We start from the raw sequence: 54,945 nt of genomic DNA, 5'->3' as shown, positions 1-54,945 counted from the left end.
GTAGAATTAATCCACCCAATCGCAATGGACCCAGGTCTACGTTTTGCGATCCGTGAAGGTGGTCGTACTGTAGGTGCAGGTGTTGTTGCGAAAGTAACTGCATAAGCATAATATAGTGACGGATTACGTCTCAGGTTGAGGGCTTTGGCTCTCAACTTGCATTATAGGTCAGTAGTTCAATTGGTAGAGCGTCGGTCTCCAAAACCGAATGTTGGGGGTTCGAGTCCCTCCTGACCTGCCATATTTTGAAATAAAAAGCTTGATGCTGGCTTAGTTGTTCATATAATAAGTCGCGAGTTCTACGACGAGTACAAAAATGTCGAATGATAAATCGCGTGACGCATTGAGCGACGCGCCAATTCCTCAAAGAAATAATTCTGCTGAAGTTGTTCGTTCTGGTTCGCCTCTAGATATTGTTCTATGGGTGATTGCAATTGCATTCTTGCTTTTAGCTACTATGGTGAGTCAGTATTTACCAGCGTATTGGGCGCCTGCAAATAATATTTGGGTGCGCGTTGGGGCAATTTTTGCTTGTATCGTTGTGGCTTTAGGTTTATTATACGCCACCCATCAAGGTAAAGGCTTCGTTCGTTTGCTAAAAGATGCACGAGTCGAATTGCGTCGAGTAACTTGGCCAACAAAACAAGAAACAGTCACTACATCGTGGCAGGTTCTATTGGTTGTAGTTGTTGCATCATTGGTTTTATGGTGCTTTGACTATGGTTTGGGTTGGTTAATTAAGTTGATTATCGGGTAAAAGAGCTATGAAACGTTGGTACATTATTCATGCCTACTCTGGCTATGAAAAACAAGTGTTGCGTTCGCTTACAGAACGAATCCAGCGTAGCGCTGTTGCTGATAGCTTTGGTGATGTCCTTGTTCCTACCGAAGAAGTGGTGGAAATGAAGGATGGTAAGAAACGTAAATCTGAGCGCAAATTCTTTCCTGGCTATGTATTAGTTGAAATGGAAATGAATGATGATACTTGGCATATCGTTAAAGAATGTCCAAAGGTTCTAGGTTTCATTGGTGGTACACCTGAAAAACCAGCACCAATCACTCAGCGCGAAGCAGATGCGATTCTTGCGCGTGTACGTAATACAGGTGAAGCACCACGTCCTAAGACGATGTTTGAGCCTGGTGAAGAATTACTTGTTATTGACGGTCCATTCACAGACTTTAAAGGTGTGGTGGAAGAAGTTCAATACGAAAAGTCACGTTTGACGTTGACGATTAATGTATTTAATCGACCAACTCAGGTTGAACTCGAATTTCGCCAAGTCGAAAAAACGATTTAATCTTAATTGGTTGAAAAGCGCCCGATTTTATCGGGCATTGTTGTTGTAACAGTAGTGTTGCGTAAAGATTGGGGAGCCTAGCGGCGTTCGTACCCAGAGGTATTTTAAAATGGCTAAGAAGATTGACGGCTATATCAAGCTGCAAGTTCCAGCTGGTAAAGCAAATCCATCTCCACCAATTGGTCCTGCATTAGGTCAACGTGGTGTAAACATCATGGCATTCTGTAAAGAATTCAATGCTGCTACACAAAAAGTTGAACCAGGTCTTCCAATTCCTGTAGTGATTACTGTGTACAACGACAAGTCGTTCACATTCATCATGAAAACTCCTCCAGCTTCTATTCTTCTTAAGAAAGCTGCTGGTATCCAAAAGGGTTCATCTGTACCAAACAAAACTAAAGTTGGTAAGTTGACTCGTGCTCAGTTAGAAGAAATTGCGACTACTAAAGAACCAGATTTAACTGGTGCTGATTTAGACGCACGTGTACGTACCATTGCTGGTTCTGCGCGTTCTATGGGCTTGGAAGTGGAGCTATAAGACATGGCAAAGTTAACTAAACGTCAAAAAGCCATTGCTGCTGCTGTTGAAGCAAACAAAGTTTACACTTTGGAAGAAGCAGTGCAAGTTCTTAACAGCCTACCTGCTGCAAAGTTCAAAGAATCTTTGGATGTAGCTGTAAATCTTGGTGTAGACCCACGTAAATCTGATCAGGTTGTTCGTGGTGCAACTACATTACCTGCAGGTACTGGTAAAACTGTACGTGTAGCTGTATTTGCTCAAGGCGCGCAAGCAGAAGCTGCTAAAGAAGCTGGTGCTGATGTTGTAGGTTTTGATGACCTTGCTGAAAGCATCCAAGGTGGAAACCTTGACTTTGATGTTGTAATCGCTGCTCCTGACGCTATGCGTGTTGTTGGTAAGCTCGGTACAATTCTTGGTCCACGTGGTTTAATGCCAAACCCTAAAGTTGGTACTGTAACTCCTGACGTAGCGAATGCTGTTAAAAACGCTAAATCTGGTCAGGCTCGTTACCGTGTAGACAAAGCGGGTATTATCCATGCTGCGATCGGTCAATTAGGCTTTGAAGCTGCTGCTATCCGTCAAAACGTTGAAACCTTAGTTGCTGACTTGAAAAAGTTAAAACCTGCAACTTCTAAAGGTGTATACATCAAAAAGATCACTTTGAGCTCAACTATGGGTCCTGGTCTTACTGTTGATGTAAGCAACGTTTCTAACTAAGTTTAAAACTTGGTCAAGAATTTTAAAGTCCTGATTGAGGGCAGGGTATAAAAATCATAGGTTTTTATACCCATTCAAAGTATTGCTTTGTTTCCTCACTCATCAGGCGGACTTTGAATTGATAAATGTAAATTTATCAGCGTCAAAGACCACAGGCGAAGAGACTTCTTATGAATATCTTCTTAATAGCCCAGCCTGCGTAGACGCGGTGGTGTGATTTATTCCTCCTCCGCGTGCAAGTCAAATCCTTATTGACTTGCGAATTGGGAGTGTACTTTTTTGAGTACATAAATCACCGTTAGGAGGTTTTACAATGGCTCTTCTTATTGAAAGCAAAAAACAGATCGTTGCTGAAGTGGCTCAAACTGCTTCTACAGCGTTCGCTGCCGTTGTTGCTGACTATCAAGGTTTAACCGTTGAGCAATTAACTACTCTTCGTGTTGAAGCTCGTAAACTAGGTGTTGCTACACGCGTTGTACGTAATACTTTGGCTAAACGTGCTCTTCAAGATACGCAATTTGCAATCTTGAATGACAACCTTGTTGGCCCAACAATCTTAGCATTCTCAACTTCTGAAGACGATATGGGTGCAGCTGCACGCTTGTTTGAAGAATTTGCTAAAACTAACAAAGCATTTGAATTAAAAGCTGCTGCATTTGACGGCAAACTTTATCAAGGTGCTGATGTTAGCGTTATCGCAAACCTTCCAAACCAAGAAAAAGCGCTTACTATGCTCGCATCTGTTCTTCAAGCTCCTATTTCGAAATTGGGTCGCTTACTTACAGCGCTTCAAGAGAAAAACGAGTCAGAAGCTGCTTAAGCTTAAATCTACTTCCACACCATTCAATACCCATTTGGAGTTAATCTCATGGCTTTAACAAACGAAGAAATCCTAAACGCAGTTGCTGAAAAAACTGTTCTTGAACTTGTTGAACTTATTTCTGCTTTTGAAGAAAAATTCAACGTATCTGCTGCTGCTGTAGCTGTAGCTGCTGCTCCTGCTGCTGCTGCTGCTGAAGAACAATCTGAATTCAACGTTGAGTTGACTTCTTTTGGTGCTAACAAAGTAGCAGTAATTAAAGCAGTTCGTGAAGCAACTGGCCTTGGTCTTAAAGAAGCTAAAGACCTAGTTGAAGGTGCTCCACAAGTTCTTAAAGAAGGCGTTTCTAAAGAAGAAGGCGAAGAACTTAAGAAGAAACTTGAAGAAGCTGGTGCTACAGTTACACTTAAGTAATTGTAAAAGGAGTCGGTTTTTAAATCGGCTCCATAAAATGGCTGATGGCTCTTGGGTCATCAGCCTTTTTGCGTTACAATAATCGGCTCGATTTTTGTTTGTTCTGTACAATAACTGTTATATTTCAGAAGAATCAAAGTAATTTCAAATGCTTACCAATATTTTTCTTTTTAAAAAATATTGTTAAGCGTTTTAATACCACTAAAAATTGCAGCATTTGTAAACAGTGGTGGCCATATCGGCCTGTGTAATTCCTTCTGAGCCCGTTCTGCAGGCGGGCTTGGTTTACTTTCCGAGGACTCCAGATGGCATACTCATATACCGAAAAGAAACGGATCCGTAAGAATTTTGGTAAATTGCCCCAAGTAATGGAAGCACCGTACTTACTTTCGATTCAGGTCGATTCGTATAGAACGTTCTTACAAGGCGGCAAATCTCCAAAAAACCGCGAAGATATCGGTCTCCAAGCCGCATTTCGTTCAGTTTTTCCTATAGAAAGTTATTCTGGCAATGCTGCTTTAGAATTTGTTGAGTATAGCCTTGGTAAGCCTGAGTTTGATGTGCGTGAATGTATTTTACGTGGTTCGACTTATGCGGCACCAATGCGCGTAAAAATTCGTTTGATTATTAAAGATCGCGAAACTAAATCTATTAAAGACGTACGTGAACAAGAAGTCTACATGGGTGAAATGCCACTTATGACAGACAATGGTACCTTTGTTATCAATGGTACTGAGCGTGTAATTGTATCTCAATTACATCGTTCACCTGGTGTGTTCTTCGATCACGATAAAGGCAAAACACATTCAAGTGGTAAAGTACTTTATTCTGCACGTATTATTCCTTACCGTGGTTCATGGTTAGATTTCGAATTTGATGCTAAAGATTTAGTTTATGTACGTATTGACCGTCGTCGTAAATTATTAGCAACTGTTGTGTTGCGTGCATTGGGTTATAACAATGAACAAATCTTGAATTTGTTCTATGAGAAAGTGCCTGTATATCTTGATATGGGTAGCTATCAAATTGACCTCGTTCCGGATCGTCTGCGTGGCGAAATGGCGCAATTTGATATTGCTGACAATGACGGTAAAATCATTGTTGAACAAGGTAAACGTATTAATGCACGTCATGTACGTCAAATGGAAGCTTCTGGTTTAGCTAAGCTATCAGTTCCTGATGAGTACTTGTATGAGCGTATCACTGCTGAAGACATTACTTTACGTAATGGTGATGTGATTGCTGCAAATACATTGTTAAGCCATGAAGTTATGGTGAAACTAGCAGAAGGCGGCGTTAAACAATTCAATATCTTGTTTACGAACGATATTGACCGTGGTTCATTTGTTGCTGACTCATTACGTGCTGACACAACATCTGGTCGTGAAGAAGCATTAGTTGAAATCTATAAAGTAATGCGTCCAGGCGAGCCGCCAACAAAAGAAGCTGCTGAAAACTTATTTAATAACTTATTCTTCTCTTCTGAACGTTATGACTTATCTCCAGTAGGTCGTATGAAGTTCAACCGTCGTTTGGGTCGTCCATACGAAGTTGGTACTGACCAGAAGTCACGTGAAGTAGAAGGTATTTTATCGCACGAAGATATCATCGATGTATTACGTACATTAGTTGAAATCCGTAACGGTAAAGGTGAAGTCGACGATATCGATCACTTAGGTAACCGTCGTGTACGTTCTGTTGGTGAAATGACTGAAAACCAATTCCGTGTTGGTTTAGTTCGTGTTGAGCGTGCTGTTAAAGAGCGTTTAAGCCAAGCAGAAACAGATAATTTGTCTCCGCAAGATCTCATTAACGCAAAACCAGTTGCAGCTGCAATCAAAGAATTCTTTGGTTCAAGCCAATTGTCTCAGTTTATGGATCAAAACAACCCATTATCTGAAATTACACATAAACGTCGTGTTTCAGCGCTTGGACCTGGTGGTTTAACGCGTGAACGTGCGGGCTTTGAAGTACGTGACGTACATCAAACTCACTATGGTCGTGTATGTCCAATTGAAACGCCTGAAGGTCCAAACATTGGTTTGATCAACTCGCTTTCTGTTTATGCAAAAGCAAATGATTTTGGTTTCTTGGAAACACCTTACCGTAAAGTGGTAGATGGCCGAGTAACTGATGCTGTTGAATACCTTTCTGCTATTGAAGAAGTAGGTACTGTTATTGCACAGGCCGATTCTGCTGTAGATAAAGATGGTAACTTAACAGAAGAGTTTGTTTCTGTTCGTCATCAAGGTGAATTCGTACGTATTCCACCTGAAAAAGTGACGCATATGGATGTATCTGCACAGCAGGTTGTATCTGTAGCTGCATCGCTTATTCCATTCCTTGAACACGATGACGCGAACCGTGCATTAATGGGTTCAAACATGCAACGTCAGGCAGTTCCTACTCTACGTGCGGATAAACCGCTTGTAGGTACAGGTATGGAAGCGAACGTAGCACGTGACTCTGGTGTATGTGTGATCGCAAACCGTGGTGGTGCGATTGAATATGTAGATGCTTCTCGTATTGTTATTCGTGTAAACGAAGATGAAATGATTGCAGGTGAGGCTGGTGTAGATATTTACAACCTCATTAAATATACACGTTCTAACCAAAACACTTGTATTAACCAAAATATTATCGTGAATTTGGGCGACAAAGTTGCTCGCGGTGACATTTTGGCAGACGGTCCGTCAACAGATATGGGTGAGCTTGCGCTTGGTCAAAACATGCGTGTAGCGTTCATGACGTGGAATGGTTACAACTACGAAGACTCGATCTTGTTATCTGAGCGTGTACTTCAGGAAGACCGTTTAACTTCTATTCATATTCAAGAATTATCATGTGTAGCGCGTGATACTAAGTTAGGTGCAGAAGAAATTACTGCTGATATTCCTAACGTAGGTGAAGCTGCACTTTCTAAACTTGATGAATCAGGTATCGTTTATATCGGTGCTGAAGTTACTGCTGGTGACATCCTTGTTGGTAAAGTAACGCCTAAAGGTGAAACTCAGTTAACTCCTGAAGAAAAATTGCTTCGTGCAATCTTCGGTGAGAAAGCAGCTGACGTTAAAGACTCATCTTTACGTGTTCCATCTGGTACTAAAGGTACAGTTATTGATGTTCAAGTCTTCACTCGTGATGGCTTAGAGAAAGATGACCGTGCGTTAGCAATTGAAAAAGCACAGCTTGACTCTTACCGTAAAGACTTGAAAGAAGAATACAAGATCTTTGAAGAAGCAGCTCGTGAGCGTGTAATTCGTTTGCTTAAAGGCCAAGAATCTAACGGTGGTGGTTCGACTAAACGTGGCGACAAACTTGTTGAAGATATGTTGTCTGGTTTAGAGCTTGTTGACTTACTTGAAATCCAACCTACAGACGAAGCAATTGCTGAACGTTTATCTCAAATTCAAGTGTTCTTGAAAGAGAAGAGCGCAGAAATTGATGAGAAGTTTGCAGAGAAGAAACGTAAGCTTTCGACTGGTGATGAGTTAACAACAGGCGTTCTGAAAGTTGTTAAAGTTTACCTAGCAGTTAAACGTCGCATTCAGCCTGGTGATAAAATGGCTGGTCGTCACGGTAACAAAGGTGTTGTATCTAACATTTTACCTGTTGAAGACATGCCACACGATGCGAACGGTGTACCAGTAGATATCGTATTGAACCCATTAGGTGTACCATCTCGTATGAACGTGGGTCAGATTCTTGAGACTCACTTGGGTATGGCGGCTAAAGGGCTTGGCGATAAAATCGAAAAAATGTTGAAAGAACAGCGTACAGTTTTAGAACTTCGCGAATTCTTAGACAAGATTTATAACAAAGTTGGTGGCGAGCAAGAAGATCTTGATAGCTTAACTGATGCTGAAGTTTTAGCTCTTTCTGGCAACTTACGTGCTGGTGTGCCTTTAGCTACTCCTGTATTTGATGGTGCTGAAGAAAGCCAAATTAAAGACTTACTTGAATTAGCTGACATTTCACGTACTGGTCAAACAGTATTGTTTGATGGTCGTACGGGTGAACAGTTTGATCGTCCTGTAACTGTAGGTTACATGTACATGCTCAAATTGAACCACTTGGTTGATGACAAAATGCATGCGCGTTCAACTGGTTCTTACTCACTTGTTACACAACAACCGCTTGGTGGTAAAGCACAGTTCGGTGGTCAGCGTTTCGGTGAGATGGAGGTCTGGGCACTTGAAGCTTACGGCGCAGCATATACTCTTCAAGAGATGTTAACTGTTAAGTCGGATGACGTTGAAGGTCGTACACGCATCTATAAGAATATTGTAGATGGTAACCATTATATGGATCCGGGTATGCCTGAATCGTTCAACGTATTGACCAAAGAGATCCGTTCTTTAGGTATCAACATTGAACTGAAAAATGGTGACTAAGTCGTAAGACTCACGATTTTTTAGGAAAAAACAATATTTGTGACCCAGTCGGGTAAGCGTTGCTTCCCGACACACGGAGAAAAAAATTGAAAGACTTGCTCGATATCATGCGTAAGAAAACGGACTCAGATGGTCATGCACCAATTGAGTTTGACCGTATCCGTATTGGTCTTGCGTCACCAGAAATGATTAAGTCATGGTCTCATGGTGAAGTTAAAAAACCTGAGACAATTAACTACCGTACTTTTAAACCAGAACGTGACGGTTTGTTCTGTGCCAAAATTTTTGGTCCAGTAAAAGATTACGAATGCTTGTGTGGTAAATACAAGCGTATGAAATACAAAGGCGTCATTTGTGAAAAATGTGGCGTTGAAGTAACTACAGCGAAAGTTCGTCGTGAACGTATGGGTCACATTGAACTCGCTTCTCCAGTTGCACATATCTGGTTCTTAAAATCGTTACCATCTCGTATCGGTTTATTACTTGATATGACGCTTCGTGATATCGAACGCGTATTGTATTTCGAATCATACGTTGTAACTGATCCTGGTATGACTCCGTTTGAAAAGTACCAACTTTTAACAGACGAAGAATACTTCAATGCACTTGAAGAGCACGGTGATGAATTCACTGCGAAAATGGGTGCAGAAGCGATTCAGGACTTATTAAAAGATATCGATCTTGAAGCTGAAATCGCACGTTTACGTGAAGAAATTCCTCAAACAACTTCTGAAACGAAGTTGAAAAAAGCGTCTAAACGCTTGAAATTGATGGAAGCATTCAACGATTCAAACAACAAGCCAGAATGGATGGTGATGAATGTACTTCCTGTACTTCCACCGGATTTACGTCCATTAGTTCCACTTGAAGGTGGTCGTTTCGCGACTTCTGACTTGAACGATTTATATCGTCGTGTCATTAACCGTAACAACCGTTTGAAGCGTCTTCTTGATCTTGCAGCACCAGACATTATCGTACGTAACGAAAAGCGTATGTTACAAGAGTCTGTAGATGCATTGCTTGATAACGGTCGTCGTGGTCGTGCAATTACTGGTTCTAACAAACGTCCATTAAAATCTTTGGCAGATATGATCAAAGGTAAACAAGGTCGTTTCCGTCAGAACTTACTTGGTAAGCGTGTTGACTATTCTGGTCGTTCGGTAATTACTGTAGGTCCTACTTTACGTCTTCACCAATGTGGTCTTCCGAAGAAAATGGCACTTGAATTATTCAAGCCATTTATTTTTGCGAAACTACAAGCTTCAGGTCAAGCAACAACCATTAAAGCTGCGAAGAAAATGGTTGAGCGCGAGACTCCAGAAGTTTGGGACGTTCTTGCTTCTGTAATTCGTCAACATCCAGTAATGTTGAACCGTGCGCCAACACTTCACCGTTTAGGTCTTCAAGCATTTGAACCTATTCTTATTGAAGGTAAGGCAATCCGTCTTCACCCACTCGTTTGTGCTGCGTTTAACGCCGACTTCGATGGTGACCAAATGGCGGTACACGTTCCATTGACACTTGAAGCACAGTTAGAAGCTCGTGCATTGATGATGTCAACAAACAACATCTTGTCACCAGCGAATGGTGAGCCGATCATCGTTCCTTCTCAGGACGTTGTCTTGGGTCTTTACTACATCACTCGTGATGCAGTAAATGCTAAAGGCGAAGGCATGGTGTTTGCTGATACTCACGAAGTAAACCGTGCACTTGCAACTGGTCAGGTTGCGATCCATGCTCGTGTTAAAGTACGTGTGCATCAAACTGTTATCAATGAAAATGGTGAACGTGAACACGGAACTATTATTGTTGATACGACACCAGGCCGTTGTTTGCTTTGGGAAGTTGTTCCACAAGGCTTAAGCTTTGACATGATCAACCTTGAGATGACTAAAAAGAATATCTCGAAGTTAATCAACTCTTGCTACCGTAAACTTGGTTTGAAAGATACCGTTATCTTTGCTGACCAATTAATGTACTTGGGCTTCCGTCAAGCGACTCGTTCAGGTGTATCTGTAGGTATGGAAGACATGTTGATTCCACCTACTAAGCACACAATTATTGATAAAGCAGAAACAGAAGTTCGTGAAATCGAACAACAGTTCGAACAAGGTTTCGTAACTGCTGGTGAGCGTTATAACAAAGTTGTCGATATCTGGGCGCGTACAAACGACCAAGTTGCTAAAGCGATGATGGATAACTTGTCTTATACACTTGTGAAAAATAAACAAGGTGAAGACGAGAAACAAAAATCATTCAACAGCATCTATATGATGTCTGACTCTGGTGCCCGTGGTAGTGCGGCGCAGATTCGTCAGCTTGCTGGTATGCGTGGCTTGATGGCAAAACCGGATGGTTCGATTATCGAAACACCGATTAAAGCGAACTTCCGTGAAGGTTTAACAGTACTTCAGTACTTTATTTCAACACACGGTGCGCGTAAAGGTTTGGCCGATACAGCATTAAAAACTGCGAACTCTGGTTACTTGACTCGTCGTCTTGTAGACGTAGCGCAAGATTTGGTAATTACCGAACCTGACTGTGGTACAGCTGGTGGCTTGGTAATGACTCCATTCATTCAAGGTGGTGATGTCATCGAGCCATTACGTGACCGCGTATTAGGTCGTGTAACAGCTGAAGACGTACGTCGTGCATCTGATGATGAAGTTGTATTACCTCGTGGTACGTTAATTGACGAAAAAATCGCAGCTCATCTTGAAGAAGCGGGTGTAGATGAAGTCAAAGTGCGTTCAGTAATTGCTTGTGAATCTGCTTTCGGTGTATGTGCTAGATGTTATGGCCGTGACCTTGCACGTGGTCACTTGGTTAACCCAGGTGAATCAGTTGGTGTAATGGCAGCACAATCTATTGGTGAACCAGGTACACAGTTAACGATGCGTACGTTCCACGTTGGTGGTGCTGCGAGCCGAACTTCTGCTGCAAACAGTGTTCAAGTACGTAACAAAGGTACTGTACGTTTCCATAACGTGAAAACTGTACAACATGCAAAAGGTCACTTGGTTTCAGTTTCACGTTCAGGTGAAATTGGTATTGCCGATGATTTAGGTCGTGAGCGCGAGCGTTATAAACTTCCTTACGGTGCAAGCATCTTGTTGAAAGATGGTGAAGCTGTAGAAGCTGGCGGTATCGTAGCGACTTGGGATCCGCATACACATCCATTAGTAACAGAAGTTGCCGGTAAAGCACGTTTCAGCCAAATCGCTGATGGTGTAACTGCAACATCGAAAACTGATGATGCAACTGGTATGACTACTGTTGAAATCTTGCCTGTAACAGCTCGTCCTGCTTCTGGTAAAGATTTACGTCCTGCAATCGTGTTGGACACAACAGATGGCGGCGAACAGTTCTACTTCTTGCCACAAAACACAATCGTAACTGTTCGCGATGGCGAAACGATTGGTGTCGGTGACGTAATTGGTCGTGTACCACAAGAAACATCACGTACTCGTGATATTACCGGTGGTCTTCCGCGTGTAGCTGACTTATTCGAAGCACGTAAACCGAAAGAACATGCAATTCTTGCTGAAGTTTCAGGTGTTGTAAGCTTCGGTAAAGAAACTAAGGGTAAAAACCGTTTAGTAATTACCCCAGATGACGGTTCTGAGATTTACGAAGAATTGATTCCAAAATGGCGTCAAATCAACGTGTTCGAAGGCGAGCATGTGAACCGTGGTGAAACAGTTTCTGATGGTCCACAAAACCCGCACGACATCTTACGTTTGAAAGGTGAAGTTGCATTAACTAACTACATCGTGAACGAAGTTCAAGACGTATACCGTCTCCAAGGTGTAAAAATCAACGACAAACATATTGAAGTTATCGTACGTCAAATGTTGCGTAAAGTTGATATCACTGATGGCGGCGATACAAGCTTCATTAAAGGCGAACAAGTGGATTACATCCGCGTTGTTCAAGAGAACCAAGCTGTCTTGGCTCAGAACAAGTTTCCTGCGAAGTTTGAACGTCAATTGATGGGTATTACGAAAGCATCGCTTTCTACAGACTCGTTCATCTCTGCTGCATCGTTCCAGGAAACAACTCGTGTGTTAACTGAAGCTGCTGTAACAGGTAAAGAAGATGATTTACGTGGCTTGAAAGAAAACGTTGTAGTGGGTCGCTTGATTCCAGCTGGTACTGGTCTTGCATACCACTTAGAACGTCGTCGTCAAGAAGCAGAAGCTGCTGAACATGAGCTTCACAATGACTTCAGCGAAGTAGACCAAGCATTTAGCCAAGCATTAAACTCAGAACAATTCTAAGTTTAGACTGGCACTAAAAAAGGCACCTCAGGGTGCCTTTTTTGTTTATATGTATTTATAACAATTAAAAGTGGTAATTACATAAACATATTAAAGAGCCATTATTTTATTACTTAAGCGGGATAAACGCTCCACAAAAACAGATTAGGCTACATGCTTATGAAGACTGGAGTAAATCTAATGAAAAAAATGATGATGATTGTGAGTGTAGGCCTGATGTCAACAACTTTGTTTGTTGGTTGCCAAAATGCAAGCCCAGAGAGTAAACGTATTGGTTCGGCTGCGATTGGTGGTGGTGCAGGTGGTGCTGTAGGTAAACATGTGGGCGGTAATATTGGCGCAGGTTTAGGAGCGGCTCTCGGTGCTGGCGTTGCAGCTAACGCAAAAGGATCTAGTAGTAAAACCGTGCGTAATAGTGCAATCGGTGCCGGTGTGGGTGCGGTGTTAGGTGGCGCAATCATTGGTGGCGATGCTGGTGCTGCTACAGGTGGAGCACTTGGTGGTAGTGCGGGCGCAGCTTATGAAGAGAAAAAAGGGAAGTACTAAAAGTATTCCTAATAATGTTTAAACCTAGAAGTCTTTAACCTGTTAGAGACTTCTTTTTTATGCCTTTTTTATAATTAAAATTTTGTTTGATGAGTATAAATAGATGAGCTTTACAAAATATCAATCGATTAGGACAGATGAATAACACAATCTGATCAAATTCCTCATAAAAGAGGATTATTCTTTTTATTAGAACAGGTAGTAGGAGTATGGCCATGAAAAAAACAATAGGATTAGTTTCTGCTTTAATGTTGTCTACGCTTATGTTTACGGGTTGTCAAAATATGAGTCCGTCTGACCAGCGTATTGGTGCAGCAGCAGCAGGTGGAGCACTAGGTGGTGGCTTAGGTAACCATGTAGGTGGTGGTGTTGGTGCAGGCTTAGGTGCAGCAGTAGGTGCTGGTGTTGGTTCAAATAGCCAAGGCGGTAGTAAGCAAACCACGACTAAGAGTGCGATCGGAGCTGGTATTGGTTCTGTGGTAGGTAAAGCAATATTGGGTGGTGACTCTGGTGCTGCAATTGGCGGTGCGATCGGTGGTGGTGCTGGTGCAGCGATTGAAGAAAAAAGATAACACAGTATTGATTGAATAAAATAAGCGCTTTTTAGCGCTTATTTTCATTGCGGGAAAGGTTTTGCTTTTTTACGTCTGATATAAAGCGTTTTTTTAACTTCGGCAATTCTTACCCCAGATTCATCAAAAATGTTTAGATGATAAGTTCTTAAAACAGGGTCGTAGTTTTCGGCAAGCTCACGTATTTGCTCAATCTCAGCTAAATCTACTCGAATGTCTGCATGTACCGTACTTCGACCTGGGGAAAGAAAATTAATTTCAGCAGCTTTATCCCAGACAATATATTTTGATCCGAGATGATGCAGCAGAATCATCATGTAAAATGGATCAACCATTGAATAAAGACTGCCCCCAAAGTGTGTTCCGACCAAGTTTTGGTTTTTCCAAGTCAGCGGCATTTTTACACGTACATGGCAAAGTTCTAAATTCATGATTTCAATATAAATCCCTGCACCACGATAAGGTGGGTAGTGATTAAATAGAAATTTTGAAATCGTAGGATTGTTCTGAAGTCTTCTTAAAATAGCCATAATAGTCAATTTTTTTTATTGAAACAGTATTCATACTAGATAAGTATCATCTTTTTTATATTGATGGCAATGCTCTATCCGACTAACGACATGATCGATTGAAAAACAAGATAGGAAATGATTATGCAGCCAAAAGTTCATACAGTAACAACAAGTGACCAACAAACCCTTTGTGCCAAAACATGGGGCGATGAAAAAAATACACCGTTGGTTTTAGTACATGGTTATCCTGACAATCAAGAAGTATGGGAATCAATCATTGAACATTTAAATAATGATTTTTACATTGTCACTTATGATGTACGTGGGGCGGGTTTGTCGTCTATACCAAAACGTATACGCGATTACCGTTTAGAGCGGTTATCTCTAGATTTACAAGAAGTGGTTGATGAATTATTACCAAATCGTCAATTCCATATGGCTGCACACGATTGGGGTTCAATTCAATCTTGGGAGTCGGTAACTGAGCCTAAATTTAAAGGACGGTTATTATCATACACAACCATTTCTGGGCCATGTCTTGACCATGCAGCTTTGTTTTTGCGTGATAAATTTAAATCTTCACCAGCTCAGATCCTAAAAATATTAACCAAATCTTGGTATATCGGTGCATTCCATCTTCCTTTGTTAGCACCAACAGTATGGTCTCTTTTTAGCCCTGAAAAATGGGGGAAAGTCCTGACTCAGCTGGAGAGAAAAAGTAATTTACCTTTAAATAATAATATTAATGCAGATGGTAAATATGGCATTAATTTATACCGAGCAAATTTTATTCCTCGTTTAACTGGCCCTCGTCAGCGTTATGCTCAATGTCCAGTTAAAGCCGTTATTTTAAAATATGATACTTTTGTGAGCCCTGAATATATTACTGAGGCTATGCCAAAGTGGGTAGAAAATTTTGAATATGCAGAGCTTGAAGCAAATCACTGGGCAATTCTAAGTGAGCCGGCAAAAATTGCAGATCATATTCGTCAGTTTATTAAGGCCCAAGCTTAATCATTGAGTGACTGCATAAAACTGTTAATTCGGCGATATTTTCGGCTTCATAGGTCTGAATCTGATAGAATGTCGCCTTTTGTTTTGCTCTGAATTTATTCATGAATGCTGTCGTTATTGCGATTGCAGTGATGTTTTTATTATCACTGGCGCGCGTTTCTGTTGTACTGACTTTAGTGGTTTCTGCCATTGTAGGCGGCCTCGTAGCAGGTTTAAGCCTTTCTCAAACCGTTGATGCCTTTAACGCTGGTCTTGGTGATGGTGCTGAAGTTGCACTTGCCTATGCTGTGTTAGGGGCATTCGCTCTGGCACTTTCAAAATCTGGTTTACCCGATTTACTTGCCCATAAACTGATTGGTTTGTTGGGAATGGAAGCTGGAAAAAGCCGCGAGACGAAAGTGAAATATCTACTGTTAGGTATTTTACTCATCGCCGCTATTTTCTCTCAGAACCTAATTCCGGTTCATATCGCCTTTATTCCCGTACTCGTTCCGCCATTATTACGGGTAATGAACCATTTAAAGTTAGATCGTCGAGCAGCAGCCTGTGTGCTTACGCTAGGTTTAGTCGGAACTTATATTTTTCTTCCGGTTGGATTTGGTGCAATTTTCCTTGAACAAATTTTGATGGGGAATATCAACAAAGTTGGCGCAGCGTATGGCTTACATGTAGAGCGTGGCATGATGTCAATTGGCATGGCTATTCCTGTTTTGGGAATGGTTTTAGGTACTTTGGTTGCTGTATTTATTAGCTACCGTAAACCAAGAATTTATGCTGATCGCGCTATTACACCAACTACAACGATTGATTTAGATAAACCTCTTCGTGCAACAGCGCAAGATGAAACAGCTGACTTAAAAGCAGATGCAGAAGAGTTAAAGCATGAGGCAGAGCAAGCACCCGTAATTGCAAAGAAAACGATCTATATGGCATTGCTTGCAATTGGCCTGACACTCGCTGCACAGCTCTATTCAGGTTCAATGATTTTGGGTGGTTTAGTCGGTTTTGCTGTTCTATCTACTGCCGGAATTTTTAAGTGGCAAGATGCAGATGATGTCTTTGTACAAGGTATGCGAATGATGGCCTTGGTAGGTTTCATTATGATTTCTGCTGCGGGCTTTGCATCGGTAATGACGCATACAGGAGATATCAATCAACTGGTCAAAGGTGTGGTTGAAATCATTGGAGATAATCGAGCACTTGCAGCTTTCTTAATGCTTTGTATTGGTTTATTTGTCACGATTGGTATTGGTTCATCTTTCTCAAGTGTACCTGTGTTGGCCGTTATTTATGTACCGTTATGCGTTCAGTTCGGATTTTCACCATTAGCGACGATTGCCCTTATTGGGACAGCAGCAGCATTAGGTGATGCAGGCTCACCAGCTTCTGATTCGACCTTAGGCCCAACAGCTGGTTTAGGTGTAGATGGGCAACATGACCATATATGGGATACGGTTGTACCTACATTTATTCATTTTAATATTCCGCTATTAATTTTTGGCTGGATTGCTGCAATGGTTTTATAGTTTTTTATAAAATATTAAATTATTAACCTTCTTAATGATGATCTTTGGATTTAAATTAAGAAGGTTTTTTATTGGTTAAATAAAAGATGTATTTAAAATAAATTATATTAAAATACTCAGAATTAAAAAGTATATTAAAATAGTTGGTAATATAAAATAATCTTGATTAATAAGGTTGGAATAAAAACCTATTAAAATAGTTGGTTAATATATATTTTTATTTAAAACAGTTATTTAAAAATAAATGATAAATTAATTTTATAATGCGTATTGCATGATTTTAAAATACATGTTTATTATAAATATAAATAAGGTTGGAGATATTAAAGTGTTCAAAAAAGCTTTGGTTGTTGCATTAATGGGGATGTCTTCTTTTACTTTTGCTGGTAACTGGCAAGTGAAATTTGGTGGTAGTGTTATTGCTCCATCAGAAGATACAACAACACCTTTAGGCGTGGTAAAAGCAGATCATGAATATGCATTTACACCATCGGTAGAATACTTTTTTGGCCAGTCTCCATTTTCGGCAGAATTATTATTAGCAGCACCTATTAATCATGACGTATTGTTAGATGGTAAAAATGTAGCGCGTATTAAACAGTTACCACCAACGATTACTGCCAAATATCATTTTAAAAACTCTACTCGTTTCACACCGTATATTGGTGTTGGTGCTACAGCATTTATTCCTTGGGATGAACAAGGAGTAGCGGTAAAAGTTAAAGAAGACTTTGGTGTGGCAGGACAAGTTGGTTTTAATTTCCAACCTGCAGATGCTAAAAACTGGGGTGTATTTGTAGATGTCCGTTATATGGATATTAGTCCTGAAGTAACAATTGATCCATCAGTTGCTAACTATAAATTTGATTTAGATATTAATCCGTTTGTTTACACTTTAGGTTATAGCTATAAATTTTAAGCATAATAATAAATAGAAAAAATATAATAATAAACCTAGACTCAGGCACCTCACATATATTTTATGTGAGGTTTTTTTATGGATTTTATTTGCACTAAAAAAAGCATAAAACAGACAGTTTTATACATATCTTATGCTAATTTTTTTCTAAACTAATTTCTATTCATTACAAAACATGGAAAAAATCATGAACAAAAAATTAGCGATGTGTTTGGCTATTTTTAGTGGTATCGCTTTTACACAAAGTTTGCAAGCCGCAAGTTTCTCATGTGATGCTGCAAAAACGAAAACGGAAAAAAGTATTTGTAAAAACCGTTCTTTAAATGATGCCGATGTGAAAATGGCGACGACTTATCAAATTGTTCTGCATGCTTTACCAATGGGCGGACGGGACAACCAAAAAGATGCTCAGCAACAATGGTTGAAAAAAAGAAATGCTTGTGCGGCTGGTGTAAGTTGTATTAGCAAAGTTTATCAACAACGACAACAGCAACTAGATGCAATATTGCAAGATAGAGTGTTAAGCCACGGTCCATTTTAATTAGAGTAAAAATTTTTAATATTCAGGATTGAAAAATTCTAGAAGTACTCCATTCATAAAGCATTCGAGAACAAACAGACTTCAAAATTTAAGGAGTGATTTATGAGTGAACAAGCATCACAAAATTATAGTTTCCAAGCGGAAGTTGCACAGCTTTTACATTTAGTGACGCATTCTCTCTATTCTAACCCTGAGATTTTCTTACGTGAGCTGATCTCTAATGCATCAGATGCATGTGATAAGTTGCGTTTTGAAGGAATTAATCATCCTGAATATTATGAAAATGATCCCGATTTACATGTACGAGTCATTTTAAATAAAGAAGATAAAACTTTAACGATTTCTGATAACGGTATTGGCTTAAACCAGCAAGAAGCGATTGATAACTTAGGTACGATTGCAAAATCGGGTACTAAAGATTTCATGTCAAAATTGACTGGTGATCAAAAAGCAGATGCTCAGTTGATTGGTCAATTTGGTGTTGGCTTTTACTCAGGTTTTATTGTTGCCGATAAAATTACCGTGGAATCACGCCGTGCAGGTCTAGATGCATCTGAAGGGGTGCGTTGGATTAGTGGTGGTACAGGCGAGTTTGAAGTTCAGCAAATTAATAAGGCTTCACGTGGTACCGACATTATTCTTCACTTACGTGATGACGCGCTTGATTATTTAGAATCTTATAAAGTTAAGCAGATCGTTAATAAATACTCTGACCACATTAGTTTGCCAATTGAAATGCAAAAAGAAGTTTGGCAGGAAGAAGAGGTTGCTGAGGGTGAGGAACCTAAAGGCGGTCAAATGGTCAAAACTGGCGAGTGGGAAGCAATTAACTCAGCCAGCGCTTTATGGACACGTAACAAGAGCGAAGTGACAGAAGAGCAGTACGTTGAGTTCTATAAAAACTTAACGCATGACTTTGAAGCGCCATTGGCTTGGGCGCATAACCGTGTTGAAGGCAGTACCGAATATACACAGCTACTTTATATTCCAAGTAAAGCACCGCATGACATTTTTACTCGTGAAGCCAAAGCAGGTATTAAGCTCTATGTAAAACGTGTCTTTATTATGGACGATGCGGATAATTTAATTCCAAATTATCTACGTTTTGTTCAAGGTGTGGTGGACAGTGCTGATTTACCACTCAATGTCAGCCGTGAATTGTTGCAAGAAAGCCGTGATGTCAAAACGATTCGTGAAGGTAATGCGCGCCGCGTATTAACTGTACTTGATGGTTTGGCTAAATCGGAAGATGAACAAGACCAAGAAAAATTCAAGACGTTCTATAGTGAGTTTGGTTCAGTCATTAAAGAAGGCTTGGGCGAAGACTTTGGTAACCGTGAACGTATTTTAAAATTATTACGTTATGCGACTTCAACCAATGATGAAGTAACAACTTCTTTTGCTGACTATAAAGCACGTATGAAAGAGGGCCAAAAAGCCATCTACTATGTGACTGCTGACAGCTTAGCGGCAGCAAAAAACTCGCCACAGCTTGAGTTGTTCAAGAAAAAAGGCATTGAAGTATTATTAATGGCTGAACGTGTTGATGAATGGGCAATGAATTTTGTTCAAGAGTTTGACGGTACACCATTAAAGAATGTCTCTAAAGGCGCGGTTGATTTAGGTGACTTACAAGATGCTGAAGAGAAAAAGGCACTTGAGCAAGCAGCTGAACAGTTTAAGCCTGTTGTTGAGAAACTAAGTGACTCATTGAAAGCTAAAACGCAAGAAGTGCGTGTAACAACGCGTTTAGTTGATTCTCCTGCATGTTTAGTGACAAGTGAAGGTGAATTATCACCTCAACTTATTCGTATGCTTAAACAAGCAGGACAGTCAGTACCAGAAATCAAACCAATTTTAGAAATTAACCCTGAGCACCCATTGGTGAAGAAACTCGAAAGTTCAGAACAGTTTGATGACTTGGCTAATGTCATTTTTGATCAAGCTGTTATTGCTGAAGGTGGTTTACCGGAAGACCCGGCAGCTTATGTAAAACGTATTAATAGCTTATTGCTGAAATAATTCAGTTTAAAAAAAGCCCCTGAACTATCAGGGGCTTTTTTTGTGGATAAAGAAAGAGTTATCCACAATTTGATAATTTCTGATTAAAAATTAGCTTCGAGATTCATTTGAACACTGAGCTGATGTTTCGAATCATCATCAATATGGTTAAAAAAGTTAAGGTCATTTTGCATAAAAAGCCAATTTCGCCACACAGGCTGGCGCCATGAAATATAAGGCCCCCAACTATTTAGCCGAATGTCGTTTTTGGTATATACGCCACCGCTATAAACACCGTAAGTAAGATGATTATCCTTTAAAAATTGATACTGCTGGAAAGTCCAATTCCCCCAACTATAATCTTCATTTTCACTCTTATTCACATTAAATTTATTAGCGAAAAGAGTATTGTCTTGCATTTTTTGCGTTAGATTTAGCGTTGTCTCGGTGTAGTTTCGGCTAGTAGAACCGTAGCGAAATACCTGTTCTGTATCCAAACTAATGTTATGTCTTAAATTCCATTTTTTCTTTGCCAAAAATTGTACATAAACATCGTTTTCTGAGTTTGAACCTAAATCAAGATTATTTTCAAAAGGCATCCATGTTGAAATGGTGGCCCAACTTGCACTTAATGGATTAGTTGTCGAAACCTGTGTCGATGAGGTTTTCTTCTTTTTCTTACCAAAGGCTTTATAAGTTTGTTCAGGCTGAGTCGCACGTTTCCATAACGTATCATTTCCAAATACAGCCATTAGTTCTTGAATTAAGGCGACATCGGGTAAAGCATTATTTGTCTCTATTTCACAAGGAGAGAGTGAAAGTGATTGTCTTTTTACTTTAGTAAAACTCGTAGAAGAATAAGGATAACGCCGTGACCGTTGGTGCTTGAACGTATTATAAAAAAATTGAGTATGCGGAATTAAAGCCAATACGCCTAAACTATAAATACAAACTAAGGCAGCTGATTTGTATTGAAATGAAAAAGGTGAGAATTGATTCATTTTTAAAGAGAAGGAATCAAAAATAAAAATTAGAACAGTACTTTAAGAGGCTAAGCTTAAAATTTTATTTAAAAGTATTTTATTATTCATCACCTTGGATGGGTTCCAAGGTGATGTTTGGCAGCTTAAAAAAGAGCTTCTAAGCGCAAGAAGGTGCTGACGAAATGGTTGCGATCTTCACGGTGATCATTAAAGTAATTTACATCTCCTTGAACAAAGAACCATTCACGTAAAACAGGTTGGCGCCATGAAACAAATGGTCCCCAACTATTTAAACGCAAGTCATTGTCGTTGTAATAACCACCTGTATAAATACCATAGTTAAAACGGTTATTTGCAAAGAAACTATGTTCACGGAAAACCCTATTTTCCCAACTTAGATCATCATCTTGATCATCGGCATAAGTTAAGCTGAACTGATTTGATAAAATCGGTTGATTTGGTCTGGCATGGGTAAGTTCAAGATTGGTACGTAAGTAGTTTTCACTGTCTATACCGTAACGATAAATTTGCTCAGCATAAAATTTAAAATCATTACGGAGTTGCCAATTTCTTGATGCTTTTAAACGAACATAAATATCGTCTCCAGAACGGATACCTAAGTCAGCATCTGTTTCAAAAGGCAATTTTTTCGAGAAATCTGACCAACGTAAAGCAATAGAACTATTGTCATCTCGAGTTTGTTTACCATTTAGCTTCTTATTGGAGTCTTGATTTGGGTTTTGATTAATATTGGCCGGACTGTTATTAAATTCGTTATCTAAAGAATCATCACCAAATACCACACTTAGACGTTTTTCTAGCGTTGGTAATTTAATCCTGCCTCGTATTCTGGGCTTAATTTCAAAATTATCGTATTCATTCCAATAGTTATCGACCATTACGCGAATAGTTGCAGTAGCAGGTTTCTGTGGATCGACTTCTCCAAACCAGTTATCAATTTTTTCAGAAGTACGATCGGCCCAATTACGAATTTTCTTTTGCTTACGGTCAACCCACGTTTGATCTTCTGTTTGTTCGGTAGGGGGAACAATAGGTTGACTAGACTGCTCTGGAAAAATGGTTGGGGTCGCATCTACCCAACGGGGGATCTGATCTAACAGATTTTCATCTGTTGTAGCTTCGGTTTGAACTCCAGATGACAAACCTTCTACTTGTTGGTTTTGAGGGGAAGAGGTTGTTTCTGCATGAGCAATGCATACCGAACCGAATCCAAGAGTTAAAAGTGCAAAAAGCTGCCGATAAGGCATTACGTGAAATGTTTTCATATCTATCTTTATGTTTTGTTGTTGTTTCCACTTTTGTTGATTTTTCTAATAAAATCAAGAGGACGACACAAAAGTTAAGTAAATTTAACTTTTTTTACATATTTGAAATAAATTAAAAAGTTTAAGCTAGTGGCGATTATTTTTAACCAAAAAAAATCCCCCAATTAAGGGGGATGATAGATCAAGGAAACTTCAAATTCCGATCATTAAACACATAAAAAACAGAACATTACAGCGCGAATATTCTAAGAAGCAATCATAAACTGATTTTAAACAATTAGATAGTTCTTTTTTTAGAACGCTCTATTGCTAAAATGGTGATAAAACATACGATTTCATCACATTTTCAATTGTGTTGATTTATTTCTGTGGAATATCACATGATTCATCATCACAAACAGCAGCATCATCTTGCTCAACTGCTTCAGCATTTGCTTTAAGTTGTGCTTGCTCTAAGACTTTTAAAAAGACGTCACGTGGTTGAGCACCAGCGAGTGCAATTCTTTGGTCAAATACAAAAAATGGCACGCCAGTAACATTTAGCTGTTCTTTCGCAATTTTTTCATCATGACGAACAAAGTCAGATAGTTCATTTGTATCTAATACAAATTCAACTTCGGCATTATCAAGGCCAATACGAGAAGCGATTTCTTCAACAACCTCACGTTCGCCAATTGCCAGGCCTTCGGTCATATAAGCATGGAAAAAAGCTTCTTTTGCTTGGTTGCCTAAGCCTTTGCTTTGCGCAAGGTGAATAATACGGTGTGCATTGAAACTATTGCCAGAGTTAGCCTTTTGCCATTGGAAATCAATACCTTCAGAGGCAGCCATGGCCGCAATATTGCGCTCCATTTCTTCCATCTCTTCATAGGTACGGCCGTATTTTTTAGCCAAACGTTCTGTATTTGATGTGTCATGTTTTGCTGGCGCATCAGGATCTAATTCAAAACTATGCCAGTGAATTTCAAGCTCAATACCTGCTTCCGCAGCTACATGTTCAAGGCGTTTTTTGCCGATATAACAGAAAGGGCAAACTACATCAGACCAGACATCAACACGCATGGGAGAATCTCATAAATTTTAATTACCCATCATAATAGGGATGATGCACAAGGATTTAAAGCTTTGAGTAGCGAATACAGTGTTGCGTATTGTGAAATAAATGGCATATAAAGAAGAATAAGCTCTATTTTATAACTATAAAGAGCAAAACTATAAGAAGGGAAATAGGAGGTGTGTATGCGCCGAGTTTTGATTGCGATAGCAAGTCTGATTGTTGTCATAAGCATTATTTTTTTCACCTATCAACATATCAAGCAGCAGCAAGCCAAAGACAGTAGTCAAATGTTTGATGTCGTCATGACTGAAAAAATGAACCAGCTTTATCAACAAGCACAAGACTGGTCTAAACCCGTCGAGCTTAATATTCATGATAAACGGTTGGCAGGACACTATAAGCAAATTTCAGAATTTCTTTTAAGTTATTGGATTCAAAATATTAATGCACGAAATGCATATTTAAGAGAACTCAAAGCAGCCAAATGGGATACTTTTTTAAATGTTGATCGTCTAGATATTGATAAAAAGCAAAAGTTTGTAGAAACCGAGAAGATGTTAGCTGATGTCCGTATAGCTTCAGATCAGTATCAAACTGAATATGAAAAAATTCATAAAACTTTCTTAGCAAAGGTTCAAGAATTATCTGTGGATGCAGAGATGAGGCAACTGCTGGAAATGAAATTGGGGTCTCAACAAAAGGCTGATCAAGATCATGCAATTTTTATGATTGAACTACAAATTTTAGATAAAGCAGAAGAAATGTTTAAACTTCTAAAAAACTATCCATGGCAAAAGAAAGACCAAATGATTCTTTTTCATGAAAATGCTCAGGTCAAAAAATTTAACCAGCTTTACCAAGATGTTTTAAAGCTGAATGCAAAAGTTGAAAAAATTAAGAAAAGGAACGTAGCTGCATTAGAGGGAGATTTAAAAGAATAAATTAAACGTGAGCATCAAAATTTATGGATTGGTGCTCTCAGCTTTCCCTTTACTTAAAAAAGATTGTAATAAACTTTGAGAAGTTTGTAGTTTGATTAACTGCTGGGACACATGCATGAGCTCAGTTTGCAGCTTTTCTTGAACTACTGAACATAGCGTAAATACGCGTTCATCTAAATCAAAACAAGGTAACAAAGCCTGAATGTCTTTTAGATTCATTCCCGCATCATTTAATATTTTAATTTTCTTAATATTTTCAATATCTTTTTGCGTATAACTTCGATAGTTATTACTCGCCCGATGAGGCTGTATAAGCCCTAAACTCTCATAATAACGCAGCATACGAGGGCTTACTTTTGTGAGTTCGGCAACTTTGGCAAGGTTCATAAAATAGGGTTGACCTTAACAGTGGTGTCATAGTTTAGCATGTTTATATCTTTCAAAATGGTACTTGTTTCATGATCAGAAAACTCATTTTATTGGTGTTATTCGGCTTCATGTCATTTGTTGCAAATGCCAAAACAATTGAACTTCAGGAGAAGAACATGCGTCAAATATTTGTACTTCATGGTTATTCAGCCTCTATCGATGATCACTGGTTTTTAGATCTAAAACATCAAATAGAAGATGAACATACAACCGTTACTTTAATTCCATTTCCAGATTCTGAACATCCAGATGTAGATGCGTGGCAGAAGGTTTTAGACCAACATATTCCTGTTGTAAATGAAAATACCTATTTCGTTGCTCACAGTTTAGGGGTGATTACTTTGCTGCACTTTTTGCAACGACATGATTATCAAAACATTGGTGGAATGATTTTAGTATCCGGATTTTCTGGACCTATTTCAGATTTTTCTCCACTCGATGCTTATATAACAAAAAGCAAAGTCGATACGAGTTACTTTCATGACATAAAGAAAAAACTCGTTTATTTGTCTGATAACGATGATTTGGTTCCACCAAAACTTACGATTCAATTCGCTAAAGAAATTGATGCGCCGTACATTACAGTGCCTAATGGCGGTCATTTTTTAGGGCGGGAAGGTTATACAACATTTCCGCAAGTCGTGAATTCTTTAAAAGAGATGTTAGAGAGGGAATAAAATTTATAAGATAAATCGCACTCTATAATCTGGACACTTTTGTTTAAGTTATAGAGTGCATTTATATAATTGGACTCTTCTAATAAATAAAAGAACCTTACTATTACATTAAAAATTTTAACTCTATTTACCGTTTATCTGAGCCTTACTGAATCAAAACCAACTTTGTTGTAGCCTATTTATAGATACTTTTAATTTAATCATCATCTTTTAATTTGAATAGGGTGACTGATTTTTGGAGCAAGTTATGAACTTTCTAAAACAATCAGCTTTGATCGCTGCATTTGCTTTTATGGGGTTGCCGACTGTTCAAGCTGAAGAGGTTGCTACTCTACCAACAATTCGCGTTATGGCTGAATCTGAGCTACGTGAAGAAGTGGGGTTTGTACCGTTTCAAGAAGATAAAAAAGTGCGTCAGGCTCTGCAACATCGTGAGTATAAAACTCATTACGATATACAGAATGCTTTGGTCCCTGAAGGCATGACTACGGTAGATTATCAGCCAGTCATGGCACAGCCTGATTTGTCTCAACTTTCTCCGTTTTTGCAAGAATATATTTTAGCAGTAGCAGGGGGAATACAGTCCTCTGACCCGACCAACGGTATTTTTAAAATGTTAGAGCCTCTGAAAATTAACCGAAGTAATGTCGATGCTTATCGTGAGGGTACGATGAAAGTGAATATTACTGACCTCATAAATTTACAACAGCAAATTCAAGACGGTTTAAAAGGCCGATAAAAAAATCCCCGCATAAGCGGGGATTTTTTTATCTTGGTGTTAATTAAACACGTTCGATAATCGTTGCAATACCTTGACCAAGGCCGATACACATGGTCGCAAGACCAATTTGAGTATCTTGTTGTTCCATTACGTTCAACAACGTAGTTGTGATACGTGCACCAGAACAGCCTAGTGGGTGACCCAAAGCAATCGCACCACCATTTAAGTTAATGATGTCTTGCTTGTCATAAACGCCTAAGCCTTTCATTACTGATAAGCCTTGAGCAGCAAATGCTTCGTTTAATTCGATAGTTTGAATATCAGCCATCATTAAACCAGCACGTTTAAGCGCTTTTTGAGTTGCTGGAACTGGACCGTAACCCATGATTGCAGCGTCACAACCTGCAACTGCCATAGAGCGAATTACAGCGCGTGGTTTTAAACCTAACGCTTGTGCGCGCTCAGCAGACATAAGCAACATTGCAGAAGCGCCATCAGACAAAGCTGAAGATGTAGCCGCAGTTACCGTACCGCCTTTCGGATCGAATACAGGGCGTAATGCTTTGAACGATTCAATGTTTGCATCTGGACGAATCACTTCATCGATGTCACAAAGGATTTTAAAACCATTTGCGTCGTGACCTTCAACACCAACGATTTCGTTTTTGAAACGACCTTCTTGTGTTGCAGCCCAAGCACGGCGATGAGATTCAACACCAAATGCGTCTTGCTCTTCACGGCTAATGCCATTCATACGACCTAACATTTCAGCTGTTAAGCCCATCATGTTAGATGCTTTAGCGTAGTGTTTAGATGCTTCTGGATTAAGGTCGATGCCATGCATCATACCTACGTGACCCATGTGCTCTACACCACCAATAATGAAGATATCACCTTGGTTTGTTGCGATCTGTGCAGCAGCCGTATGAAGTGCTTGCATAGAAGAACCACAAAGACGGTTAACAGTTTGACCTGCCACAGTTTTTGGTAGGTCAGCCAATAGACCGATGTTACGTCCAATGTTCATACCTTGCTCTAGAGTCTGGTTTACACAGCCCCAGATTAAGTCTTCAACTTCATTGGTATCAAACTGGTTACGAGCAACGAGTGCACGAACTAATTCAGCAGATAAGCTGTCAGCACGTACATTGCGGAACATACCGTTTTTGGTTTTACCCATTGCAGAACGTACGCCATCAACGATGACAACGTCACGTGGATTTAAAGTAGCCATTCACGTTGCTCCTTAACCGTAGAATTTTTTGTTGTTAGCAGCCATGTCACGCAACATTTGTGGCGCTTCATAAGCCTTACCTAAGTGTGCATATTTGTCGCAAAGTGCAACATATTCAGCAACACCTGTCTGGTCGATATAACGACATGGACCACCACGGAATGGAGGGAAACCTACACCCATAATCATTGCCATGTCTGCTTCAGCAGCAGTTGCAACGATGTTGTCTTCTAAGCAACGAACTGTTTCGTTACAGAAAGCAAGCATCATGCGGTCAATGATTTCTTGGTTATCAAACTCGCGTTTTTCACCCGTTACGAAAGGAGCAATGATTTCATACGCTGTTGGATCAACAGTTTTTGCTTTCTTGCCTTTCTTATCGAGTTCATATTTGTAGAAACCAACGTCATTCTTTTGACCAAGACGTTTAGCTTCGTACATTGCTTGGATTGAACCTTTATAGTCTGGCTTCATACGGTCTGGGAAACCTTCAGCCATAACTTCTGCGCCATGAACACCCGTGTCGATACCAACAACGTCGATGAGGTAAGCAGGGCCCATTGGCCAGCCAAATTTAGACATTACATTGTCAACTTGCTGGAAGTCTGCGCCGTCTTTTACAAGAAGGTCAAACGCACCAAAGTAAGGGAACAATACACGGTTAACCAAGAACCCTGGGCAGTCGTTTACAACGATTGGTGTTTTACCCATTTTTTGAGCAAGCACAACAGTAGTTGCAATCGCTTCTTCAGAAGTCTTTTCACCACGAATGACTTCTACAAGCGGCATCATGTGAACAGGGTTGAAGAAGTGCATACCTACAAAGTTTTCAGGACGCTGTAATGCTTTCGCTAAACGTGTAATTGAAATTGTAGACGTGTTAGACGCAATAATCGTGTTTTCACGAACATGCTTTTCAGTATCTGCAAGAACGATTTCTTTAACTTTTGGATTTTCTGTAACCGCTTCGATCACGATGTCGACTTCTTTAAACTCATCGTAGCTTAAAGTAGGGCGGATACGTGCAAGGGTTTCACCCATTTGCGCAGGTTTCATTTTCTTACGTTCAACTTGTTTAGTTAACAAGCTGTTCGCTTCTGACATACCTAGTGCAAGTTGTGGGTTACCAATATCTTTCATGATAATTGGAGTGCCTTTGCTTGCCGCTTGGTAAGCAATACCACCACCCATGATACCAGCGCCAAGTACAGCTGCTTGGTTTACTGGGTGCGCACCTTTTTCATGTTTTTTAGCAGTTTTCTTAACAACTTGGTCATTGAGGAATAAACCAATCAATGCACCAGCTTGTGGAGTAATCGCCGCTTTAGCAAAACCTTCGGCTTCTGCTTTTAATGCTTCGTCACGCGCAAGGCTTGCACCTGCTTGTAATGAATCAAGTAATAATTTTGGAGCAGGGTATTGAGCAGGATTTGCTTTAGCAAGTACAGCACCTTTTGCTGTGTTGAAAGCCATCATTTGTTCAAGTGGGTTCAATTTTACAGCATCAAGTTTTTCTTGACGTTTTGCTTTCCAGTTCAAACGACCAGAAATTGCTTGCTTCACTAAATCAGTTGCAGCTTCAAGTAATTTATCAGCAGCTACAACCGCATCTACAGCACCATCTTTTAGTGCAGCAGCTGGTTTTTTAGGAGCAGCCATTGCCATCCATTCAACCGCGTTGTCGATACCGATAACACGGCTTAAACGTACGCTACCGCCAAAACCTGGGTAGATACCAAGTTTAATTTCTGGTAAGCCCACTTGTGCAGCTTCTGACATCACACGATAGTCACACACTAAACACATTTCAAAACCGCCGCCTAACGCCATACCGTTAATAGCAACAACTTTTGGAATCTCTAAATCTTCAAAGCTATTGAAGATTTCGTGAACAGGCATAAGCCAGTTAACAATCGCTTTTTCGCCTTGAGCGAAGTTTTCACCAAATTCGGTAATGTCTGCCCCAACAATAAATGTTGATTTGCCCGACGTAACAACTAAGCCTTTAATATCGTTATTTGCTTTTACCGCAGCAATAGCAGCTTGGAAATCTTCAATTGTTGCACGGTTAAATTTATTGACCGACTCACCTTGTAAGTCAAAGCGGAATTCTGCAATTCCGTCCGAAAGCATTTGGACGGTAATGGCATTGCCAGCGTGGATCATGCCTGATCTCCTTGGTTTTGGAGGACTTCTAAGTTGATGTTATGAAGCGTGTGCACAGCTTTGGTACACATTTATGCTTCGCTAATCTTACGATAACTATATCTAAAAAAAACCTGACAAGTTGTATCAAGCCGTGACGCAAGGGTCATCTTATTTATTATTCAATTCATCTGTATTAAATTGCATAAAAGAAATCATAAAGATAGCTGCTAATCAAAGGCTTTTGTTTTGCTTTAAATTTTTCTTTATAAAGCTCTGGAGTTATCACACTTTCTTATAAAAAATATGAAAATTCAAAAGTTAGTTTTTTGTCAAAAAAGTCAATTGTTCAATTTTTATCTTAAAAAAGCGAATAAAAATAACAACAAGTTTAACTTCTTAAAGTGCTGAAAAAATACTGAGGGTTCTTTTATTTCTTATAAAAATATGAGACCTATTATTTGACTTATTTTTTACATTCGCTTTTTATAAGTCAATTTTGTTAAAATTTGTGCCAATTAAATAAACTTCCGGTTTCTATTGCCTTAAATATAAGGTGAAGTTGCCCCTAATCTTTTGAAAGAGTAGCAATATGATTAAGTGGATCATATTAGCGATTTTTGTGATATCAGCATTGTATATCCAGCATCGCGGCAAAGTGCGTCACTCGTTTTATCGTCAGTTTTTTGACCATTCAACCTTGCTCGCACCGATTAACTTTTTAATGTACATCTTTTCAAAGGTGCCGAATCAACCTTATATCGACACCCAGCATTTTAAAGATTTAAAAGTGTTGGATGAAAATTGGGAAATGATTCGTGATGAAGCGAAAGCTTTATATGACCAAGGTGGAATCAAAGCTTCAAGTACATATAACGACTTAGGTTTTAACTCATTCTTTAAAACAGGTTGGAAGCGTTTTTACTTAAAATGGTATGAGTCAAGTCATCCGTCTGCTGCTGAGCTCTGCCCGAAAACCACAGCACTTCTTAAAACATTGCCGACAATTAAAGCCGCTATGTTTACCGAGCTTGCACCTGACAGCCGTTTGGTAAGACACCGTGACCCATATGCAGGTTCACTGCGTTATCATTTGGGTTTAATTACGCCAAATGATGATCGTTGTTTTATTGATGTTGATGGTGAAAGATACTCTTGGCGAGATGGCCAAAGTATTGTATTTGATGAAACCTATATTCACTATGCTGAAAATAAGACTGATCAAAACCGTATTATTTTCTTTGCAGATGTTGAACGACCGATGAAAGTGAAATGGATGGAACGTTTCAATCATTGGTTTGGTCGTAAAGTGATGACTGCTGCAAGTTCACCGAATGAAACAGGTGACCAAACAGGTGGTTTAAATAAAGCTTTTGGTTATGTTTATCAAATTCGCATTAAAGCTAAAGCATTAAAAGCTAAAAACCGTAAGTTGTATTACTTCTTAAAATGGTTATTAATGCTTGGGATTTTCTTCCTGATTTTTGTCCGACCATATATATTTTAATTAAAACGCCCGAAAGGGCGTTTTTTGTTTTAAGCTAAAATAACCTGTTAGAAGGAATAGATTATTAATAAAATCATTAGTCAATAAGTTTACCATTTTTGAAGACTTGAATAAGACTTCCTTGCCAACCATAGATGACAACACGGTCTATCTCTGATTCAATCATTAAATATCCTTTTTCTATATCACTTTCAACAATAATCTCTACTTCAGAATTTGACTCAATATTATATTCTTCTGCCCAAGGTTCGAGTATTAATTTGATTTTCTCGTTTTTCGAGTTTTTATAAATAAGCTTTTGTTTTAATATCATAATTATATTTCCATTATTATAATTCATTATATATCATTGTGATATGTCTCTTTCTTTTATTTTGGTAAGGAATTCATCCTGTAGATCTCCATTTAAAATTACTGTCTTCTCATTTTCTGTATATGTCAGCGTAAAGTCACCAGGGATCTGATTTAAGGTCACAGGACCATCAATAATACCTAGAATTATACTTGTAGTATCAATAGTCGTCTGTTTAATGATTTTAAATAAGGTTTCCTTATCTTTTTGAGATAAAGATTGATAAAAAGTGAGAGCATCAAACCAGTAGGGATCTTCTTTAATTTTATTATCGATTAAAGTAGATGAGTAAATCTGTTTATAAGTATCGATATATTCGTCTGAAATAGTATTTATAAGTTCTTTGACAAATTCTTTAGTATTCATAGAAATTAACCTTTATTGAATTTTGTGACTCATTTCACAGTGCTGGCAATTTGTTACAACTATTAAAAGCCAAGGACCAATTTTGATTCTACAATGGCGCGGTTTTTTCGAAGACTGGTTAGCGGAAGTAGGTTTTAAAATGGCTCATGCTCATCACGCAGTTCATGCACATGTTCATCATATCGAAGAGAGAAAAGAAGAAAGCTCTCAAGATGATTTAAAAATGAAAGTGATGTTAAGACAAGCAGCTTCGTCGACTGAAAAACATAAAAAAACTGATGTGAAAATTCATCAATCTGAAGATCAAAATATTAATTTGCACAAGTTCTCAAGTAAGCTTGAAAGTATATCTGCCAACCATAGTAAAGAGAAATGTGCCAAAAATATTCGCATTGCTTTACAAGCAGCAGGAGCGGATGTGTCTAAGCATCCAGTAGCAGCTTCAGACTGGGGGCATACGCTTGAGAAGAATGGTTATAAGAAAATTAAACCTGCTTTTAATCGTCCTCAAGAAGGCGATATTTATATTATTGAGCGGACAAGTGGCCACACATATGGTCATATTGCGGGATATACAGGGAATGGCTGGTTCTCAGATTTTCGTCAAAAAACCTATGCGGTCTATAAAGAAAAAGATGTGAAATATAGCTACTATCGCCTCGATTCTTAAGCGAGTACGACATAGTCTGTCGGGGCATATCCAAATCTGTTTCCAAATTTGGCTTGTGGCACAGTAAAGCACTTGAAAACTCAGGTTGAAAACATCACATTAGGTATTCAGTATTAAGCCATGTCTGCCGATAGTGAATCAAAACGCTCGTCCCCATATTGAAAAAATTTTAGCCCACATGACCCAACTTCCAGGCGTTTATAAAATGCTAGGGAAAGAGGGCGAATTGTTATATGTCGGCAAAGCGAAAAACCTAAAGAATCGGGTATCGAGTTATTTTGTTAAAACTATTGAGCATCCTAAAACTCAGGCCTTAGTTGCCAGAATTTATGATATTGAAACTTTAGTCACTCGTTCAGAAACTGAAGCACTACTCCTTGAGCAAAATTTAATTAAACAGCATCGTCCGCCTTATAACATCATGCTGCGGGACGATAAGTCATATGTCTATATTTTTGTGTCGGCAGATAAGCCCTATCCTCGGCTTGCTAGTGGTCGCGGCAAAGGGAAGCACCAAATTGGTAAGTTCTTTGGACCTTATCCAAGTGCCTATAGTGCCCGTGATACTTTACTCGTTCTACAAAAGCTTTTTAATGTACGCCAGTGTGAAAATAGCTACTTTGCACAGCGCAAGCGCCCGTGTTTGCAATATCAGATCAAGCGTTGTTCTGCACCTTGTGTAGGGCTGATTTCACCCGAAGATTATAAAGAAGACATTAATAATAGTATTCGCTTTTTGCAAGGTGATACGAAAGAACTTAATCAAGAGCTCATTGCCAAAATGGAACAAGCAGCAGCAGAACTTGAATTTGAAAAAGCTGTTTTTTACCGTGATCGACTATCTTTACTTCGTGAAGTTCAAGCGCAACAGGCCGTTTTTAAGGTCAAAGGTGAGGCGGATATTCTGGCCATTGCATATCAGGCTGGCGTGACGTGTGTGCAGATTATGTATGTACGCAATGGGCGAATGCTAGGTGGAAAAAGTTATTTCCCTGACATGCTAGGCGATGACCTTGGGCAAATGCTTAGTGACTTTATGGCAAACTTTTACTTTCAGGTTGCAGATGAAGTACCCAATGAACTCATTGTAAACATTGCTTTACCTGACCGTAAAGAATTAGAAGAAGCATTGGCACAGCAGTTTGGCAAAAAGGTTCAGATTAAGAGTAATGTTCGAGAAACTCGTGCCGAATGGCTAGAGTTAGCTGAAATGAATGTTCAACATGCCATTAAGGGGCAGTTGAGTAACCATTTAGAACTCAATGAACGTTTCCATCAGTTAGAGCAAGTGATTGGAAGACCCGTTGATCGTATCGAATGTTTTGATATTAGCCATACCATGGGCGAAGCTCCAATTGCGTCGTGTGTGGTATTTGACCAAGGTGGTGCTCGTAAGCGTGACTATCGCCAATTTGCCATTCAAGACATTACCGCAGGCGATGACTATGCTGCTATGCGCCAAGCCTTAACACGCCGTTATAAAAAAGCCATATTGCCTGATCTGTTGTTGATTGATGGTGGTAAAGGTCAGCTTCACATGGCGATGGAAGTTATGCAAGAGCTTGGGCTCGATGCTTTTATGGTTGGTGTATCGAAAGGTGAAGGGCGTAAACCGGGCCTTGAGACCCTGCATTTTACAGATGGCACAAAAATCCAGTTACCCGAAGATCATAAAGCGTTGCACTTGATTCAACAGGTACGTGATGAAGCCCATCGCTTCGCAATTACTAAACACCGAGCTAAACGTGATAAACGCCGTAGCACTTCAGTTTTAGAAGCGATTCCGGGATTGGGTCCAAAGCGCCGTCGAGATTTATTAACTCATTTTGGTGGGATTCAAGGTGTTTTAAAAGCATCTGAAAAAGAGCTTACGCTTGTGCCTGGTTTGGGGGAAATGATGGCCCGAACGATTTATAAAATTCTGCATGAATAAGCATCGTTTTAAAGGCGGAGTGACAAAATAGCTCGCCCATTACTAAAGGATTGACCATTCACATTCCAATCAAAATGAGGAAAGATCGTCCCTAATAACACTTTTGTTTTAGGGAAAGGAATGTCTTTGCTGCAATTGTTTGAAGAAATAAAACAAAAGGAATGGATTGAAATACCTGAAGGGTGGCTGCAAGGACGGACAGTGTTTGGCGGTCTTGTTGCGGGATTGCTGATGCAAAAAGCGTGCGCCAATATTCAAGATCCAAATAAAAGATTATTAAGTTGTAGTGTTACTTTTGTGGGACCTGTACAGCAGGGGCCTGCTCAATTGACTGTTGAAATTTTAAGGGAAGGGAAGTCGGTCACTACACTTGAAACCCGTTTATGGCAAGATGGCGCGGTACAAACTATTTTGGTCGCGAGCTTTGGTGTGCCTCGTGCGTCGAATATTGAAGTACGGCAAGAACCTATTGTGCCAATTTATGCACCACCCGAAGATTTACAACCGATTCCTTTTGCTAGACAAATGCCAGAATGCTATCAACATTTTGATGTATGCTGGGCAGAAGGTCATTATCCTGTTACAGGAAGTCAGTATGCTGACTTTGGAGGATGGTCAAGGTTCTCTCCAGAGAAGCATGAAAATCGTCAAATGACATTGCCAGATTTAATTGTTTTGATGGATATTTGGCCACCTGGTGTATTGCCGATGTTTAAACAAGTTGCTCCTGCAAGTTCTTTAACTTGGCACATTACCTATGTCCATCCATTTCCACATCAATTATGTGATTGGTTTAAATATAAAGTGGTGACTGAATATGCTGGTGAAGGTTATTCCACGGAATATGCCCATCTTTGGGACCAAAATGATCATTTAATTGCAATTTTACGGCAAACTGTTACGGTATTTACCTAAGCAGTCCACTTCCTCGATTCGTATATTTCGTATAAAGTGGCTGTTACAGATAGATACAATATTGAAGAATGTATTTTTGTCTGTTACAAGATGCATGAAGACTAAATTGGCGGTGTTTATGACCACAGGGCGAATCCTGAATATCCCAAATATCCTAACGTTGGCGCGTATCGCGCTTATTCCTGTATTTTTGGTGATTGCGTATTGGCCGCCTGCAATGGGTATTGGTGAGCAAGCAGGGAATATGAGTCGTCATATTATCTTGACGGCTATTTTTGTGTTGGCTGCTATTACCGATTGGTTTGATGGCTATTTGGCACGAACTTTAAACCAGACTTCAGCATTTGGCCGTTTTTTAGATCCAGTTGCAGATAAGCTCATGGTGGCGGCAGCACTTATTGTTTTGGTGCAGTGGAATCCAACCATTTCAATGGCTTTTGCGGCAATTGTCATTATTTCACGGGAAATTACAGTTTCTGCTTTACGTGAGTGGATGGCAGAACTTGGCGCAAGAACGAGTGTAGCTGTATCAACAGTAGGTAAATATAAAACAGCTTTTCAGATGATTGCCATTAGTGTGTTCTTACTCAATTGGCAACCTTTAGAAATGTTGGCTTACGCGTTGTTATATACAGCGGTCATTCTAACTTTATGGTCAATGTTTATTTATCTTAAAGCGGCTTGGCCATATTTAAAGCAACCTTAAGCACATATTGAATGATTAAGCCTTTCTATAATGAAAGGCTTTTTTATTTTCGAAAGTGCAAGAATCGGGTCGTCATGGGGCTTTAGCTACTTTAATGTAAGATATGAATGCTAAGGAGGTGACACATGCAAATGCTTTCTTCTCGGCAATTTGCTGTAATTGCCAATGTAATTGAATATTTATATGAACATCTAGACCAACAACCGAGTCTGGACCATGTTGCGAGCCATATGAATTTAAGTTCAGGTTATATCCAACGTCAGTTTCAGGAATGGGTAGGTATTAGTCCGAAAAAATTTGTTCAATATATGAGTTTGCAGCAGGCTAAATATTATTTGCTGCAAAAGCGAAGCTTATTAGAAACTGCTTTAAACACAGGTTTGTCGGGTACTGGTCGTTTACATGATCTGTTTATTCAGCTCGAAGGGATGACACCTGGTGAATATAAACAGCAAGGCGAAGGCGTGATTCTTAATTATTCGGTTGAGACCAGTCCATTTGGTGAGCTGTTGGTGCTAAGTAGTGAAAAGGGTATATGTTCTATACGGTTTATCGAAACTCACGAGAATATTGAAGATTTAATTAAGCAGTATTTTCCAAAAGCTCAATTGAAAAATCAGTCACCGATTTGGCATAAACAAGTTGCAGAATGGTTCGAACAAGATTTTTCAGAACACTTACAGCAGAAACTTCCTCTTAATTTGGCTGGAACCCCATTCCAACTGCAAGTCTGGGAAGCGTTACTGACCATTCCAGAAGGTCAATTGCGGACCTATCAAGATATTGCAGAGCAAATTGGCAAACCTAAAGCGGTACGAGCTGTTGCCACCGCAATTGGACAAAATCCGATTGCATATTTGATTCCCTGTCATCGAGTGATCCGCGCAACAGGAATGGTCGGAGAATATCATTGGCAAAAGGGGCGTAAATTGGCATTGTTAGCTTGGGAGATGTCAAAGCAACATGGAGAGACCGTATGACCTTGGATTTATTTTCTCCAGAGCCTTGTGAGAATTTATTACCCTACGATGGTGAAGTTCAGGACTATGGTTGTATTTTAAGCCCTGAAGAAGCTGAACAATATTTTCATTATCTTTACCAGCACCTCGCGTGGAAACATGACGAGGCTAAGTTGTATGGCAAGCACTTTATAACAGCTCGAAAAGTTGCATGGTATGGAGATGACTACTATCAATATAAATATTCGGGTGTCGCACGTGATTCTTTGCCGTGGGACAAAGCACTCGCCAAACTAAAACAACAGGTAGAGCAAATACTTTCAGAGAAATTTAATTCTTGCTTAGCAAATCTCTATGAAGATGGAACTCAAGGTATGGCTTGGCACAGTGATTCGGATGTGTCTTTGGCAAAAACCACAACAATTGCTTCTTTAAGCTTTGGTGCTACCCGAAAATTTTCTTTTAGACATATTCAAAGTAAAGAGAAAGTTGAATTATGGCTCCAGCCAGGTCAACTCATTGTGATGCGTGGTGAGACACAACAATATTGGCAACACCGTTTAAATCGCTCAACAAAAATTTTACAACCACGTATTAATCTTACTTTTCGGCAATTTCAGTTCTTATAAAAATTGGATAAGAAAAAAGCCCATGATGGCAACATGAGCTTATTCCTCTGAGGGGGATGCTTCTATTGATGAGCTGCTGATGAAAAGAATCACCAATAGGAGCTAAAATCATAATATGAGAATATTGTGAGATATTCAATATTTTAAAGTGTAAGAAAAGGTTAAATTATCATAAGGTGGAGTTTTAGATTTCACCTTTTTCAGATAACTCCATAAAACGCTGCTCAATAAGTGCTGCATTTTCTTGTAAAATTTCGATGAGCTTTTCAACATTTAAAAAATCAAAACGATTTTTAGAGGCAACTAGAGTTAAAGCTAAAGGCACTTCTTTGTTCGAAAAACGTACTGGAACGGCAAGCCCAGAAACATTTGGGTCAATCTCACCTTGTGAGAAATAGAAGCCTTGTTTTTTAATTTTTCGCATACGCTGAATAAAGCTCGGTTCATCTTCAGCAAAACCTGATTGTTTTAATTCTTGTTGATAACGATGATAGTAATCTTGCATCCGTTGTTTACTTAAATGCGAAACCATCGTTTTTGGAGATGACCCAACGTAAATCGGTCTTGGGCAGCCTCGACCATACGAGAGCAGTTCAGTGTCTTTAAATATTTCATGATGAATGTCGATGCAATAGTCATCATTTAAATAGGTGAGCAAGCAGCACAGTTCGGTGCGCTCTACAATATTTCGCATAAACGGTGTGCTGATTTGAACTAATGGGTCTGTTGTGCGAGATATGTAGTCAAGAACTGCAATTTTTGAGCCTAAGGTATAATCGCCAGATGTCCCATTAATGCGTTTTAATAGATCAGTAGACACTAATTCTTTGAGGTAACGGTAACTGGTTGGTTTAGACAAGCCAAGTTCTTCGCAAATAATATCGACATTAATGACTGGACGCGAAACTGAAAATAAGTCCAGTACGGTTAAAATTTTGCCAAAACTTGAAATTGCCATAGTGTCTTGTTCGTATCCTTTAACAATGAGTCATCTTTGAGTTTTTATAACAGAAAAAAAGAGAATTTGTCTCAATTCTAAAATAAATGCCTGATTTGAGTATTTTACTCTGACAAAGAGAAAACTTCTCTTGGCTAATACATCATATACGATAATTAAAAAACATATCAAATTATCAAATAGAGATATTTTAGTTGACTAAATTGCTTTATTTTGAAAAAATTGCCAAACAAAATATCTAATCGAGAAATTAGTCGGTTCTAGGCGAATTTCTTGATACCTCTTCTTTCCAAAGTTTGGCCGTTTAAATAGCGCCCAAATTGAAATCATCTGGGCCAATCAGGCAGGATGTGGAAAAATCATTGTATTGAAGGATGCTCCTCATCTCATTTGCTTTTAGGCAAATGGCAAAGTTTTGTTGTCTCTAGAAAGACAATTGAACATTGAAGGGCATGCTCATCAGTTCAAATCTTTATTTGAGATGAGTTCATGTTATTAAAGCAAATACTGGCGTTTCGCCCGAGTAGGCTTGATCTGATCTTTGCAATAAAAACATTTATTGCCGGAATGTTGGCGTTATTTGTTTCATTTGAATTAGATCTGATTAACCCGATGTGGTCGATTGGTACAGTCCTGATTATTGCCAATCCTTATTCAGGAATGGTGTCCTCTAAGTGTGTCTATCGTGTTATAGGAACGATGGGTGGGGCAGTAGTTGCCTTAACGCTAACGCCACATCTCATTAATACACCTTGGTTGTTTACCGTGGTGTTGTCGTTGTGGGTGGGTTTTGCACTTTATGTGTCTTTACTTGACCGGACTCCACGCAGTTATGCTTTTATGCTGGCGGGTTACTCGACAGCCATGATTGTCTTTAATGCGATTACGTATATTGATCAATACAATATTTTTGATATTGCTTTAGCTCGGGTCATTGAGATTTCGATTGGGGTGATTTCAAGTGCTGTGGTTTCTGCCACGATTCTTCCAATGCACATTGGTTCTGCGATTAAGCAGCGCGTGATCAAAACGCTTAAAGATACAGAAAATCTGTTTGCTAATTTATTAACTGCTGATCCTCAGCAGAACAATACTCAACTTTTAGCCACTATTACCCGTGATACCACAGATATTCATGCTTTGGCAGTACATTTGAGTTATGAGAAGGGTGAATTGCATGGCATGACCAAGCCTTTGCAGGAAATGCTTCATCAAATCTCAATGGTCGTTGCTAATCTGGTCGCTTTATCTGAACGTATTAAGCAGCTTCAAGAACTTCGGTTTATCGAAACTCATTCAGAAAAACTGCAACAGCTCTCAGCACATGTTGTTCATTTTCTGGAGCAAAAAGATTTAATTATTGATGAAAATATTTTGCAGTTACCAGATGAGTTTGAAAGTGATTTCTTGAGTTTGATGGAATCGGCTTCGACACATCAGCAAGTTTTGGTCGCAGCTATGAAAATGGATGTACGTCATTTCATTAGCAATGTTTTAGCGGTTAAAGTCTTGTGGCAAAGAATTCAGCAAGGCAATAAAGAAATCCCTGACAACATTACGCCAATGACCACCAAATATCCAAGTTTACACCGTGACCATGGTGTGGCTATTCGAGGTGGCATTAGTGCAGTTCTTATTACATTTATTGTGACTGGGGTCTGGATTATTTCGGGATGGAAAGCTGGATTTATGATGGCGCAAATGGGCGCAGTAACAGCCTGTATTTTAACGGCCTTAGATAATCCCGTTCCGGTTTTACGTATTTTTATCTGGGGCAGTATTGCTTCAGCAGTTTTAGTCTTTGTTTATGCATTTGGTATTTTCCCTCATGTCACCACATTCTGGGAACTTGGACTGGTTCTATTGCCGATGTTCCTGTTTGCTGTGTCTATGATGGCCAATCAAATGCTTATGCCAGTAGGCATGGTCTTGGGTATTAATACCATGATGGGCCTGAATCTACACAATGCTTATAGCATGGATGCGGTGTCTTATCTTGATGGTTCTTTTGCCATGATTTTAGGTGTCTTAGTGTCTTTAGTTGTTATCGACGTTGTTCGTGCAATGTCTCCAGACACGAGTGCCAGCCGTATTCTGGCCTTGCATTATCGTGCAATGAGACAAGCGATCTATTTGCCTTATGGTCTTGATTTTAAAGTTCACCTACGCAGTATGCTGGACCGAATTGGAATTCTTAACAGTAAAGTAGTGCAATCTAATGAGATTAAAACCTCAATTCATCAAGCATTGATTGAGTCGAGCAGTATTGTCGATTTAAGTAGATTACAAGAACTGGCAAATCAGTCTCCGCAAAATTCAGAACTGGCTCATCACATCGGAAATTTGCAACAAAATCTAGATGAATTGTTTAGAGCCAAAGAAAATGATGTAGATAATACGGTGGCTTTGGTTGAGCAAATCCATCACGGTTTATTTGAATTAAAACAGCTTGCTTCAAATATTGAAGATATGACGATGCGACAAAGATTACTCATTTCACTTAACAATATTGCTTATAGCATGTGTCATGTTTCATCAGATCAAATGAATGAGAACAGTACCTTGAGAGGAGCGACAGCAAATGGGTGAGTTTAATGTTTATGGTATTTACGTGCCTTCTTTGCTCGTTCAAGCCCTCTTGGCATATATATGTTTTCGTGGGTTAAGTCCTTTGACCAACAAGTGGATTGCACAAGGCTGGATTGCATTACCTAGTATTTTCAATTTGTGCTTTTACCTTTTATTGCTTTTGGTAATACATCAAATTTTTGTTGGGGTGGGTGCATAGAGATGATTGCGAAATTAAAGATTGAGTTAGGTGAGTGAAATGAATCAGGTGGATTTGAAAAAGGTCATCCGTCCAGTAATTTTGATTGTCGCATTAATGGTGGCGGTCTATACCATTGTGCATTTGTGGAACTACTATAATGCAGCGCCGTGGACACGCGATGGTCGAGTGCGTGGTGATGTTATTCAAGTATCTTCGGATGTCGCTGGCCTTGTCACAGAAGTATTGGTTCAAGATAACCAGACTGTGAAAAAAGGTCAGGTGCTCTTTAAAATTGATGTTTCTCGTCGAGCTTTAGATGTAGAGCAGGCCAAATCGGATTTAGCAAAAGCAAATGCAGCCTTTGCTCAAGCGCAGGCGGGTTTGGCACAAGCAAAAGCGAACTTGATTAAATCAGCCAGTAATATCAAATTGGCCGAGAAAAATGCCGGTCGTTACTCGAACCTAATGGATGGCGCCATCTCTAAACAAGAACAAGACCAAGTGTTTGCCACACGTGATCAATCCCTTGCAGAGCATGAGCAACTCCAAGCAGCAATTCAGCAGGCGGAAGCAACAGTTAAGCAACAACAGGCCCTTATTGAGGTTGCAACGAGCAATTTGCATTTGGCCGAGCTTAATATGCATCGTGCCGCAGTCATTGCTCCAGCTGATGGTACCTTATCTAACTTTGATATGCGCCCTGGTAACTATGTTCAAGTTGGACAGGCTGTTGCAGCATTGCTTGATCGTAAACAGCTCTATGTGGTGGGCTATTTTGAAGAGACGAAGTTAAATCGTATTCATGTAGGCGATCAGGCTACTATACAATTAATGGGTGATAACCAGAAAATTAAAGGTCATGTACAAGGTATTGCATCGGGTATTGAAGATCGTGAGCGCTCAAGCAGTTCTAAGCTTCTTGCTAATGTAAATCCAACTTTTAGTTGGGTTCGTTTAGCACAGCGTGTGCCTGTGAAAATTGTATTAGATGAAACACCGAAGAATGAACTTGCTTTTGTTTCTGGACGAACTGCGACTGTGCATATCGTTGAAAAATAAAATCGAAGTGATTTAATTAAAAAAGCATGTAGTTTTAATTACATGCTTTTTTGTTTTATGGCGTTAATCCAACTGGATTTCGATACCAACTCTGAATGAGTAGTGCAGCAGCAAAACTATCAGCCGAGAGCTTTTTTGCTCGACCTTGTTCTTGGTAGAAACCTAGCTCTTCTCTCGCTTCACGTGTAGTTAAGCGCTCATCTACCATCAACGTTTCTATGTTAGTTTGATGGCGTAAACGTCTCGCAAATTTGCGGGCACGTGTAGAGAGTTCTGATTCACTATCATCCATATTTAATGGCAGGCCAACCAAAAATAAATTGGGTTGCCATTCTTTCACAATTTTTAAGAGTTGATCCCAATTTGGGATGCCATCTTTCATAACAAATAGAGGGAGAGGATTGGCGCTTTCAATTGAAGACTGGCCAATCGCCATTCCCATTTTTTGAGTACCAAAGTCAAAAGCCATAATCGATTTTGATTGTGTTTCGGTCATTAAGCGTGTCCGATTTCAGATGCTAGCCATGCACGATCTACACCAATTTTTTTATAAGCTGCATCCCAACGGTCGTCATAAGGCAGGTTAAAAATCAGATCCATATCGGCATCACAAATGAGCCAGTCACCACGCGTAATTTCGTCTTCTAACTGATTTTTGCTCCAGCTCGCATAGCCTAAAGCGATCTGATATCGACCTACGCCTTCATTATGGGCAATCGCATCTAGAATATCTTTACTGGTGGTAATACAAACATTTTCACCTACAGCAATAGATGAATGCCATGTTGGTTGTCCAGTATGAAGAACAAATCCAGCTTCAGGACGTAATGGCCCACCTTGTAAAACCGCATGTGGATTTACATTGTCTGCTTCAATGTCGAGATCATTGAGTAATTCTTTAATTTGAATACCAGAAGGACGATTAATAATAATGCCTTGAGCACCTTCTTCATCATGACGGGCAAGATAAATTACAGTGTTTGCGAAAAAGTCATCTGCCATTTCTGGCGGGGCAATCAGACAACGGTGAGTCAGATATTGTTTGGTCACCTAAGCGGTTCTCCCTCAAAAAATGTCACTAGAGGGCCTCTCGACCCTTTTATCTATATAGGTTCTTTTTATCAACATACAAGAGTTAATCGGATTTCGCCAATCTTTTTCTCTCATTTTCTTTATTAATTTGAAGAAGCCTGAAATTTAAGTTGGCGTAATTGTTTAGCATGCTGCAAGGTTGTTTCATTAATTTCAACACCACCTGACATGCGAGCTAACTCAAAAATGATTTGATTTTCATCAAGTTCTACAATTGTACTGCTGGCTGGGTCAGTTTGTTGTTTTTTCACTAATAAATGCTGATCAGACTGTGCAGCAACTTGTGCTTGGTGAGTAATACATAAGAGCTGGACATGTTGTGCCAAGTCAGCAAGTAAACGTCCTACAACTTCTGCGGTGCCACCACTAATCCCGACATCAATCTCATCAAACACCAAAACTTCAGATTCAGTTTTTTCTGCATTCATGACTTGCATTACGAGGGCAATACGAGAAAGTTCACCACCTGAAGCCACTCGTGCCAATGGTTGTGGAGGAATACCTTTATTGGCAGTAAATAAAAGTTGAATAAAGCTTAAACCCTCTGCACCTGGCTGCTCTAATGGTTCGAATTTAAACTCGAAGTGTGCCTCTGGTAACGCTAAAGGTTTCACTTGTTCAGTTAATTGTTTCGCAAGCGGAGCGGCAGCTTCACGACGAATATTGTCTAAATGCTGAGCTTTTTCTAAAAACTCCTCATGCGATTTTTCAACTTGTTCTGCCAATGTTTCTGGGTCTTCAAGTTGATGCAATTGCTCAAGCTCACTCTGCCAAGTTTCGTATTCTTCTTTAAGTATTTCCGGTTGAGTACGGTATTTACGTGCCAGACGATGGAAAACTTCCAATTTGGAATTTAGTTCTTCCATCCGCTCAGGATCAAAACTTTGACGATCTATAAATTGACGCAAGTTTGCCGTTGCATCGTCTATTTCACTTTGAGCATTCAGTAAAGAATTATAGATCTCAGAAAGTTGTTCGCTGCGCCCCGCATGGGACTCTAATCTACGAATAATCGAAGATATTTCTTGAGTAATGTTCTGTTCAGCCTCATCTAAGACATTTAAGCTAAAGCTACAGTCTTGCATGATATGTTCATGATGACTAAGTCGATCAAACTCTTGCTCAATTTCTTTATAGTCGGTTTGAATGACCTCTTCGAGTTCTTCAATTTGGTGCTCTAAAGTACCAATCCGTTGTAGACGGGTTGCTTGTGCATCTAGGGCTGCTTGGTGCAAACGGATGGTACGTTGCCATGAGCTATAGGCTTCACGTACATCATTCGCTTCAACGTAAAAATTGTTATAGCGGTCTAGCCAATGCTTTGGATAAGGCGGTTCAAGCAGCTGCTGCTGGCTGTGCTGACTATAGAGTTGAACCAGCAAACGACCTAACTCTTTAAGTTCAGATAGACTGCTCGGGCGTCCATTAACCCATGCCTTACTACGGCCAGTTGCAAAAATAACACGACGTAAATGAATTTCCCCAGAATCATCATCTAGCTCGTGGTCTTGGAGCCATTTTGCTTCAGGACTATTATTCTGATAGGTGAAAACCGCGGTAATATCCGCTTTGTCCGAACCATAACGGACATAATTTGTATCTGTACGTTCCCCTAGGCAGGCAGAGAGTGCATCCAGTAATAATGATTTTCCGGCACCTGTTTCGCCTGTTAGAACATTAAATCCCTGTTCTATATCAATAGCTAAATGATCAGCTAATGCAAAATTAATTAAAGTTAAATGTGTGAGCATAAACGCATCCAACGCGCCAAATTATGGGTTAAAGATAGAGAAGTTTTGAATTTGCTACAAGTGATCTATTATTCTAACTGAAATTATAGAACAGCAAGATTGCGGATATTTACAATGAAAAAAACATTCAGCTTACCCAAACCACCCATAGGGATGGTCAATCGTCATAAAAAAAACAATCCTGCAGAAATGAATAAAATTTTAAATCAACATTTTAATGCATTTAAACAAGCAGCTGCACAAGGTGATTATGCCAAAGCTTATCAACATGTTAAACAAGCTGTTAGCTTAGTTCCTAAGCATCCGGGAGCTTTATCTGACTTGGCTTATACCGAATTACGCTTAGGCCGTTATAACGAAGCCTATCAACATTATTTACAAGCGATTCAGGCCAGTGGAACTAATGTAAATACAAACTTATATGATGGACTCACAGAGGTTTGTCATCATTTGCATAAAAAAGAAGAAACAATCAAATTTGGACGCTTAGCCATTACAACAAAAAAAGAGCTAGCGAAGAGCGAACCTATTTTATCGATTCCAGATCATGCACCACCAGCATTTAGTACAAACCCTGAAGAAAATATTATTGCATTCTCATTATTTGGGGCAAATCCTCGCTATTGTGAAACCTCTATTTTAAATACTCAGCTAGCCAAACAGATTTATCCAGAATGGACGTGTCGATTTTATGTCGATGATAGTGTGCCAGTACTGGTACAACAGCGGTTAAAAGAAAAGGGTGCGCAAGTCATTCAAGTTACAGATTCTCAAAAACAACTATCTGGCCTGTTTTGGCGCTTTTTTGTGATGGATGATCCTACAATTAAACGCTTTCTAATACGTGATGCCGACTCAATTGTGTCGCATCGCGAAAAGGCGGCTGTAGATGCATGGCTCAAGAGTGATAAATGGTTTCATTTAATGCGCGATAATTATTCTCATACTGAGTTAATTTTGGCTGGAATGTGGGGTGGGTGTACAGGGATTTTTCATAATATTGAAGCACATATCAGGGATTATGTTGCCACCGGACGTTATCTGGATAATCGGGTGATGGATCAGCATTATTTGCGTTATTGTATTTGGCCGACTTTAAAGCAGAGTGTGCTTATACACGATAGCCAGCAATTCGATTCAGATGCTATCGATTTTCCAGCTTATGATCTGGCGTTAATGCAAAACGACAGTGAAAATTTTCATGTAGGAATGAATGACGGTTCACCGGTAATTGCTACAGCAGTTGTCCATCCAACGGCGCAAAAAGTGTGTTGGATACTCCTAGATGAAAATCAGGTCGAAGTTTGCAGATACGATGCAATTGTGTCGAATAGTCGAAATATTGAGATTAACTTACCTTATGCTTTTGCCAAAAAAATTCAGGCACAGCAGTGGAAATTACAAGTCTATCCGTATGAAAACTGATTGATTAGTTATTTAGGCACAATTAAACTACATTCATCATAATTTATATAAATACGGCATTATCTGGAGAATCTGCATGAGTTCAACCCAATTTGATCATGTAACGGTCATCAAAAAATCAAACGTTTATTTTGGTGGAGCATGTATCAGCCATACCGTGCAATTTGAAGATGGAACTAAAAAAACATTAGGTGTTATTTTGCCGACTGAGCAAGCTTTAACTTTTGAAACACATGTTCCTGAGCGTATGGAAATTATTTCAGGCGAATGTCGCGTAACAATTGCAGACAGCACTGAAAGTGAATTGTTCCGTGCAGGCCAATCATTTTATGTACCGGGCAACAGTCTTTTTAAAATCGAAACTGACGAAGTACTCGATTATGTATGCCATTTAGAAGGCTAAGAAATTCCTGTTCAAATCGGGTACACTATGCCCAAAGAAATCCTGTGAAGTTGGCTTTGCAGGATTTTTATTTTTTTGCTCAAACGTTGTTAGAGGTCATGCATGGCAAAACAGGAATATTATTATGGCGTTCATTCAGTGGAGTCATTGTTAGAACTTGAGCCGGAGCGTGTGCTAACCCTGTTTACTTTAAAAGGACGGGATGATCAGCGTTTGCAAAAGATTTTGCAATTGGCAGAGCCTTTTGGAATTAGTGTACAAAAAGCAAGCCGCGATAGTCTTGAGAAACTCGCAGGTCTTCCATTTCATCAAGGTGTAGTTGCTGCAGTACGTCCACATCCTGTCTTGAATGAGCAAGATCTTGATCAAATTTTAAGAGAAACTCCAGATGCTTTGTTGTTGGCATTGGATCAGGTGACAGACCCGCATAACTTAGGGGCCTGCATTCGTACCGCCGCTGCGATGGGCGTGCAAGCTGTTATTGTGCCTCGTGATCGTTCGGCTAGTTTGACACCAACTGCTCGTAAAGTTGCAGCAGGTGGAGCTGAGAAAGTTAAATTTATTCAAGTCACTAATTTAGCTCGTACATTGGCTCATCTTAAAGAAACAACTCATGTACGTGTAATTGGTACTATGCTTGATGAAAGTGCGTTGCCACTTCAAAAGTGTGATTTCTCTGGCGCCGTTGTGATTGTAATGGGAGCTGAAGACACTGGTTTGCGTCCTATTACACAGGCGCAGTGTGATCATAAAGTTTATATTCCGATGTCAGGTAATCTACAAAGTCTAAATGTCAGCGTAGCGACAGGTATGGCACTTTATGAGGCTTGCCGTCAGCGTTCTGAGGTATAATCTCGCTGCCTTTTTAGTTTTTAAGTCATCTTGATATGTCTCCCCGTAAGCAAGGTTATTTCTTTGTATTGGTGACCATGTGCATTTGGGGCGGGTTTACGCTTTTTGCCCGTTTAAATGCACAGTGGCATATCAGTGCTTGGGACATAGCCGCATTGCGTTTCGCTATAGCCTTCCTAATTTTAATGCCCATTTTAATCTATAAAAAAGATCTCGCTTTTTTATGGAGTAAGCATGCTGTTATTTTGGCCTTGATTGGCGGGGTTATTTATTGCCTCACCGTCTATACCGCTTTTCTCTATGCTCCCGCTGCCCATGCTGCAATTTTCTTAAATGGTTGTATCCCAATTTGTACTGCGTTTGCAGCATACATTTTATTTAGGCAGCCGTTTGATAAGCATACATGGGTAAGTCTGGTAATTATGATTACTGCCTTGGCTCTTATGAGTGTTGTGATGTTGCAAGGTAATGCTTCTGCTTTTGGCGTGGGTGATTTGCTTCTTTTTATTAGTGCGATTTGGTGGGGGATTTTCACTGTATTACTTAAACAGTGGAAACTTTCTGCATGGCACTCTACGGCAAGTGTTGCGATTTGGTCTGCAATTATTTACTTGCCCATCTATGCTCTATTTTTACCAAAGCATTTTATGGAAGTTAGTCCTGTCCATTTAGCGATACAGGGCATTTTCCATGGTGTATTTGTGGTTATTATTGCAACTCTGACTTATGTGGCAGCGATTCAGCGACTTGGCGCTTTTAAAACAGGAAGTATTGTAACTTTGGCGCCGTTTATTGCTGCTATTTTAGCTGTACCTTTACTCGGTGAAGCATTAAGCCCATCTATTGTTGTGGGCTTGGTCGGAATGGGAATCGGCGCCTTACAACCTTGGCGATGGTTCCGACCAGATAGCTTGGCACAACAAATTAAGCAGCAAAATAAATCAAATTAGTTTGTACGCTTTAAATAACTTTGATGTAGCGGCTCTAATTGTTGATGTAAATGTTCGAGTAATCCATCATTAAACACAATGTCATTGGCAAGTTCGCGTTTACGTTCGCGTGGCATTTGTGCTGCAATAATTTTCTGAATTTGTTCTTGGTTTTGCCCATCACGTTGGCTTGCACGCTGAATTTGAGTTTGTTCACTCGCATCAACTAATAAGGTGTGGTTCACCAATTCATGCTGGTTGGTTTCAAAAAGTAGGGGTGAAACTAAAATCACATAAGGACTTTTTGGGTTTTGCAACTGCTGAATAATAGATTGGCGAATAGCTGGATGCGTGATTTTTTCGAGTGTTTGTCTTGCTTCAGGATTTTGAAAAATATGTTCGCGTAGGGCACGACGATCGAGATTACCATCGGATTGAAGTACCCAGTCTCCAAAAGTTTGTTGGATTTTTTGCAGGGCAGGTTGGCCTTTCTCAACCACTTCGCGAGCAACGATGTCGGCATCGACGACTTGTATTCCTTGGGATTCAAACCATTGTGTTGCAGCAGATTTTCCACTGCCAATACCACCTGTGACTCCCAGAATAAAAGCCATCTTAACCTCCCAAATAGATTTTCATAATCTGATCACCCCATAGAAAGGCAACCCAACCTGCAATGGCAATGTAGGGCCCAAAGGCAAAGGGCTGATTGTCATTGCGTAATTTTAATAAAATGATGCCAATAATTGCACCTAGTAAAGATGACAATAACACAATTAATGGCAGCATCAATGGCCCCATCCACGCACCTAATGCGGCAAGTAATTTAAAGTCACCGTAGCCCATGCCTTCTTTGCCTGTAATCACTTTAAATAAGTAATACACAATCCAAAGACATAAAAAACCAATCAGGTAACCCCAAATGGCTGAGTTAGGTGAGGTGTAAATATTAAAGGTGTTAATGCCTAGACCAAGCGCAGCCAAAGGTAGGGTAAAACGGTCGGGTAGCAGCTGAGTATCAAAGTCTATAAAGGTGAGAGTAATCAGGACCCAAGTCAGGACTAGCCCCAAAAGCATTTGAATGGTTGGACCAAACATCATGACCACAACCAGTGAACATACCATTGTTAATAGTTCAACTGCTGGGTAGCGAATGCTAATAGGATGCTGGCAATGACCACATTTACCTTTTAAAACTAACCAACTGATGACTGGGATATTTTGATACCAACGGATGGGCTGATGGCACTCTGGACATGATGAAGCAGGCTTACTTAATGTCAGTTTTTCATGATCAATGATTGGTTGTTCAGGATTGAGTAGCATTTGACATTCTTGCTGCCAATCTTGTTCCATCATTTTGGGGGTGCGATAAATCACCACATTAAGAAAGCTACCAATACACAGGCTCAATAATGCAACTGCAATATAAAGTGCAGTTAAGTTTTGAATAAAATAAGCAATAATTTCTTGCATTATACAACTGAGCCCATTTGGAAAATTGGAAGATACATAGCAATCACCAGACCGCCTACAAGTACCCCTAAAATTGCCATAATTAAAGGTTCCATCATTGAAGTTAAACCATCAACGGCATTATCAACTTCATTCTCATAGTAGGTTGCAACTTTATCGAGCATACTGTCTAGTGCACCAGATTCTTCACCAATTGCGACCATTTGTATAGCCATAGATGGAAAACGATTTGAAACGCGCATCGCAAATTGGAGTTGTTGTCCTGTTGCAACATCTTCACGAATTTTCATGACGGCTTTTTCGTAAATGACATTGTTGGTTGCACCAGCTGTTGATTCAAGCGCATCGATGAGAGGAACACCAGCTGCAAAAGTTGTTGCTAAAGTACGGCTGTAACGGGCAATAATCGCCTTATAAACCAGATCACCAAAGATAGGTAGTTTCAGGGTAAGTTTGTCTAAACCATCACGGAATTTTTTACTGCGCTTTTTAGCTTCCAGAAATGCGGCAATGATTGAACCAATCACAATAATCAGAATGAACCAGTATTCCTGCATCCATTTCGACATATTTACGACCATTTGTGTAAAAGCAGGTAGATCTGCGCCAAAGGAAGAAAAAAGATCTTGGAAGACGGGAACTACTTTAACCATCAAAATAATGGTAACAACCACAGCAACCACAATAACCGTTGCTGGATATTTCATAGCTTTCTTAATTTTCTGCTTAAGCAATTCACTTTTTTCTTTGTAAATTGCCACACGGTCCAGCATGGTTTCAAGCGCACCAGACTGTTCGCCAGACTCTACAAGAGAGCAAAACAGTTTGTCGAAGTGCTGAGGATACTTTCTTAAAGCTGAGGCAAAAGTACTACCACCTTCAACTTCACCTTTAATACCGAGTACCACCTCGCGCATAGCTGGGTTTTCTAGACCTTCTGCTACAATTTCAAAGCCTTGTACCAGTGGGACACCAGCTTTCATCATGGTTGCAAGTTGTCGCGTGAAAATCGTGATATCGAGCGTTGATACTTTTTTCTTAAATAAACCTTCAAGAATATTTTTACGCTTTTCTCGAATATTACGGACAGTTACACCTTGTTTACGTAGGGTAACTTTCGCTAAAGCCATATTTTTAGCTGGAAGTTCCCCCTTAATTTTTACGCCTTTACGGTCAACCCCATCATAAGCAAAAGTCGGCATCAATTGTGCCTTTTTGACAGTCATGACATTATCCTTATTTTAAATTGTCTTTTATTCACTGGTTACGCGATTGACTTCTTGTAAAGAAGTAACACCTTGCATAACTTTCTTTAAACCTGAGCGACGTAGATTATTAAACCCCAGTTTTTCAGAAGCGGCAGCGATTTCTAAAGCATTGCCATCTTCCATAATAATCTTGGAAATCTCAGGTGTGACTTTCATTACTTCATAAATACCAACTCGACCTTTGTAACCCTCACGACATTCTGGACAACCGACGGGTTGAAAAACTTGAAAATCGGGATGTGTCAGATCTTGTTCGGTAAAACCCATTTCCAATAGGCTTTGTTTAGGAATGTCAGTAGGTACTTTACATTGAGAACATAGTCGACGTGCCAAACGCTGAGCAATGACCAGATTGACCGATGTCGCAATATTGAAAGACGGAACCCCCATATTGCGTAGACGAGTCAGTGTTTCAGGCGCACTGTTGGTATGTAGCGTGGACATCACCATATGACCTGTCTGAGCCGCTTTAATCGCGATTTCAGCTGTTTCTAAATCACGAATCTCACCGACCATAATAATGTCAGGGTCCTGACGTAAAAATGACTTAAGTGCAGCTGAAAAAGTCAGACCTACCTTAGGGTTCACGTTAACCTGATTAATGCCTTCAAGGTTAATTTCGACTGGATCTTCGGCAGTAGAAATATTAGAACTTTCAGTATTTAAGATATTGAGGCCTGTATATAAAGATACAGTCTTACCAGAACCTGTCGGACCTGTGATTAAAAGCATACCTTGTGGCTTATCTAATGCTTCCATAAAGAGCGCTTTTTGCTCTTCTTCATATCCTAGAGCATCAATTCCCAGCATAGCACTCGATGGATCGAGAATACGTAGAACTAGCTTTTCACCAAATAAGGTAGGAAGAGAGTTCACACGAAAATCAATTGCTTTAGATTTTGATAGCTTGAGCTTGATACGACCATCTTGAGGGACACGCTTTTCAGAAATGTCCATTTGAGACATCACTTTTAAGCGTGAAGCCAAACGATTGGCCAGCTGCAAAGGCGGATTTGCAATTTGACGCAAAACGCCATCGACCCGATAACGGACCCGATACGATTTTTCATAAGGTTCAAAATGTAAATCAGAAGCCCCCATACGAATCGCATCAATTAATAACTTGTTAACATATTTAACAATAGGTGCTTCATCGCCTTGCGGAGTATCCTCATCCTCTTCTGGAGCAGTCGAGGTATCAAGATCTACATCTAGATCAAACTCTTCATCACTAAACTCGAAGTTACTTTCTTCAGTAAATTGCTGTACCAGAATTTTCTCGAGTTTATGGTGCTCGACAATAACCGGCTCAACCATAAGCTTGCTGTTGAAGCGAATAGCATCAATAGCATCAATATTGCTGGGATTACTGGTTGCAACATATAAAATCTGTCCTCTTTGTACGAGAGGCAAGATCCGATGTTTTAAAATCAGTTTCTGGTCGACCAAATCTTTAGGAATCTGGCTGGTATCGTAAACGTCCAGATCAAAATATGGTTCAGCAAATTCAATAGAAATTGTTTCAGCTAATAAAGAAGGCGAGAGATTAACCTCTTCAATCAGGTACGCAACAGTATCCTGTTTAGCTCTTTTTGCTGCATCTAATGCTGCTTGCATGGTCGCTGCCGACACATGTTTTTCTTCGACTAATCGTCGAAAAAACCCCGAAAATTTTGGAGATGTATGTATGACTGACATCTGCCTACCTGTGCTCATATGTTTATAATTGGTATATAAAAAATTATACTTTTGTTATCTAAAATTACTACCTGAGAAAATGATGCTCTCGTCTTGATCCATATATTAAAGCTTGAACCAGTCGAAGTTTTTATTCATTAATTTTTTAAATGCGGGGCTTTAGTCTTAATAAAGTTTTATGACTGTTTTCAAATAGTAGAAAAGATATGAGCAAAGCCGTTAAAGAAAAGTATCTGAAATTTGTAGAAATGCGTGTAGAATGTGCTGCATTTTTGATGAAAGGTGAGCCGTATGTCGGGTTCGACGATTACGCCTTGGGTAGTTGGCAACTGGAAAATGAACCCAATGCGTGCCAATGCCAAACAACTTATAGAAGAATTTAAACAACTATTGCAACAAAACGAAATTGCAGATGAAAGCTGCCATGTCGGAGTTGCTCCGGTTTCTATTGCACTTGCAATGGTACAAACACAGTTGCAAGATGCTGCAAAAACAGTATATACAGTTGCACAAGATGTATCGCGTGTAGCAGGTACGGGCGCCTATACTGGTGAAGTTAGTGCAGAATTATTAAAAGATAGCCAAATTAATTTTGTATTGGTGGGCCACTCTGAACGCCGTGATTTGTTAGGTGATAACGTTGAAATTTTGAAGGCAAAACTCCAAAATTCTTTAAATGCAGGCTTAACTGTCATTTATTGTGTGGGTGAAAGTCTCGAACAACGTGAACAGGATTTGGCAGAACAGGTTGTATTGCAACAAATCTGTGATATAGCTCCTGTAGTGACTGCAGAGCAATGGCAAAAGCAAATTGTAATTGCTTATGAGCCAATCTGGGCAATTGGTACAGGTAAAACTGCTTCACCACAAGATGCGCAGGCAATGCATGCTAAAATCCGTGAAGGTTTAAGTCAGATTACTTCTGCGGGTCCAGACATTGCGATTTTATATGGCGGTAGTGTAAAAGCTGAGAATGCAGTCGAGTTGGCAGCATGTCCAGATATTAATGGCGCGTTGGTTGGAGGTGCTTCGTTAAATGCAGCATCTTTTTATCAAATCGTACATGCCTTTGCACAAAGTAAATAACGAGGATAGGGTATGCACTCTTTTGTACTAATCGTACATATTATTTTAGCGGTACTGATGATTGGCTTGATTCTAGTCCAACACGGTAAAGGTGCGGATGCTGGTGCTTCTTTCGGTGGCGGCGGAGCAGCAACCGTATTTGGCGCATCGGGTTCAGCTAATTTCCTTACTCGCCTTACTGCTATTTTAACGGCACTGTTTTTTGTGACGAGTTTAACCTTGGCTGTTTTTGCGAAAAAACAGACGACTGAGGCATATAGTTTGAAATCTGTACAAACAACAGCACCAATTCAAACAACATCGCCTGAAACTTCACCAAATGCACCAAAAACGGGTCAATAATTCGAAATAGGGCTTTCCTTTTATAATTGGAAGGACTAGAATGCGTCCCACAAGCTGCGGTGGTGGTGGAATTGGTAGACACGCTACCTTGAGGTGGTAGTGCCTTCGGGCGTGGGGGTTCAAGTCCCCCCTTCCGCACCAACTTTGAACCAGAAAGTTGAGTGCAAGCAGTTTTTTGATGCGGGATGGAGCAGTCTGGTAGCTCGTCGGGCTCATAACCCGAAGGTCGTTGGTTCAAATCCAGCTCCCGCT

General features: G+C 39.7%; 52 protein-coding genes, 3 tRNA genes and 1 pseudogene. 39 read left to right on the top strand and 17 right to left on the bottom strand.

The annotated features are described in order from the left end of the window. From AC1PJP_RS08045 to AC1PJP_RS07990, 12 genes are all read left to right on the top strand, one after another. Positions 1-105, top strand: a 105-nt coding sequence (locus tag AC1PJP_RS08045; protein WP_074166867.1) for an EF-Tu C-terminal domain-related protein, incomplete at its 5' end; no start/stop codon positions are given. A 60-nt stretch (positions 106-165) separates the two neighbouring features. Then, positions 166-241, top strand: a tRNA-Trp gene (locus AC1PJP_RS08040). Between the two features lie 75 nt (positions 242-316). Next, positions 317-757: a preprotein translocase subunit SecE gene (secE, locus tag AC1PJP_RS08035; protein ID WP_192455210.1), complete on the top strand. Its 441-nt coding sequence runs from the start codon at positions 317-319 to the stop codon at positions 755-757. Positions 758-764: 7 nt separating this feature from the next. Beyond that, the gene (nusG, locus tag AC1PJP_RS08030) at positions 765-1,298 is read left to right on the top strand and encodes a transcription termination/antitermination protein NusG (protein WP_003654499.1); all 534 of its coding nucleotides are present in this window, start codon (positions 765-767) and stop codon (positions 1,296-1,298) included. A 109-nt stretch (positions 1,299-1,407) separates the two neighbouring features. Next, positions 1,408-1,836 (top strand): 50S ribosomal protein L11, encoded by a 429-nt coding sequence (rplK, locus tag AC1PJP_RS08025; RefSeq protein WP_001074682.1) that lies wholly within the window; start codon positions 1,408-1,410, stop codon positions 1,834-1,836. A 3-nt stretch (positions 1,837-1,839) separates the two neighbouring features. Continuing rightward, positions 1,840-2,535, top strand: coding sequence for a 50S ribosomal protein L1 (rplA, locus tag AC1PJP_RS08020; protein ID WP_005301727.1), 696 nt, complete (start codon positions 1,840-1,842; stop codon positions 2,533-2,535). Positions 2,536-2,848: 313 nt separating this feature from the next. Further along, the gene (gene rplJ, locus AC1PJP_RS08015; RefSeq protein ID WP_004699170.1) at positions 2,849-3,355 is read left to right on the top strand and encodes a 50S ribosomal protein L10; all 507 of its coding nucleotides are present in this window, start codon (positions 2,849-2,851) and stop codon (positions 3,353-3,355) included. 48 nt (positions 3,356-3,403) lie between these two features. Next, a complete protein-coding gene (rplL, locus tag AC1PJP_RS08010; RefSeq protein WP_005037257.1) occupies positions 3,404-3,769 on the top strand; it encodes a 50S ribosomal protein L7/L12 in 366 nt (121 codons plus the stop codon). A 305-nt stretch (positions 3,770-4,074) separates the two neighbouring features. Next, complete coding sequence (rpoB, locus tag AC1PJP_RS08005) at positions 4,075-8,163, top strand: DNA-directed RNA polymerase subunit beta (RefSeq protein ID WP_005301734.1); 4,089 nt, start codon at positions 4,075-4,077, stop codon at positions 8,161-8,163. 86 nt (positions 8,164-8,249) lie between these two features. Beyond that, positions 8,250-12,443: a DNA-directed RNA polymerase subunit beta' gene (gene rpoC / locus AC1PJP_RS08000; RefSeq protein WP_013199106.1), complete on the top strand. Its 4,194-nt coding sequence runs from the start codon at positions 8,250-8,252 to the stop codon at positions 12,441-12,443. Between the two features lie 180 nt (positions 12,444-12,623). Then, positions 12,624-12,989, top strand: coding sequence for a hypothetical protein (locus tag AC1PJP_RS07995; RefSeq protein ID WP_005301737.1), 366 nt, complete (start codon positions 12,624-12,626; stop codon positions 12,987-12,989). A gap of 215 nt (positions 12,990-13,204) precedes the next feature. Further along, positions 13,205-13,561, top strand: a complete 357-nt coding sequence (locus tag AC1PJP_RS07990; RefSeq protein WP_013199104.1) for a hypothetical protein — start codon at positions 13,205-13,207, stop codon at positions 13,559-13,561. 44 nt (positions 13,562-13,605) lie between these two features. Here the strand turns inward: AC1PJP_RS07990 and AC1PJP_RS07985 are convergent, their stop codons facing one another. Then, positions 13,606-14,091, bottom strand: a complete 486-nt coding sequence (locus AC1PJP_RS07985) for a DUF4442 domain-containing protein (RefSeq protein WP_005301740.1) — start codon at positions 14,089-14,091, stop codon at positions 13,606-13,608. Between the two features lie 117 nt (positions 14,092-14,208). On the opposite strand from AC1PJP_RS07985, the gene AC1PJP_RS07980 reads away from it, so the two are divergent. From AC1PJP_RS07980 to htpG, 5 genes are all read left to right on the top strand, one after another. Continuing rightward, positions 14,209-15,087: an alpha/beta fold hydrolase gene (locus AC1PJP_RS07980; RefSeq protein WP_479766783.1), complete on the top strand. Its 879-nt coding sequence runs from the start codon at positions 14,209-14,211 to the stop codon at positions 15,085-15,087. 101 nt (positions 15,088-15,188) lie between these two features. After that, positions 15,189-16,613 (top strand): Na+/H+ antiporter family protein, encoded by a 1,425-nt coding sequence (locus AC1PJP_RS07975; protein WP_005301747.1) that lies wholly within the window; start codon positions 15,189-15,191, stop codon positions 16,611-16,613. Positions 16,614-16,941: 328 nt separating this feature from the next. Further along, positions 16,942-17,532, top strand: coding sequence for an OmpW/AlkL family protein (locus AC1PJP_RS07970; RefSeq protein WP_005301750.1), 591 nt, complete (start codon positions 16,942-16,944; stop codon positions 17,530-17,532). A gap of 187 nt (positions 17,533-17,719) precedes the next feature. After that, on the top strand, positions 17,720-18,073 hold the full coding sequence (locus tag AC1PJP_RS07965; RefSeq protein ID WP_479766782.1) for a lysozyme inhibitor LprI family protein: 354 nt from the start codon (positions 17,720-17,722) through the stop codon (positions 18,071-18,073). Between the two features lie 102 nt (positions 18,074-18,175). After that, the gene (gene htpG, locus AC1PJP_RS07960; RefSeq protein ID WP_479766781.1) at positions 18,176-20,095 is read left to right on the top strand and encodes a molecular chaperone HtpG; all 1,920 of its coding nucleotides are present in this window, start codon (positions 18,176-18,178) and stop codon (positions 20,093-20,095) included. Positions 20,096-20,178: 83 nt separating this feature from the next. On the opposite strand, the gene AC1PJP_RS07955 is transcribed toward htpG, so the two are convergent. The 3 genes from AC1PJP_RS07955 to AC1PJP_RS07945 form a co-directional block, all read right to left on the bottom strand. Next, positions 20,179-21,075, bottom strand: coding sequence for a selenocysteine synthase (locus tag AC1PJP_RS07955; protein ID WP_479766780.1), 897 nt, complete (start codon positions 21,073-21,075; stop codon positions 20,179-20,181). A 125-nt stretch (positions 21,076-21,200) separates the two neighbouring features. Next, entirely contained in the window at positions 21,201-22,343 is a 1,143-nt protein-coding gene (locus AC1PJP_RS07950; protein ID WP_174745981.1) for a hypothetical protein, read from the bottom strand. Between the two features lie 360 nt (positions 22,344-22,703). Next, entirely contained in the window at positions 22,704-23,405 is a 702-nt protein-coding gene (locus AC1PJP_RS07945) for a DsbA family oxidoreductase (RefSeq protein ID WP_111855678.1), read from the bottom strand. A 177-nt stretch (positions 23,406-23,582) separates the two neighbouring features. Between AC1PJP_RS07945 and AC1PJP_RS07940 the strand changes: the two genes are divergently transcribed. Then, positions 23,583-24,341 (top strand): hypothetical protein, encoded by a 759-nt coding sequence (locus tag AC1PJP_RS07940; RefSeq protein ID WP_479766779.1) that lies wholly within the window; start codon positions 23,583-23,585, stop codon positions 24,339-24,341. A 21-nt stretch (positions 24,342-24,362) separates the two neighbouring features. Here AC1PJP_RS07940 and AC1PJP_RS07935 read toward each other — a convergent pair whose 3' ends face one another. Next, on the bottom strand, positions 24,363-24,728 hold the full coding sequence (locus AC1PJP_RS07935) for a MerR family transcriptional regulator (RefSeq protein WP_133975705.1): 366 nt from the start codon (positions 24,726-24,728) through the stop codon (positions 24,363-24,365). A 71-nt stretch (positions 24,729-24,799) separates the two neighbouring features. On the opposite strand from AC1PJP_RS07935, the gene AC1PJP_RS07930 reads away from it, so the two are divergent. Next, positions 24,800-25,447 carry an RBBP9/YdeN family alpha/beta hydrolase gene (locus AC1PJP_RS07930; protein ID WP_479766778.1) on the top strand — a complete coding sequence of 216 codons (648 nt, stop codon included), beginning with the start codon at positions 24,800-24,802 and terminating at the stop codon, positions 25,445-25,447. 247 nt (positions 25,448-25,694) lie between these two features. Then, a complete protein-coding gene (locus tag AC1PJP_RS07925; RefSeq protein WP_213033743.1) occupies positions 25,695-26,186 on the top strand; it encodes a hypothetical protein in 492 nt (163 codons plus the stop codon). A 43-nt stretch (positions 26,187-26,229) separates the two neighbouring features. On the opposite strand, the gene fadA is transcribed toward AC1PJP_RS07925, so the two are convergent. After that, positions 26,230-27,402: an acetyl-CoA C-acyltransferase FadA gene (gene fadA / locus AC1PJP_RS07920; protein WP_479766777.1), complete on the bottom strand. Its 1,173-nt coding sequence runs from the start codon at positions 27,400-27,402 to the stop codon at positions 26,230-26,232. A 12-nt stretch (positions 27,403-27,414) separates the two neighbouring features. Beyond that, positions 27,415-29,568, bottom strand: a complete 2,154-nt coding sequence (gene fadB, locus AC1PJP_RS07915; RefSeq protein ID WP_479766776.1) for a fatty acid oxidation complex subunit alpha FadB — start codon at positions 29,566-29,568, stop codon at positions 27,415-27,417. 571 nt (positions 29,569-30,139) lie between these two features. On the opposite strand from fadB, the gene lpxO reads away from it, so the two are divergent. After that, entirely contained in the window at positions 30,140-31,054 is a 915-nt protein-coding gene (lpxO, locus tag AC1PJP_RS07910; RefSeq protein WP_013199091.1) for a lipid A hydroxylase LpxO, read from the top strand. Between the two features lie 76 nt (positions 31,055-31,130). On the opposite strand, the gene AC1PJP_RS07905 is transcribed toward lpxO, so the two are convergent. Next, on the bottom strand, positions 31,131-31,367 hold the full coding sequence (locus tag AC1PJP_RS07905; protein ID WP_479766775.1) for a hypothetical protein: 237 nt from the start codon (positions 31,365-31,367) through the stop codon (positions 31,131-31,133). 33 nt (positions 31,368-31,400) lie between these two features. Continuing rightward, positions 31,401-31,772: a transposase gene (locus AC1PJP_RS07900; protein ID WP_199943478.1), complete on the bottom strand. Its 372-nt coding sequence runs from the start codon at positions 31,770-31,772 to the stop codon at positions 31,401-31,403. A gap of 139 nt (positions 31,773-31,911) precedes the next feature. On the opposite strand from AC1PJP_RS07900, the gene AC1PJP_RS07895 reads away from it, so the two are divergent. The 6 genes from AC1PJP_RS07895 (at position 31,912) to AC1PJP_RS07870 (ending at position 37,584) form a co-directional block, all read left to right on the top strand. Then, positions 31,912-32,442 carry a peptidoglycan hydrolase gene (locus AC1PJP_RS07895; protein ID WP_035332052.1) on the top strand — a complete coding sequence of 177 codons (531 nt, stop codon included), beginning with the start codon at positions 31,912-31,914 and terminating at the stop codon, positions 32,440-32,442. 133 nt (positions 32,443-32,575) lie between these two features. Further along, on the top strand, positions 32,576-34,375 hold the full coding sequence (uvrC, locus tag AC1PJP_RS07890; protein WP_199944918.1) for an excinuclease ABC subunit UvrC: 1,800 nt from the start codon (positions 32,576-32,578) through the stop codon (positions 34,373-34,375). 120 nt (positions 34,376-34,495) lie between these two features. After that, positions 34,496-35,290, top strand: coding sequence for a thioesterase family protein (locus AC1PJP_RS07885; protein ID WP_005301789.1), 795 nt, complete (start codon positions 34,496-34,498; stop codon positions 35,288-35,290). Positions 35,291-35,408: 118 nt separating this feature from the next. Beyond that, positions 35,409-35,996 (top strand): CDP-diacylglycerol--glycerol-3-phosphate 3-phosphatidyltransferase, encoded by a 588-nt coding sequence (pgsA, locus tag AC1PJP_RS07880; protein ID WP_004795051.1) that lies wholly within the window; start codon positions 35,409-35,411, stop codon positions 35,994-35,996. A 125-nt stretch (positions 35,997-36,121) separates the two neighbouring features. After that, a complete protein-coding gene (locus AC1PJP_RS07875; RefSeq protein WP_479766774.1) occupies positions 36,122-36,976 on the top strand; it encodes a methylated-DNA--[protein]-cysteine S-methyltransferase in 855 nt (284 codons plus the stop codon). Continuing rightward, positions 36,973-37,584: an alpha-ketoglutarate-dependent dioxygenase AlkB family protein gene (locus AC1PJP_RS07870; RefSeq protein ID WP_004795047.1), complete on the top strand. Its 612-nt coding sequence runs from the start codon at positions 36,973-36,975 to the stop codon at positions 37,582-37,584. Before AC1PJP_RS07875 ends, AC1PJP_RS07870 begins: the two co-directional genes overlap by 4 nt. Positions 37,585-37,768: 184 nt before the next feature. On the opposite strand, the gene AC1PJP_RS07865 is transcribed toward AC1PJP_RS07870, so the two are convergent. Continuing rightward, positions 37,769-38,542, bottom strand: a complete 774-nt coding sequence (locus AC1PJP_RS07865; RefSeq protein ID WP_004795045.1) for an IclR family transcriptional regulator — start codon at positions 38,540-38,542, stop codon at positions 37,769-37,771. 367 nt (positions 38,543-38,909) lie between these two features. On the opposite strand from AC1PJP_RS07865, the pseudogene AC1PJP_RS07860 reads away from it, so the two are divergent. The 4 genes and pseudogenes from AC1PJP_RS07860 (at position 38,910) to AC1PJP_RS07845 (ending at position 42,371) form a co-directional block, all read left to right on the top strand. Next, positions 38,910-39,041 (top strand): annotated as a pseudogene (locus tag AC1PJP_RS07860) (hypothetical protein). Next, a complete protein-coding gene (locus AC1PJP_RS07855; protein ID WP_005301795.1) occupies positions 39,032-41,131 on the top strand; it encodes an FUSC family protein in 2,100 nt (699 codons plus the stop codon). The pseudogene AC1PJP_RS07860 and the gene AC1PJP_RS07855 overlap by 10 nt, the downstream one beginning before the upstream one ends. After that, positions 41,124-41,330 carry a DUF1656 domain-containing protein gene (locus tag AC1PJP_RS07850; RefSeq protein WP_004795042.1) on the top strand — a complete coding sequence of 69 codons (207 nt, stop codon included), beginning with the start codon at positions 41,124-41,126 and terminating at the stop codon, positions 41,328-41,330. Before AC1PJP_RS07855 ends, AC1PJP_RS07850 begins: the two co-directional genes overlap by 8 nt. A gap of 39 nt (positions 41,331-41,369) precedes the next feature. After that, positions 41,370-42,371: an HlyD family secretion protein gene (locus tag AC1PJP_RS07845; RefSeq protein WP_479766773.1), complete on the top strand. Its 1,002-nt coding sequence runs from the start codon at positions 41,370-41,372 to the stop codon at positions 42,369-42,371. Positions 42,372-42,426: 55 nt separating this feature from the next. Here the strand turns inward: AC1PJP_RS07845 and ruvX are convergent, their stop codons facing one another. The 3 genes from ruvX to recN all read right to left on the bottom strand — a co-directional run bounded on the left by ruvX (position 42,427) and on the right by recN (position 45,214). Further along, positions 42,427-42,867 carry a Holliday junction resolvase RuvX gene (gene ruvX, locus AC1PJP_RS07840; RefSeq protein WP_004795038.1) on the bottom strand — a complete coding sequence of 147 codons (441 nt, stop codon included), beginning with the start codon at positions 42,865-42,867 and terminating at the stop codon, positions 42,427-42,429. Continuing rightward, positions 42,867-43,421, bottom strand: coding sequence for a YqgE/AlgH family protein (locus AC1PJP_RS07835; RefSeq protein ID WP_003654562.1), 555 nt, complete (start codon positions 43,419-43,421; stop codon positions 42,867-42,869). The genes ruvX and AC1PJP_RS07835 overlap by 1 nt, the downstream gene beginning before the upstream one ends. A 125-nt stretch (positions 43,422-43,546) precedes the next feature. Further along, complete coding sequence (gene recN / locus AC1PJP_RS07830) at positions 43,547-45,214, bottom strand: DNA repair protein RecN (RefSeq protein ID WP_479752552.1); 1,668 nt, start codon at positions 45,212-45,214, stop codon at positions 43,547-43,549. Positions 45,215-45,328: 114 nt separating this feature from the next. Between recN and AC1PJP_RS07825 the strand changes: the two genes are divergently transcribed. The 4 genes from AC1PJP_RS07825 (at position 45,329) to AC1PJP_RS07810 (ending at position 48,844) form a co-directional block, all read left to right on the top strand. Beyond that, positions 45,329-46,639: a tetratricopeptide repeat protein gene (locus tag AC1PJP_RS07825; RefSeq protein ID WP_479766772.1), complete on the top strand. Its 1,311-nt coding sequence runs from the start codon at positions 45,329-45,331 to the stop codon at positions 46,637-46,639. Positions 46,640-46,715: 76 nt separating this feature from the next. Further along, complete coding sequence (gene ppnP / locus AC1PJP_RS07820) at positions 46,716-47,042, top strand: pyrimidine/purine nucleoside phosphorylase (RefSeq protein ID WP_004795031.1); 327 nt, start codon at positions 46,716-46,718, stop codon at positions 47,040-47,042. Between the two features lie 102 nt (positions 47,043-47,144). After that, positions 47,145-47,894 (top strand): 23S rRNA (guanosine(2251)-2'-O)-methyltransferase RlmB, encoded by a 750-nt coding sequence (gene rlmB / locus AC1PJP_RS07815; protein ID WP_004795029.1) that lies wholly within the window; start codon positions 47,145-47,147, stop codon positions 47,892-47,894. A gap of 35 nt (positions 47,895-47,929) precedes the next feature. Continuing rightward, entirely contained in the window at positions 47,930-48,844 is a 915-nt protein-coding gene (locus AC1PJP_RS07810; protein ID WP_479766771.1) for a DMT family transporter, read from the top strand. Here the strand turns inward: AC1PJP_RS07810 and coaE are convergent. Genes coaE through pilB form a run of 4 tightly spaced genes read right to left on the bottom strand, consistent with a single transcriptional unit; the run spans position 48,841 to position 53,265 of the window. Further along, positions 48,841-49,437: a dephospho-CoA kinase gene (gene coaE / locus AC1PJP_RS07805; RefSeq protein ID WP_013199082.1), complete on the bottom strand. Its 597-nt coding sequence runs from the start codon at positions 49,435-49,437 to the stop codon at positions 48,841-48,843. The two genes, AC1PJP_RS07810 and coaE, sit on opposite strands and share 4 nt — an antisense overlap. Position 49,438: 1 nt before the next feature. After that, positions 49,439-50,299: a prepilin peptidase gene (locus AC1PJP_RS07800; RefSeq protein ID WP_192834288.1), complete on the bottom strand. Its 861-nt coding sequence runs from the start codon at positions 50,297-50,299 to the stop codon at positions 49,439-49,441. After that, on the bottom strand, positions 50,299-51,525 hold the full coding sequence (locus AC1PJP_RS07795; protein ID WP_479766770.1) for a type II secretion system F family protein: 1,227 nt from the start codon (positions 51,523-51,525) through the stop codon (positions 50,299-50,301). Before AC1PJP_RS07795 ends, AC1PJP_RS07800 begins: the two co-directional genes overlap by 1 nt. A gap of 27 nt (positions 51,526-51,552) precedes the next feature. Continuing rightward, positions 51,553-53,265 carry a type IV-A pilus assembly ATPase PilB gene (pilB, locus tag AC1PJP_RS07790; protein WP_192835760.1) on the bottom strand — a complete coding sequence of 571 codons (1,713 nt, stop codon included), beginning with the start codon at positions 53,263-53,265 and terminating at the stop codon, positions 51,553-51,555. Positions 53,266-53,556: 291 nt separating this feature from the next. Between pilB and tpiA the strand changes: the two genes are divergently transcribed. From tpiA to AC1PJP_RS07770, 4 genes are all read left to right on the top strand, one after another. Beyond that, on the top strand, positions 53,557-54,351 hold the full coding sequence (gene tpiA / locus AC1PJP_RS07785; RefSeq protein WP_005301831.1) for a triose-phosphate isomerase: 795 nt from the start codon (positions 53,557-53,559) through the stop codon (positions 54,349-54,351). A gap of 12 nt (positions 54,352-54,363) precedes the next feature. Next, entirely contained in the window at positions 54,364-54,693 is a 330-nt protein-coding gene (gene secG / locus AC1PJP_RS07780) for a preprotein translocase subunit SecG (protein WP_004795012.1), read from the top strand. 56 nt (positions 54,694-54,749) lie between these two features. After that, a tRNA-Leu gene (locus AC1PJP_RS07775) sits at positions 54,750-54,834 on the top strand. 39 nt (positions 54,835-54,873) lie between these two features. Next, positions 54,874-54,945: transfer RNA gene (locus tag AC1PJP_RS07770), tRNA-Met, on the top strand.

The organism is Acinetobacter sp. V116_7 (genome assembly GCF_056735735.1).
The sequence above is the reverse complement of the archived record's forward strand: the minus strand, read 5'-3'. Positions and strand labels throughout refer to the sequence as shown.

Excerpts from the sequence above, each read along its gene's own strand:
- AC1PJP_RS07800 (WP_192834288.1), bottom strand. The coding sequence starts at position 50,299 with ATGCAAGAAATTATTGCTTATTTTATTCAAAACTTAACTGCACTTTAT.
- pgsA (WP_004795051.1), top strand. The coding sequence starts at position 35,409 with ATGACCACAGGGCGAATCCTGAATATCCCAAATATCCTAACGTTGGCG.
- AC1PJP_RS07950 (WP_174745981.1), bottom strand. The coding sequence starts at position 22,343 with ATGAAAACATTTCACGTAATGCCTTATCGGCAGCTTTTTGCACTTTTA.
- rplL (WP_005037257.1), top strand. The coding sequence starts at position 3,404 with ATGGCTTTAACAAACGAAGAAATCCTAAACGCAGTTGCTGAAAAAACT.
- recN (WP_479752552.1), bottom strand. The coding sequence starts at position 45,214 with ATGCTCACACATTTAACTTTAATTAATTTTGCATTAGCTGATCATTTA.
- rplK (WP_001074682.1), top strand. The coding sequence starts at position 1,408 with ATGGCTAAGAAGATTGACGGCTATATCAAGCTGCAAGTTCCAGCTGGT.
- AC1PJP_RS07985 (WP_005301740.1), bottom strand. The coding sequence starts at position 14,091 with ATGGCTATTTTAAGAAGACTTCAGAACAATCCTACGATTTCAAAATTT.
- AC1PJP_RS07995 (WP_005301737.1), top strand. The coding sequence starts at position 12,624 with ATGAAAAAAATGATGATGATTGTGAGTGTAGGCCTGATGTCAACAACT.
- lpxO (WP_013199091.1), top strand. The coding sequence starts at position 30,140 with ATGATTAAGTGGATCATATTAGCGATTTTTGTGATATCAGCATTGTAT.
- AC1PJP_RS07865 (WP_004795045.1), bottom strand. The coding sequence starts at position 38,542 with ATGGCAATTTCAAGTTTTGGCAAAATTTTAACCGTACTGGACTTATTT.
- pilB (WP_192835760.1), bottom strand. The coding sequence starts at position 53,265 with ATGTCAGTCATACATACATCTCCAAAATTTTCGGGGTTTTTTCGACGA.
- AC1PJP_RS07945 (WP_111855678.1), bottom strand. The coding sequence starts at position 23,405 with ATGCGTGTTGATGTCTGGTCTGATGTAGTTTGCCCTTTCTGTTATATC.
- rlmB (WP_004795029.1), top strand. The coding sequence starts at position 47,145 with ATGGCAAAACAGGAATATTATTATGGCGTTCATTCAGTGGAGTCATTG.
- htpG (WP_479766781.1), top strand. The coding sequence starts at position 18,176 with ATGAGTGAACAAGCATCACAAAATTATAGTTTCCAAGCGGAAGTTGCA.
- AC1PJP_RS07925 (WP_213033743.1), top strand. The coding sequence starts at position 25,695 with ATGAACTTTCTAAAACAATCAGCTTTGATCGCTGCATTTGCTTTTATG.
- tpiA (WP_005301831.1), top strand. The coding sequence starts at position 53,557 with ATGTCGGGTTCGACGATTACGCCTTGGGTAGTTGGCAACTGGAAAATG.
- AC1PJP_RS07905 (WP_479766775.1), bottom strand. The coding sequence starts at position 31,367 with ATGATATTAAAACAAAAGCTTATTTATAAAAACTCGAAAAACGAGAAA.
- AC1PJP_RS07875 (WP_479766774.1), top strand. The coding sequence starts at position 36,122 with ATGCAAATGCTTTCTTCTCGGCAATTTGCTGTAATTGCCAATGTAATT.
- AC1PJP_RS07980 (WP_479766783.1), top strand. The coding sequence starts at position 14,209 with ATGATTATGCAGCCAAAAGTTCATACAGTAACAACAAGTGACCAACAA.
- AC1PJP_RS07900 (WP_199943478.1), bottom strand. The coding sequence starts at position 31,772 with ATGAATACTAAAGAATTTGTCAAAGAACTTATAAATACTATTTCAGAC.
- AC1PJP_RS07940 (WP_479766779.1), top strand. The coding sequence starts at position 23,583 with ATGCGCCGAGTTTTGATTGCGATAGCAAGTCTGATTGTTGTCATAAGC.
- AC1PJP_RS07845 (WP_479766773.1), top strand. The coding sequence starts at position 41,370 with ATGAATCAGGTGGATTTGAAAAAGGTCATCCGTCCAGTAATTTTGATT.
- fadA (WP_479766777.1), bottom strand. The coding sequence starts at position 27,402 with ATGGCTACTTTAAATCCACGTGACGTTGTCATCGTTGATGGCGTACGT.
- ruvX (WP_004795038.1), bottom strand. The coding sequence starts at position 42,867 with ATGACCGAAACACAATCAAAATCGATTATGGCTTTTGACTTTGGTACT.
- AC1PJP_RS07935 (WP_133975705.1), bottom strand. The coding sequence starts at position 24,728 with ATGAACCTTGCCAAAGTTGCCGAACTCACAAAAGTAAGCCCTCGTATG.
- AC1PJP_RS07810 (WP_479766771.1), top strand. The coding sequence starts at position 47,930 with ATGTCTCCCCGTAAGCAAGGTTATTTCTTTGTATTGGTGACCATGTGC.
- secE (WP_192455210.1), top strand. The coding sequence starts at position 317 with ATGTCGAATGATAAATCGCGTGACGCATTGAGCGACGCGCCAATTCCT.
- secG (WP_004795012.1), top strand. The coding sequence starts at position 54,364 with ATGCACTCTTTTGTACTAATCGTACATATTATTTTAGCGGTACTGATG.
- AC1PJP_RS07870 (WP_004795047.1), top strand. The coding sequence starts at position 36,973 with ATGACCTTGGATTTATTTTCTCCAGAGCCTTGTGAGAATTTATTACCC.
- coaE (WP_013199082.1), bottom strand. The coding sequence starts at position 49,437 with ATGGCTTTTATTCTGGGAGTCACAGGTGGTATTGGCAGTGGAAAATCT.
- AC1PJP_RS07850 (WP_004795042.1), top strand. The coding sequence starts at position 41,124 with ATGGGTGAGTTTAATGTTTATGGTATTTACGTGCCTTCTTTGCTCGTT.
- AC1PJP_RS07990 (WP_013199104.1), top strand. The coding sequence starts at position 13,205 with ATGAAAAAAACAATAGGATTAGTTTCTGCTTTAATGTTGTCTACGCTT.
- AC1PJP_RS07955 (WP_479766780.1), bottom strand. The coding sequence starts at position 21,075 with ATGAATCAATTCTCACCTTTTTCATTTCAATACAAATCAGCTGCCTTA.
- rpoB (WP_005301734.1), top strand. The coding sequence starts at position 4,075 with ATGGCATACTCATATACCGAAAAGAAACGGATCCGTAAGAATTTTGGT.
- fadB (WP_479766776.1), bottom strand. The coding sequence starts at position 29,568 with ATGATCCACGCTGGCAATGCCATTACCGTCCAAATGCTTTCGGACGGA.
- AC1PJP_RS07825 (WP_479766772.1), top strand. The coding sequence starts at position 45,329 with ATGAAAAAAACATTCAGCTTACCCAAACCACCCATAGGGATGGTCAAT.
- rplJ (WP_004699170.1), top strand. The coding sequence starts at position 2,849 with ATGGCTCTTCTTATTGAAAGCAAAAAACAGATCGTTGCTGAAGTGGCT.
- rplA (WP_005301727.1), top strand. The coding sequence starts at position 1,840 with ATGGCAAAGTTAACTAAACGTCAAAAAGCCATTGCTGCTGCTGTTGAA.
- AC1PJP_RS07965 (WP_479766782.1), top strand. The coding sequence starts at position 17,720 with ATGAACAAAAAATTAGCGATGTGTTTGGCTATTTTTAGTGGTATCGCT.
- AC1PJP_RS07855 (WP_005301795.1), top strand. The coding sequence starts at position 39,032 with ATGTTATTAAAGCAAATACTGGCGTTTCGCCCGAGTAGGCTTGATCTG.
- AC1PJP_RS07895 (WP_035332052.1), top strand. The coding sequence starts at position 31,912 with ATGGCTCATGCTCATCACGCAGTTCATGCACATGTTCATCATATCGAA.
- AC1PJP_RS07930 (WP_479766778.1), top strand. The coding sequence starts at position 24,800 with ATGATCAGAAAACTCATTTTATTGGTGTTATTCGGCTTCATGTCATTT.
- ppnP (WP_004795031.1), top strand. The coding sequence starts at position 46,716 with ATGAGTTCAACCCAATTTGATCATGTAACGGTCATCAAAAAATCAAAC.
- AC1PJP_RS07795 (WP_479766770.1), bottom strand. The coding sequence starts at position 51,525 with ATGACTGTCAAAAAGGCACAATTGATGCCGACTTTTGCTTATGATGGG.
- nusG (WP_003654499.1), top strand. The coding sequence starts at position 765 with ATGAAACGTTGGTACATTATTCATGCCTACTCTGGCTATGAAAAACAA.
- AC1PJP_RS07975 (WP_005301747.1), top strand. The coding sequence starts at position 15,189 with ATGAATGCTGTCGTTATTGCGATTGCAGTGATGTTTTTATTATCACTG.
- AC1PJP_RS07885 (WP_005301789.1), top strand. The coding sequence starts at position 34,496 with ATGTCTTTGCTGCAATTGTTTGAAGAAATAAAACAAAAGGAATGGATT.